This window comes from Streptomyces sp. NPDC006711 (assembly GCF_042869775.1).
Classification (GTDB): domain Bacteria; phylum Actinomycetota; class Actinomycetes; order Streptomycetales; family Streptomycetaceae; genus Streptomyces.
Genome location: NZ_JBIAGO010000008.1, coordinates 241025 through 283327, shown reverse-complemented (window position 1 = coordinate 283327; position 42303 = coordinate 241025). Strand labels below are relative to the sequence as shown.

Below are 42303 nucleotides of genomic sequence, written 5' to 3'. Positions count from 1 at the left end.
CCCGGTTACATTCCGAACCCGGAAGCTAAGCCTTTCAGCGCCGATGGTACTGCAGGGGGGACCCTGTGGGAGAGTAGGACGCCGCCGAACAAATTTTGGGGAAAGCCCCGCACCAGACCCTTCAGGGTCCCGGTGCGGGGCTTTTCTGCGTTTAAGGTCGAACCATGCGCTACGACCTCATCATCTTCGACAACGACGGCGTGCTCGTCGACAGTGAGCCCATCTCCAACACCATCCTCTCCGGCTATCTGACCGAGCTCGGCCACGCGACCTCGTACGAGGATTCCCTCCGCGACTACATGGGCGCCGCTGTCCACCGCGTCCACGACCTCATCGAGGAGCGGACCGGTCGCTCCCTGCCGGCGGATTTCGACGAGACGCTGCACGCCCGGATCTTCGCCGCGTTCGAGCGGGAATTGCAGCCGGTCGCGGGCGTCACGGACGTACTCGGGAAGCTCGTGGCGGACGGGGTGCCGTACTGCGTCGCCTCGTCCGGGACGCATGAGCGGATCAGGGTGGGGCACCTCAGGACCGGGCTGGACGAGTGGTTCGAGGACGAGTGGGTGTTCTCCGCCGAGGACGTCGGCCGGGGCAAGCCGGCGCCGGACCTGTTCCTGCACGCGGCCGCGCGCATGGGCGTCGCGCCCGAGCGGTGTGCCGTCATCGAGGACAGCCGGCTCGGGGTGGAGGCGGCGCGGGCGGCGGGGATGGACGTGTACGGGTTCACGGCGATGACGCCGGCCGAGCGGCTTGCCGGGGCCAACGGGTACTTCGACGACATGGGCCAGCTGCTCGGATTGCTCGGGTGATCCATCTACCCAGGGGTAGGTGACGGCCCTAGGCTGTGCGGCCATGACAGACGCGCGCCTGCGGCACGGCAGGGCGTCCCTGGCGGTGAGCTTCTTCGCCCAGGGGATGGCCTTTGCCCTCCTGGTGACCCGGATACCGGCGATCCAGGACCAGTACGGGATGTCCGACGGGCTGCTGCCCGTCTTCCTCGCGGCCGTGCCCATCCTCGCCGGCGCCGGCAGCGTCTGCACCGAGCAGCTGGTCAAGCGGGTCCGGCCCAGTGTGGTGTTGCGGTTCGCCCAGCCCGCCGTGCTCCTGGCGCTGCTCGGGGCCGGTGCGGGCGGGCGGATGTGGCAGGCCGCGCTGTCGCTCGGCGCGTTCGGGCTCTCGGTGGGGGCGCTCGACGCGTCCATGAACATGCTGGGGGTCAGCCTCCAGCGCACGTACGGGCGCAGCATCATGCTCGGGTTCCACGCCTCGTACAGCCTCGGCGGGATCGGGGGTGCCTCGCTGGCGTGGGCGGGGGCGCACTGGCACCTGTCGCTGCTCGCGTCGTATCTGCCGGTCGTGGCCGCGCTGGTGCCGGTGTGTCTGGTGGTCAGCCGGTGGTACGTGGACGGGGAGCGGGCCGCCGGCGCGGTGGGACCGGGCGCGGTCGGGGCCAAGCCGGTCGTCTTCCGGTTGTTGCTGCCGCTGTGCCTGGTGATGAGCTTCGCGTACATCGGGGACTCGACCGTCTCCAACTGGAGTGCCAAGTACCTCCAGGACACCCTGGGCAGTTCCGAGCAGCTGTCGACCGTTCCGTACAACGTCTACATGGTGACCACGCTGCTCGGGCGCACCGCGGGGGACTTCGGGGTGCGGCGGTTCGGGGCGGCGGCCGTGGTGCGGTTCGGGACGGTGCTGGCGGCGGCCGGGTTCGGGGTGGTGGCGGTGGCGCCCGGGCCCTGGGTGGGCATGGCCGGGTTCACGCTGCTCGGGTTCGGGCTCTGTGTGATCGTGCCGCAGACGTTCGCCGCGGCGGGACGGCTGTTTCCGGACAGCAGCGACGCGGCGGTCGCCCGGCTGAACATCTTCAACTACGTGGGGTTCCTCGTCGGCTCGCCGCTCGTGGGGGCGCTGGGCGACGCCTGGAGCTACCGCGGGGCGATGCTCGTGCCGATGGCGTTGGTGCTGCTCACGCTCGTGTACGCCCGTTCGTTCGGCTCGGCGGGCGCCCGATACGGTGGCGGGCATGAGCGGCCGCGCACTGTTGATGTGGGATGAAGCTGTCACGCGTTACGACTTCGGGTCCAGCCACCCGATGGATCCGGTACGGCTCGCGCTGACCATGGGTCTGGTGCGGGCGTACGGTCTCGACCGGCAGGTCGATGTCGTGGCCGCGCGGGCGGCGGGGGACTCCACGCTGCGGCTGGTGCACCGGCAGGACTACATCGACGCGGTACGGGCCGCTTCGGCCGACCCGCGTGCCGCCGACACCTCCTACGGGCTCGGGACGGTGGACGATCCCGCGTTCGCGGGGATGCACGAGGCGTCCGCGCTGATCGCGGGGCAGTCGGTCGCGGCGGCCGAGGCGGTGTGGGCGGGTGAGGCATCCCACGCGGTCAACTTCGCGGGCGGGCTGCACCACGCGATGCCGGGCGGGGCGGCCGGGTTCTGCGTCTACAACGACGCGGCGCTCGCGATCGCGCGGCTGCTGGAGCTCGGCGTCGAGCGGGTCGCGTACGTCGATGTCGACGTGCACCACGGGGACGGGGTGCAGGCGGCGTTCTGGGAGGACCCCCGGGTCCTGACGGTCTCGCTGCACGAGCATCCCCGGCTGCTGTTCCCCGGGACGGGGTGGCCGGAAGAGACCGGTGCGGACGGGGCCGCCGAGGGCTCGGCGGTCAATGTCGCGCTGCCGGCCGGGACGGGGGACGCGGGGTGGCTGCGGGCGTTCCACGCGGTGGTGCCGGAGCTCGTCGCCGGCTTCCGGCCGCAGGTGCTGGTCACCCAGCACGGGGCCGACACGCACTTCGAGGATCCGTTGGCGCATCTGGCGGTCTCGCTGGACGCGCAGCGCGAGGTCCAGGCGGCCTGCCACTCCTTGGCGCACGAGTACGTCGAGGGGGCGAAGTGGGTCGCGCTCGGGGGCGGGGGGTACGCGGTGGTGGACGTGGTGCCGCGGTCCTGGACGCATCTGGTGGGGATCGCCGCGCATGCGCCCGTCGATCCCGCGTCGGTGATTCCTTCGTCCTGGCGGGACGAAGTGTTCGCGCGTACGCGGGAGTTGGGGCCGGGGCGGATGACGGATGGGCGGGCGGTGTCCTGGCGGGGGTGGGACGAGGGGTATGACCCGGCGGACCGGCTCGACCAGGCGGTGCTCGCGACGCGGCGCGCGGCATTTCCTCTGCGGGGGTTGCTGCCGTAGGGGGTTGGCGCCGCAAGGGGTCGCGGAGCCGGGCCTTTGGGGCTGGGGTTGCCTGTGCGGGTCGGTGCCAAGTGGTCGGGGTTCCGGCCCATCCGGGTCGGGCGTTAGGCCAAGTGTGGGGTGGCGGGCGGGAATTGGCCCGAGCGGGTGGGCGGTGCGGGAGCATCGTGGGGTGGTGAGCATCGGGGCGCTGCGGGCGCACCTTCTGGCGGCCAGACTGGCGGGGCCGGTGGCCACCCCGCGCGAGGAAAGCCTGCGCAGCTACCGGCTGTTCGCGGCGCGGGACCCACGCGTCACGCTGGGCCTCGACCCCGAATGGGGCTGGGGCGAGCGGGACTTGCTGCGGCTCATGGCGGACAAGTGCGGGGTGAGCGACGACCCGGGGCATGTGAGCGGGCCCGATGTCATCGATCCCGAGCGCACCCTGGCGGGGCTCGACGCGTTCGCGGCGCGGCTCGGCGCCGTGGCCGCGCGGCGCGGCGCGGTGCTCATCGGCACGGGGCATCCGCACCGCCTATTGGGTTTCTACGCCGCCCTCGCGGACGCTTTGTCGGCGGCGGGATGCCTTGTCCTCACCCCGGCGCAGGGTAGCTCTGTCGACATAACGACCCGGTTCGGCGTACGCACGTACAACCTTGACTACGTACGGGGAGTCGCGTTGGTGCGGGAACCCGGCGCACGGGTCGCCGGGAACGAGACCGGCGCACACAGCCATTCCCCGCTCCCGGTTCGGCTGGCCCTGGGGGCCGCGGCGGGGGCTTCGGGGCGCGTTCCCGATCTTGTGATCGGGGACCACGGATGGGTCTGCGGGGCAGGTCAGCTGGGCATTGAGGCGGTGGGCCTGGCCGACACCGACGACCCCGCGCTGTTCGTCGGCGAGGCCGAGGGGCGAGTGGCGGTGGCCGTTCCGGTTGATGACGGCGTGCGGTCGGATTACTACCGGCCGCTTACTCGCTATGTACTCAATCGAGCGTGTCTGTCACAGTAGGCGGCCGGTCGGGGCTCCTCTTCCCCACTCGCACCACCCGCCCCTAGTCTGGGGAGTGAGCGCACAGCGACGTTGAGTCACCGGAGGGGAAGCCGGTGCGCGTTCGGTGCGGAAGGTACAGGTGGGTCATGACTGCTGGGAGTGACAGGCCTCTCAACGAGGTCAAGTTCCTGACCGTGGCGGAAGTCGCCTCGGTGATGCGAGTGTCCAAGATGACCGTGTACCGCTTGGTGCACAGCGGCCATCTGCCGGCGATCCGGGTGGGCAGGTCCTTCCGGGTGCCGGAGCAAGCAGTTCACGAGTATCTCCGCGAGTCCTTCGTGGGGGTGGAGACGGCCTGAGGGAGCCACGCGTTCCCCTCGGATTACGTCCCTCACTCGGCGGCAGGTAGGCTAGGCCGACGTAGGTCGTGTGGGCCCAGACGCCCCGCACCGAGTGAGAAGAAGTGAGCGAGGGTAGTCGTGGGCTCTGTTATCAAGAAGCGGCGCAAGCGGATGGCCAAGAAGAAGCACCGCAAGCTGCTCAAGCGCACGCGCGTTCAGCGTCGCAACAAGAAGTAAGCGAACGCGGTTCGTGAGACACAGCCCTCCCGCCGGATCATCGGCGGGAGGGCTGTGGCGTGTCCGGACGCGGTTTCTCGGCCATGGACGCGCCGCCGGTCGCCGCCGCGCGGCCACCAGCCGCTACGGTTGCGGGCAGAGGGCGCAGGGGCGTACCGAGGCCGAAGGAAGGCGCTGATCTTGGGGAAGGTCGTGCTCGTCACTGGAGTGGCCCGGCAACTGGGGGGCCGTCTCGTGCGGCGGATCCAGCGGGATCCCGAGGTCGACCGCGTGATCGGGGTCGACGTGGTCCGGCCGGAGCACTCGTTGGGGGACGCCGATTTCGTGGCGGCCGACATCCGCCATCCGGCGATCGCCAAGGTGCTCGCGGAATACGGCGTGGACACCGTCGTGCACATGGATGTGACCGGGACGCCGCTGAGCTCCGGCGGCGGGCGCACCGCGGTCAAGGAGACCAACGTCATCGGCACCATGCAGCTGCTCGGTGCCTGCCAGAAGTCGCCGACGGTCAAGCGGCTCGTCGTGAAGTCGAGTACGAGCGTGTACGGGTCCGCGCCGCGCGATCCCGCCGTGTTCACCGAGACCACGCCGCCCAAGTCGCTGCCCAGCGGCGGCTTCGCCAAGGACGCCGTCGAGGTCGAGGGCTATGTGCGCGGCTTCGCGCGGCGCCGGCCCGACGTCGCGGTGTGCGTGCTGCGCTTCGCCAACATCCTGGGGCCGAGCGCCGACTCGCCGCTCGCGGAGTACTTCTCGCTGCCGGTGCTTCCGACGGTGCTGGGCTATGACCCCCGGTTGCAGTTCGTGCACGAGGACGATGTGATCGACGTCCTGCGGATCGCTTCGGGTGAGCCCCGGCGTGGCACGCTCAACAGCGGGACCTTCAACGTCGCCGGGGAGGGCGTGCTGTTGCTTTCGCAGTGTTCGCGGCGGCTGGGGCGGCCCACCGTGCCGGTGCTGCTTCCGGCGGTCCGCTGGGTGGGCAGCGCGCTCAGGACGGTCGGGGTGACGGACTTCTCACCCGAGCAGATTCGTTTGCTCACCCACGGCAGGGTGGTCAGCACCACCGAGATGCGCGAGACACTGGGCTACGAGCCCACGTACACGACCGCCGAGGCGTTCGCGGACTTCGCCCGCAGCAGGGGACCGGGGCTGCTGCCGCCGGACGCGCTGGCCAGGGCGGTCGACCGGGTGGCGGGGCTGCCGTTCGCGCCTTTCCCCGGCAAGGACCTCGCCGGAGCCACCACCCCTTCGCACGCGGAATGAGGAGCGCACCAACGATGGCGGACGCCAAGGTCATCCCGTTCGACGACGACCGCTCGCGCCAGGGCGCGCAGCGCGCCGGCCGCAGGCGCCCCGCGGGCCGCCGCACGGCCGAGCCCGGCGCCGCGCAGGTCCCGTCCCCCGCCGCGCCGGTCAGCGCTCTGCCGGGCGCGCAGGGGCCCGGAGAGCGGCCTTCCGGCGGCCGGGGGCCCGGGGACGGGGCGAACGCGGCGGCCGAGGCCTCCGGGGCGCCGGAGGAGCGGCGCGGGGGCGACTGGGACCGGCGGATCGCGGGCGGCCTGTCGTTCCTGCGGCGGCGGATCACCGGCGAGTACGACGTCGACGAGTTCGGCTACGACGCGGAACTGACCGACCAGGTCCTGATGTCGATCCTGCGGCCGTTCTTCGACAAGTACTTCCGGGTGGAGGTCAAGGGCGTCGAGAACATCCCCGCCGACGGCGGGGCGCTGGTCGTCGCCAACCATTCGGGGACGCTGCCGCTGGACGGTCTGATGATGCAGGTGGCGGTGCACGACCACCACCCCGCCGGGCGCCACCTGCGGCTGCTCGCGGCCGACCTGGTCTTCATGCTGCCGGTCGTCAACGAGCTGGCCCGCAAGGCCGGGCACACGCTGGCCTGTTCCGAGGACGCGCAGGCGCTCCTTGAGCGGGGCGAGGTGGTCGGGGTGATGCCCGAGGGGTTCAAGGGCATCGGCAAGCCGTTCGGCGAGCGCTACAAACTCCAGCGGTTCGGCCGGGGCGGTTTCGTGTCGACCGCGCTGAAGGCCGGCACGCCCATCGTGCCGTGTTCGATCGTGGGGGCCGAGGAGATCTACCCGATGATCGGGAACTCCAGGACGCTCGCCCGGCTGCTCGGCGTCCCGTACTTCCCGATCACGCCGACGTTCCCCTGGCTCGGGCCCGCGGGCCTGGTGCCGCTGCCGACGAAGTGGACCATCCAGTTCGGCGAGCCGATCCCGACGGACGGGTATCCGCCGGAGGCGGCGGAGGATCCGATGCTGATGTTCAACCTCACCGACCAGGTGCGGGAGCAGATCCAGCACACGCTGTACAAGCTGCTTGTGCAGCGGCGGTCCGTGTTCTTCTGAGCGGTTCTCTTCGGGGCCGGCCGGAATCGTTCATCTTCGTACGGAAAGGGATTCGTACGCGAAGGGATGCGTACGGGAAGGGAGGGGCCGGACTGTCCCGGCCCCTCCCTTCCCGTGTGCGTTACGGGTGCTCTCCTGGCGCTACTCCGCTACTCCGCCTTGTCCGCGTCGATGCCCAGGCCCGGGAGCAGACCGGGCAGGAGCGGGGGCAGGGTGACGTCCGGGACCGGGGGTTTGGCCGTCTTGCCGGAGGGCGCGGGCGTGGTGCTGCCCGTGCCCGGCTCGAACAGGCCGCCCGTGTTGCCGCCGAGCAGACCCTCGTTGGAGGGCGTGCCGGAGGGCTGCTGCGGCTTTCCGCTGGTGGCGGGGGCGCCGTGCCGGGAGGCGGAGCCCGATGAGGGCGCGAACGGCGTGGACGGGCGGGTCGCGCCCGGGGTACCGGCGGGGTGCGAGGTGTTCTGCCCCTGCCGGGTGTGGGTCGTGGACGTCGACTTGGGCAGCAGCGACTGGAGCGGCCCGACCTCTTGGTCTATGGCGGCGAAGACCGAACTCACCTTGTCACCGACGTCCGTCAGCTGCGGGGGCAGTTTGCCGCGCAGCTTGCTCCAGCTCTCGCGGTGCGCCTGGGAGAAGGAGTTCAGCGCGGCGATGGGGCCGAGCGAGCCGTCCTTCGCATAGGCCAGGTGCAGCAGGCGGTGGGCCTCCGATGCGTCGTACTCCATGCCGCTGAGCGCCCGTCTGACCTCGCCGAGCTGTTCATGGTCGAGGTCGCCCGCCCGGACCCGCTCCATGAGGCGGCGCGCCTCGGAGAGCCGGGTCGATGCCTGGTCGAGGTAGATCTCGCCCCGGGCGGCGTCGTCGTCGGCCATGCCGAGCTTGAGGTCTTCCATGCCGCGTTTGAGCCCGTACAGGGAATCACCGGGCAGGGCGTCGGAACTGGCAGCGGCCACGCCGCTGAACGCTCCAGCGGCCACACCGATGCTCAGGCCGCCCGCCGCGATGCCCTTGGACCAGCGGGAGCGGGGGCGCAATTTCCGGAGCGCCGTCGCCCGGTGGGCGCCGCGGCCGGTCCGCTGTTCGGGCACCTGAGGGTCGGCGGCACCGCCGCCGGCGAACATCCGCTCCATCTCGGCCATGAGCAGCGCCCGCTGCTCGACCTTGACCTGCGGGTCCATCTCCGGTTTCGGCAGTTCGCCGAGCCCACCCGCCAGGGTCAACAGCCTGCCGGTCTCGGCCTGTTCGGCCGCGCCGGTCTCGGGTGTCTCCTGGTCGGCCGCCGAGGCTTCTTCCAGGGCCTGGGCGAAGGCGTTCGCCCGCCGGTGCGCCGATACGTTCGCGATCACTGGCGGCACCTCCTCTCGTCATCACGGTCGACTCCCCTAGGGGCCTGGAAGGTTGCACGCCTTGAGCCCATCCACACGATCGAGTGAGTGGCCATGGGCATGGCGTGACCACAGGGAGCCTTCATCCCGCACAACGACGGACGCGGCACTTGGGTTACGGACGAAAGATGAGACGAAAGATGATCGGACCAGAGCGTCATGGAGTGCTCGCGGACGGTGAGTTGGACCCGCCTTCGACGGGTGGGCGGGTGAGCGGGTCGGCGGGTCGGCGCATGTGGACCGGCGGCGCCGGACGGTCAGCGGGCGTCTTCCGGCAGGAGCCGCGCGAGCGTGCGCACGGCCCGGTACTGGAGGGTCTTGATCGCGCCCTCGTTCTTGCCCATGACACGGGCGGTCTCGGCGACCGAGAGGCCCTGGAGGAAGCGCAGGGTCACGCACTCCTGCTGCTGCGGATTGAGCTTGCGTACGGCTTCGAGCAGGGCCGCGTTGGACAGCGACTCCAGGACGGAGTCCTCGGGTGAGCGCTCGACCTCGTTGGCGTCGAGCATTTCGCCGGTGGTCACTTCGAGCCGGAACCGGCTCGACTTGAAGTGGTCGGCGACCAGGTTGCGCGCGATCGTGACCAGCCAGGCGCCGAAGTCGCGGCCCTGCCAGGTGAAGGTGGAGATCCGGCGCAGGGCGCGCAGGAACGTCTCGCTGGTGAGGTCCTCGGCCGTCGCCTTGCCGCCGACGCGGTAGTAGATGTAGCGGTAGACCGTGTCGCTGTACTGGTTGTAGAGCCGGCCGAAGGCGTCGGCCTCGCCGGCCTGCGCGCGCTCGACGAGGTCCATCATGCGGGCGCTGTCGCTGTCGGCGGTGGGCCGGCGGGCGGTGGGCGTCGCGGACGTGCCCGTGCTGCGGCCGCCGCTCCGTCTACCGACTGCGGCACCACCGTCGGCCAGGGCGTAGCAGGGCCCGACGGGTGTTGCGGTGGCGAAGGCAGGGGCGCCGGCGTACGCGGTGGGGACGAAGACGCGCAGGCGGTCGACGACCGCCCCGCGCAGCGTAGCCAGGCCCGAGGCGTCAACCCCGACGTGTGGGTACACGGGACTCCCAGAGGCAGAGCTTCCATCACGTGCAGTGCGGAACCGTTCACCCATCGTGGCGTTGTACGGGTTCCGGATTGCGTCTGAGGAGAATAACGCTTCGTACAGGGAGCGCTACACCCAGTTGCTCAAATCGTCGATTACGTCGCTTCTGTTACGTCTATGCGGCTGTTCAAGGCACGCAAAGTGACCAGAAGTTGATCGAGTTGCTTTCGGATCTGCCCGCACGAGGGATCTGTTGTGCCCGCGCAGGGGCAACGGGGCTGGCGGGCCATGGGGAGCGGGGCGAAACTTCCGCAATCGAAAATCCCGGCGCCGGTCGGGCCCGCGTGACGGACAGTGGCGGCGGGTCGCCGCGCCGGACGCGGGCCCGGGGGGCTCCGCCCCGAACCCGGGTGGGCCCCTCCCCGCCCCTTCCCCAAACCCTCCGGGGGATGAAGGACCTGGCGGCGGCGCCAGACCCCGTTCGCGCCTCAAGGCGCTCGTCCTCAGACTCCCCCGAGGCCTCAAGGGCCAGGGGAGACCCCCCGGGGCGGGCTGAAGATGTCCGTGCGGACCGGCGCCGGATGCTCAGGGGCGCGGGGAACCGCGCGATCAGCCACGCGCGGCCCCGCAGGCGTCAGGACGGAATCCGGTGCCGAGCGATCGCGTACGGCCCGCAGGCGTGAAGGGGAACCGGCGCCTCGCGGCCCGCGGAAGACGCGTCCGCCCGGGTCTCAGCGGCGGCGGCGGTGGAGTGCGACCGCGGCCGCCGTGCCGCCGGCCAGGGCGCCGACGCCGGCCGCCGCCGGGATGCCCACCTTCGCGGCCTTGCGGCCGGTCCGGTAGTCCCGCAGCCGCCACTCCCGGTCCCGCGCGTGCCTGCGCAGTTTCGCGTCCGGGTTGATCGCATAGGGGTGGCCGACCAGCGAGAGCATGGGGATGTCGTTGTGCGAGTCGCTGTACGCGGCACACCGGTTCAGGTCGAGCCCTTCGGCGGCGGCGAGCGCCCGTACCGCCTCCGCCTTGGCGGGCCCGTGCAGCGGCTCGCCCACCAGGCGTCCCGTATAGACGCCGTCCACGGATTCGGCGACCGTGCCGAGCGCGCCGGTCAGGCCGAGCCGGCGGGCGATGATCGTGGCGGTCTCGACCGGGGCGGCCGTCACCAGCCACACCTTCTGGCCCGCGTCGAGGTGGGCCTGGGCGAGGGCGCGGGTGCCGGGCCAGATGCGGTCGGCCATGTACTCGTCGTAGATCTCCTCGCCGATCGACATCAGCTCGGAGACGCGGTGGCCCTTGACGATGGACAGCGCGCTGTCGCGGGCGTCCTGCATGTGCTCGGGGTCCTCGACCCCGGCCAGCCGGAACCAGGCCTGCTGCCAGGCGAAGCGCGCCAGCTCGCGGCGCTGGAAGAACTGCCGCTTGTACAGGCCGCGCCCGAAGTGGAAGAGGGCGGCGCCCTGCATCACGGTGTTGTCGAGGTCGAAGAAGGCGGCGGCCAGGTTGTCGCCGACGACGGGGAACTCCGCCTCGGACGGCTTCCCGTCCGCCTCGGTCCCGGCCTGTTCGGCCCGCCCCCCAGCCTGCCCGGCCAGTTCCGCCAGTTCCGCCAGCTCACGCGAGGTCTTGCGGGCGGCCTCGGCTGCGGCCTCGCCGGCCAGCACACTGCGTGCTGTCGCCGAGCGCCCACGACGGGTGAACCATCCCAGTACGGCCATGTCGTGAGCATAGCCAGTCCCTTCCAGGGGCCCGGACGCGCCGGGGTGCCATGACGTGAACTCTGCGCGGCGGGCACGTTAAACGGATGTTCCGGACTTATGGGTCCCGTGGGCGGCCCGTAGCGGGAGAATGGACGGCATGAGTCCCTTGCTGCGACGTACGAAGAAGCCGGGCGGCAACCCCGCCGAGCGGGTGGTCACGCTGATCGGGAAGCCCGGGTGCCATCTGTGCGACGACGCCCAGGAGGTGATCGAGGCCGTGTGCGCGGAGACGGGTGCGGCCTGGGAGAAGAAGGACATCACGCGGGACGAGGCGCTGCACAAGGAGTACTGGGAGCAGATTCCGGTGGTCCTGATCGACGGTGCGCAGCACACCTTCTGGCGGGTGGACCCGGCACGCCTCAGGAGCGCGCTGACCGGGTGAGCTCCGGGGCAGCGCACCCCGCCGCCGGGTCGGCCGGCGTCCGGCGAACCCCGCCGCCGCCCCGGGCCGGCCGGCGTCCGCCGCCGCCCCGGGCCGGCCGGCGTCCGGCGCGCCCCGTCCTGGGCGGCTGGGCGTCCGGCACACCCCGCCGCCGGGCCGGCCGGCGTCCGGCGCGCCCCGCCCCTGGGCACTTCCCGGCAGGGGCCGTTGAACAGCGAAATGAGGGCGATCGCGATGGTTGCGGTTACCATCATGGTCGTTTTGCTGTGATTCGGGGGTATCGCTGTGAGGAGAGTGTGCGGCTTTGCCCCCTTCGGGTCCTGAACGGACTGAACCCCTCGGTGGTTCCGCGATCTCCTCCCCGGCTCGCGTGAGCCCGGTCACTTTGCTCGGACAAAGCGGACACCATCTTTGTGCACGCGTTCACAAAGACATAGCCTGCATCCGACGGGGCGGCCCTGGAACGTGTGGCCGCCTACAGCCCCGCTCATCCCGCAGGAGCACCGTGGCAACTGGCCGAACTCACCGACCGGCGACCCGAAGCCGAGGAATCCCCGAGGCCACCGTCGCCAGGCTTCCGCTGTATCTGCGTGCGCTCACCGGCCTTTCGGAGCGCTCCGTGCCCACGGTCTCCTCCGAGGAGCTGGCGGCCGCCGCCGGGGTCAACTCCGCGAAGCTGCGCAAGGACTTCTCGTACCTGGGCTCCTACGGCACCCGCGGAGTCGGTTACGACGTCGAGTATCTCGTCTACCAGATCTCCCGTGAGCTGGGTCTGACCCAGGACTGGCCGGTTGTGATCGTCGGTATCGGCAACCTCGGCGCCGCGCTCGCCAACTACGGCGGCTTCGCCTCGCGCGGCTTCCGGGTCGCGGCCCTGATAGACGCCGACCCCGCCATGGCCGGGAAGCCGGTCGCCGGGATGCCGGTGCGGCACACCGACGACCTGGAGAAGATCATCAGCGACAACGGCGTCTCGATCGGGGTCATCGCGACCCCGGCGGGCGCCGCTCAGCAGGTCTGCGACCGGCTGGTCGCGGCCGGGGTGACCTCCATCCTCAACTTCGCGCCGACCGTGCTCTCGGTCCCCGAGGGCGTCGACGTCCGCAAGGTCGACCTCTCCATCGAGCTCCAGATCCTCGCCTTCCACGAGCAGCGCAAGGCCGGCGAGGAAGCCGCCGTCGCCGAGGCGGGCGCCGCGGCCGCCGCCGTGGTGCCGCCGGTGCGCGCCACCGGCCCCGGCCGGAAGGGACCGGACGGGGATCTGCCCGCCGTGATGCCGGCATGAGCCTCCTGGTCGTCGGCCTCAGCCACCGCAGCGCCCCCGTCAGCGTCCTGGAGCGGGCCTCCCTGTCCGCGGACGCGCGGGCCAAGCTGCTCCACGACACCCTCGCCGCCGAGCCCGCCGCCGAGGCCGCGGTGCTGGCCACCTGCAACCGCATCGAGCTGTACGCGGACGTGGACAAGTTCCACGCCGGTGTCGCCGAGCTGTCCACGCTGCTCGCCCAGCACAGCGGCGTGGGCCTCGAAGAGCTCACCCCTTATCTGTACGTGCACTACGAGGACCGGGCCGTCCACCACCTCTTCTCGGTGGCCTGCGGTCTGGACTCGATGGTGGTCGGCGAGGGCCAGATCCTCGGCCAGATCAAGGACACCCTCGCGCTCGGGCAGGAACTGCACACCGCCGGGCGGCTGTTGAACGACTTGTTCCAGCAGGCGCTCAGGGTCGGCAAGCGCGCCCACAGCGAGACCGGGATCGACCGGGCCGGGCAGTCGCTCGTCACCTTCGGTCTTGAGCAGCTGGCCGCGGGCGCGCCCGTCGCGGACTGGGCCAAGGGCAAGCGGGCGCTGGTCATCGGCGCGGGTTCGATGTCCTCGCTCGCCGCCGCGACGCTGGGCCGGACCGGGATCGACGAGATCGTCGTCGCCAACCGCACGCACGCCCGCGCCGAGCGGCTTGCCGAGATCCTGGGCGAGTCGGGCACGGCCGCGCGGGCGATCGCGATGGCCGATGTCGCGCGCGAACTGACACGAGTCGACATCGCGGTCTCCTGCACCGGCGCCACCGGCCTCGTGCTGACCGGCGAGGCCGTCGCCCTGGCCGTCGGCGAGAGCCTGTCGGCCCCGGCCGCGCCCGCCGATGCCGCGTCCGCCGATGCCGCCATCGCCGAGGGCTGCCCGGTCGGCTTCCCCGCCACCGCCACCGCCACCGCCACCGCCGCCGCGGGCGCCGCGATGGCCGGGTTCGGTCTGGTCGACGAGGCGCTGCGGGCCGACGGGGCGACCGCCGCCGCCCCGGACGCCGTCGCCCCCGACGCCGACTCCCTTGAGCTGCACGGGAGTTGGGCCGAGAACACCGAGCGCAGGATCGCCCGGGAGCGCAAGGACATCCCCGTACCGGCCGGGCCCGTGAAGCTGGCGCTGCTCGACCTCGCCATGCCGCGCGACATCGACGCCGCCGTGCACCGGGTGCCCGGGGTGCGTCTGGTGGACATCGAATCGCTCGCCGAGGCGTCCGCCGACGCGCCGATGGCCGCCGACGTGGACCAGGTACGCGCCATCGTCTCGGACGAGGTGGCCGCCTTCGGCGCCGCCCAGCGGGCCGCGCACATCACGCCGACCGTGGTCGCGCTGCGCGCCATGGCCGCCGAGGTGGTGGCCGGCGAGGTCGCGCGTCTTGAGGGCCGGCTGCCGGACCTCGACGACAAGCAGCGCTCCGAGGTCACCCAGACCGTGCGCCGCGTCGTGGACAAGCTTCTGCACGCGCCGACCGTGCGGATCAAGCAGCTCGCGGCGGAGCCCGGCGGCGCCGGGTACGCGGACGCGCTGCGCACTCTCTTCGACCTCGACCCGGACGCGGTGGCCGCCGTCTCCCGGGCCGACCTGAACGACGCCGATGTCAAGAACCGAGGGCGGTCATGACCGAGAAAGCACTCCGACTCGGGACCAGGCGCAGCAAGCTCGCCATGGCCCAGTCGGGCCAGGTGGCCGACGCCGTACGGCAGTTGACGGGCCGTCAGGTCGAGCTTGTGGAGATCACCACGTACGGGGACACCTCCCGCGAGCACCTGGCGCAGATCGGCGGCACCGGTGTGTTCGTCGTGGCCCTGCGCGAGGCGCTGCTGCGCGGCGAGGTCGACTTCGCGGTGCACTCCCTCAAGGACCTGCCCACCGCCCAGCACCCCGATCTCGTGCTGGCCGCCGTGCCGGTCCGCGAGGACCCGCGCGATGTGCTGGTCGCCCGTGACGGGCTGACCTTCGCCGAGCTGCCCGCCGGCGCCCGCGTGGGCACCGGCTCGCCCCGGCGGATGGCGCAGCTCAACGCGTACGCCCGCGGTCACGGGATGACGATCGAGACGGTGCCGATCCGCGGCAACATCGACACCCGCGTCGGCTACGTCACCAAGGGCGAGCTCGACGCGGTGGTCCTGGCCGCCGCCGGGCTCAACCGCATCGGACGCGGCGACGTCGTGACCGAGATCCTGTCGGTCGACACCGTTTTGCCCGCCCCCGGCCAGGGGGCCCTGGCGATCGAGTGCGCGGCGGCCAACGCCGACCTCGCCGCCGTGCTCGCCGAGCTCGACGACCCGTTCACGCGGGCCGCCGTGACCGCCGAGCGATCCCTGCTCGCCGCCCTGGAGGCCGGTTGCAGCGCACCTGTGGGTGCGCTGGCCGACGTCCTGGACGACGGGCAGGCTGTTCATGAGATGCGCCTGCGCGGAGTTGTCGGTACCACCGACGGTTCCTCGCTGGTGCAGCTGTCCACCACCGGTCCCGTACCCACGTCGCACGACGAAGCGATGGCCCTCGGACGCGAACTCGCGGATGAGATGCTCGCCAAGGGTGCGGCCGGTCTTATGGGGGAGCGAGCACTTTGAGCCCCACGACCCACCCCACCGCAGCCGGAAACGTCACCTTCCTCGGTGCCGGTCCCGGTGACCCCGGGCTGCTGACGCTGCGCGCCGTTGAGGCGCTGGCTTCGGCGGACGTCCTGATCGCCGAGCCCGCTGTGCTCGACGTTGTTCGCGCGCATGCGCGGGCGGGTGTGGACACACCCCAGCTGACGGTCATTGACGAGGCGTCAACAACCGCCGGGATCCCCGTGTTGCGGGATGCCGCCAATCTTGTCATGGAGGCCGCGCGCTCCGGCAGGCGGGTCGTCCGTGCCGTCGCCGGTGACCCGGGTCTCGACGGCGACGCCGCGGGGGAGATGCAGGCCTGCGCCTCGGCGGGCATCCCCTTCGAGGTGGTGCCCGGCGTGGCCGCCGCGGTCGGCGTACCCGCGTACGCCGGTGTCCCGCTGAGCGGCGCGAGCGGCGCCGACGTCCGCTTCGTCGACGCCCGTACCGCCTCCGAGCGGTGCTGGGCGGAGGTCGGCGCGAGCGACGGCACGGTGGTGGTCTCCACCACGCTGGAGACCGTCGCGGCCGCCGCCGGCGAGCTGGTCTCGGCGGGCCGCAAGCCCGACACTCCGATGACCGTGACGATCGCGGGCACCACCACGCGCCAGCGGACCTGGTCGGCGACGCTCGGCTCGGTCGCCCAGGTGCTCAAGCAGGCGAAGGTGCTGCCCTCGCCGGACGGGCACCAGGCCGTGATAGCCGTGGTCGGCGAGCGCAGCGCACCCGCTCAGCGTGATCAGCTCTCGTGGTTCGAGTCCAAGCCGCTGTTCGGCTGGCGCGTGCTCGTACCGCGTACCAAGGAGCAGTCCGCCTCGCTCTCCGACCAGCTCAGGTCGTACGGGGCCGTGCCGCACGAGGTGCCGACGATCGCCGTCGAGCCGCCGCGCACGCCCCAGCAGATGGAGCGCGCGGTCAAGGGCCTGGTGACGGGCCGCTACGAGTGGATCGCGTTCACCAGCGTCAACGCGGTGAAGGCGGTGCGCGAGAAGTTCGAGGAGTACGGGCTCGACGCGCGCGCGTTCGCCGGTATCAAGGTCGCCGCGGTCGGCGAGCAGACGGCTGCCTCGCTGATCGAGTTCGGCGTCAAGCCGGACCTGGTGCCCAGCGGTGAGCAGTCGGCCGCCGGTCTCCTGGAGGACTGGCCGCCCTACGACCCCGTCTTCGACCCGATCGACCGCGTCTTCCTGCCGCGCGCCGACATCGCCACCGAGACGCTGGTGGCGGGTCTGATCGAGCTGGGCTGGGAGGTCGACGACGTCACGGCCTACCGGACGGTGCGGGCCTCGCCGCCGCCGGCCGACACGCGTGAGGCGATCAAGGGCGGCGGCTTCGACGCGGTGCTCTTCACGTCGTCCTCCACGGTGCGCAACCTCGTGGGCATCGCGGGCAAGCCGCACAACGTCACGGTGATCGCGTGCATCGGCCCGGCCACGGCGAAGACGGCCGAGGAGCACGGGCTGCGGGTGGACGTGATGGCTCCCGAGCCGTCCGTCCACAAGCTCGCGCAGGCGCTGGCGGACTTCGGGGCGGCTCGGCGGGACGCGGCGATGTCGGCGGGCGAGCACGTCACCCGCCCCAGCGAACGCCGCCCGGGCGCGAGGCGCCGCCGCACGACATAACCCGGGTGCCCCCGGCCCCCTGGGGCCCGGGGCGGCGGAGCCCCCGCCCCGGGCCCCGGGCGGGGGCTCCGCCGCCTGCACCCCCGTTCGCGCCTGAACGCCGCTCGTCCTCAAACTCCCCCAAGGCCTTAAGGGCCAGGGGGACCCCCATGACGGGCTGAGGATGTCCGAGCTGATCGGCATCGAGTAGTCAGGGGCGCGGGGAACTGCGCGATCAGCCACCCACGGGTCGCAGCCGAGGGCACACACCCCCGGCGGGTTTCGGGAAGGGGCGGGGTGGGGGAAAACCCCCTCCGCGGCGGCGTAGCGTGTACGGCATGACTGTGTACGGATCCTTCCCCGGGGCCCGGCCCCGTCGGCTGCGCACCACCCCCGCCATGCGCCGCATGGTCGCGGAGACCCAGCTGCACCCCGCCGACCTCGTCCTCCCCGCCTTCGTACGGGAAGGGATCACCGAACCCGTTCCGATCCAGGCCATGCCGGGCGTGGCCCAGCACACCCTGGACACCCTGCGGAAGGCCGCCGTGGAGGCGGTCGGCGCGGGTGTCGCCGGGATCATGCTCTTCGGCGTGCCGCAGGACGAGAAGAAGGACGCGGCCGGTACCGCGGGCACCGACCCCGACGGCATCCTCCAGGTCGCCATCCGCGCCGTGCGCGAAGAGGTCGGCGACGACCTGGTGATCATGTCGGACCTGTGCCTGGACGAGTACACCGACCACGGCCACTGCGGCGTGCTCGACGCGGACGGCCGCGTCGACAACGACGCCACCCTGGAGCGCTACGCGGAGATGGCCCAGGTCCAGGCCGACGCGGGCGTCCACGTCGTGGGCCCCTCCGGCATGATGGACGGCCAAGTAGGCGTCATCCGGGACGCGTTGGACCAGACCGGGCACGAGGACGTGTCGATCCTGGCCTACACCGCCAAGTACTCCTCCGCCTTCTACGGCCCGTTCCGCGAGGCTGTCGGCTCCTCCCTGCGCGGCGACCGCAAGACGTACCAGCAGGACCCCGCCAACACCCGTGAATCCATGCGGGAGTTGGCGCTGGACCTGGCCGAGGGCGCGGACATGGTCATGGTCAAGCCGGCCGGCCCCTACCTCGACATCCTGGCCAAGGTCGCCGAGTCGGTGGACGTGCCGGTCGCGGCGTACCAGATCAGCGGCGAGTACGCGATGATCGAGGCCGCCGCCGAAAAGGGCTGGATCGACCGCGACCGCGCCATCCTGGAAACCCTGACCGGCATCAAGCGGGCCGGCGCCAACATGATCCTGACGTACTGGGCGACCGAGGTCGCGCGGGGTCTCTGAGCGGGGTCTGCCGTCGGCCCGGCGTCGGTTGCCCCGGGCGGGCGGGGCGCCCTGGGCGTGCGGGTCCCCGCCGGGCCCGCGTCGCCGGGGACCCGGGGTCGGCCGTCAGCACGGCGACCACGACTGCGGATACCGGACCATCGGGGTGAGCAGAACCACCGGCGGCCCCTGCCACAACTGCTGGGCACTGGTACTTGGCCGGGTATGACTGCAAGCGATCGAGGAACGCGTCTGTGCTGAGTCTGTTCCGGGGCCGGGGAAGGAAACGAACCCCCGGAACCCCGGTCGGCAGTGCGTCGTCCTCGTCTTCTCGATATCCGCCGACACCGGGTCGGAATCTCAGAAGCTTGGGCCTCCTGTCGAATTCCGACAGCCGCAGTGGATTCGCCCGTCGGGCTCGCGAACTGGCTCTGGTTTGCTTACTGGCACCGGTTCGCCCTGACCACTTGGCGCGTCCAGTGTGGGGTCAGGGAACACCTTCACACATGCCTCTCCGCAAGGGCGACCGGGATCGCGCGGGGGCCCGGCGCGGTTAATTTCAGCTTGAGTTGTTTTTATCGGGACACCGTTTTTCACGTCGTTTTCATGCGCGATCCTGCCTGAATCGAGAATAATGTACCCGGCCACAACTAGAGGCACTAGCACACTTAGGTATGCGCCTCCGGCTGGGATACGACTCGGCGGAGCATTAGGATCGTATACATTCCAAGCATCCGGATCCGCACGTTTGGGGTATTCGCCGGTGAGGTCGTGGTTGTTGACGGGGTCGGCGTTGGTGTAGTCGTAGTCGTTGGCGGAGCCTGCGGCGATGGGGTCGGTTTGCAGGAAGCGGCCGAGGGCGGGGAGGTAGGTACGGGCTCCCATTTCGAGTGCTTGCTGGTTGGCGACGTGTTCGATGGGGACGGTGTGCTGGCCGAGGTACCCGAAGTCCATGCCGCCCTCGGCGGTGGCGGGGATGGGGACGTCACCGATAGCGCCGGTGGCGGGATCGATGTCCTGCCCGAACGGGTCGTACAGATGGATGGCGCCGGTGCGCGCGCCAGCGCCATCGGTGGTGAACAGGATGTCGCCGTGGATGTTGGGACAGGCCCAGTTGGTGGTCGGGTTCTGGGTGTAGGTCTTGGTGAGCACGACCCCGCCGGGCAGCCCTAGTACGCGCTGCCGGAGGTTTCCGCCGCTGTCGAGAATGATGTCCGGGCCGCCGGAGCCGCTGGTGAAGCCGTAGCGGGTGACCTGCGCGGGTTTGCCGCCTTCGGTGACCGTTCGTGCGGTGATGCGATCGGTGACGTCGCGGGTGTATCGCACGGTGCGCCCGGCAGAGCTGGTGGTGATGTGTCGGCGGGTGGAGTCATAACCGAGGGTGTCGGTGCCGATCTTGGTCGCGTTGCCGTAGGCGTCGTAACCGAACGACAGCGCGAGTCCGCCGCTGGTGGAGGTCAGCCGGTCGGCCTGGTCGTAGCAGTAGAGGGTGCTGGTCGGGGCCGCGCCGTTGAGGCTGTCGGTGGACGTGGTGCGGTTGCTGTTCTGCCCGGCTTTCGTGTTCGGGCCGCAGCCGCCGTCCGCGGCGTAGGCGTAGGTGAGCTGGTGGTGTGGCACGGTGGCGGCGACCAGCCGGCCGACGCCGTCGTAGGTGTAGCCGGAGGTGTATTTGGTGTCGGGGGTGGCGGTGTCGGTGATGGTGTCGTCGGTGACCCGGTTGTCACGGGAGCGGGTGACGGTGTCGGTGACCGTCGAGGCCGGGGTCTGCCAGGTCAGCGCGGTCGGTGTTTCGGCGTCGTTGTAGGTGATCGCGAGGTTCGATTGGTTGCCGTTGGCCACGCCCCGCAGGAATCCCGCGTCGTAGGCAGGGGTGGCCACCGTGGTCCCGTCCAGGTCGAGGCCACTCAGGCGGGACGCTTTGGTCCACCGGTAGGCCAGGGTCGTCGAGGCGCCCTTGACCGTTGTGGTCTCACTGGTCTTGCGGCCGGCGACGTCGTAGGCGGTGGTGGTGGTCACGCCGCTGGCGTCGGTGTAGGACACCACGTGGCCGAGCAGGTCGATCACGGTGGTGGTCGATCCGGACTCGTCGCTGACCTTGCCGGTGAGGGGGTCGCCGCCGACCGCGTGGTCGTAGCTGATGGTGCGGGCGGGTTGGCCGTCCATCGCCGGGAACGACTTCCGGGTGACCCGGCCGCGAGTGTCGTAGCTGGTACAGGACCAGGGCTGGGTGTTGATCCGGGAGGCGATGACCCGGCCTGCGACGTCGTAGACCTGTTCGGCTGTGTTGGCTGACCCGTCGGCGCTACGGGCGGCCGTGATGGTTTTGGCCATGCCGCCTTGGTGGACCGCTTGCGCGTGTGGGTCGCAGGGGTTGGCGCGGGTTTCGGTGTCGCCGTAATAGGCGGTGGTGCCGCGCTTGCCCGGATCGGTGATGTCCCCGGCCGGCAAAGCTGTGGCCAGTTGACGCAGGAACCCGGTACCGGGTTTCTCGAAACTGTTGCGCCGGGTCAGGTTGAGGCCGCCCGGGTCGCCCGTCTTGGACACCACCAGCCCGAACGCCGGATCAATCCCCGCCGTGGGATCGGAGTAGCCGGTCGCGGCGCTCGTCGAGGGCGCGCGTTCGACTTGGCCCCCGGAGGTGCTGTCGGTGACGTTGCTGGTCTGATTCCCGTAGCGGGGCGCCAAGTTCGTCCCCGGCACGGTCACGGCGGCACCCGCGCCGGGAGGTGTCCAGGTGAAGTTCAGGGCACCGGTCGTGCCGGCACGGTTGTAGTAGTCGACGCGGACCCGGTGCCAGCTGCCGGCGGTGGTGTTCTTGTAAATGCCGGGGGCGGTGGTGCTGGGTTTGTCGGTCCAGCTGTCCACGGTCAGCACGTCGTCGATCCACAGCCGGACCCCGTCGACGACGGTGAACCCGAGCTGGTACTCGCCGGCGGCGGGGAACTGGATCTCGCCGGTGAACCGCCCCGACCAGCCGTCAGTGTTCGCCACCGGCGGGTTGCCGCCCCAGGTGCCGGCCAGGGAACCATCGCTGGTGCCGACCCCGGTCTGCCACACCGCGGGCACACCCGACAAGCCCGGGTTGCCGTACAACGCGGCCTGCAACCCCGTCATGCCCTCGTCATAGCCGACATGGCTGTGCGGGATCGTCCCCGCGCACGCGGCGGTCGGGGCCTGGCCGTCGAAGCACGACGCCGGGGCGGGCCCGAAATCGTCGGTGGGACGGTCGGCGTGGTCGTAGATGATGGTGCTGCGTTTCCCTCGCGCGTCGACGCTCGCGATGGGCTTGTCCTTGGCGTTCCATTCCTGCGCGGTGGTGACCCCGTCGGCGTCGGTCGACCTCAACGCGCGGCCGGCGTCGTCGTAGGTGACGGTGCGGTTGTGGCCTGGATGGAGGGGATCGTTCAGCCCACTCACATCCACAGAGGCGCTCTTGCCGGCCAGGTCGTAGGAGTAGGAATGCCCGCCGGGGAACCCGATCCCGGGTCTGCCATCCGCCCACGGCAGCGCCACCTGGACCGCCCGCAACAGTGTCTGGCGGGCTTCGGGTTCGTAACCAGCCTGGTAGCGGATCACGGTGCGCTCGGCGAAGACCCCCGAGGTCTGCCGGACCAGCCAGTCATAGGCCAGCGGATCACGGATCACGGTGATCGGCCCGACGCTCTCCTTCAGTCTCTCCTTGTCCTGCTCGCTGGTTCCGGACTTGTTGTACTCCGCTTGGTTGGCCGACCGGTCCAGGTAGTCGTAGTCGGAGATCGACGCGCCGGGGTTCTCGATCCGGGCCAGGGTGCCGAACAGGTACCACAGCCGGGTCTCGGTCCCGTCCCAATACCTGATGCGGCACAGCATGTTCGCCGGTGCCGCATCAGCGCCCGGCGGCTTGGCCGTCCCGCCATAGCAGCTGTCACTGTTGTCGGTGTTGTAGAACAGCTGGTGCGACCGGCCCGACACGGGATCGGTGATCTCGGCCAACCGCGGGACCGTGCCGCTGTAGTGATACTGCAGCGCGGCCGGTTTCTTGCTGTCCAGCACCGACGCGACCGTGGCCAGGGTGCCGTCGACGTTGAACACCGACACCGTGTCGGTCTGGGTCACCGAGATCCGGCCGCCGGTGTCGAAGGCGAGCACGCCGTCTTCGTCGGGCGGCGGCCTGTAGCCACCGTTGGAGGCCTTGCCCCAGGTGTGCTTGCGGCCGGAGCCGTCGGTGAGCACCACCGACCCGTCCAGCATCTCGGCCTTGGTGTAGGCGCTGCCCGCCAGTCCGAGGGTCCAGCCGGCCGGCAGCGGCGGCGGGTCCTGGGCATACAACCGCTCGGTCGACACGGACTGCGGCATCCAGTTGCGGAAGCGCCGGCCCGCATAGTCGGCGCCAATGCCCTTGGCCCACAACACCATCTGCGGCTTCTCATCCGAATGGTGGTACAACTCGACCTTGATCGGCACCCGCTGACCGGCGGTCAGCGTCGTGTCCCGGTCGGTCTTGGGACCTGCGTCGTTCAGGAACTCGAAACTGATGCCCGCGGGGTTGGGGTTGTCATAGACCAGTCGGCCGTTCACCCAGATCTTCGCGCCATCGGCATGGACGCCGGCGAACTGGAAGTCCCCGCTCACCGGAGCCGTGAACTGCCCCTCCCACCGGATGACGTAATTCTTCTCGTCCAACGCGGCCGGGAACGGGTCGAACCACGGATTGTCCGGCAACGAATCCCGGATCGTGTTCAGGTTCACCGCCGGCTCGTTGCGCACCAGAACCGGAGCATCGTCGGGGGTGCCGTTGTGCCGCGAATCGTTGAAGTACGACGCCCGCACCCCATGCGCCTCACCGCCCTGCCGGGAGTTGAAGCCGAACGTCACCCCGGCCGAGCCACCCACCGCCTCGAACGCTGGACCGGCATTCTTGTACTGGGCATTGCCGTTGAACAGGTTGACGGCCACCGGCCCCGACGTGTCGGACGGCGCCGGCCCCGGATCACCCACCCGCTGGTTGACCGTGAAATGCCCGACCCACGACGGCGAGGTCACCGGCTTGTCCGCTGCCGAAGTCGTGGCGGCCGCCCAGGTATACCTGCCGCCGTCGTTCAGCACATGCCGGGGCACCGTCCACTCCGGCGTGGACAGGCACCCCGAATCAGCGACACTGCCGGACCGGCCGTCGAACCCGGTCGACACCTTGAAGCAGTACAACACCCCCTGGCCGAGGTCACGAACCTTCAACGTCGGCGTCTCCGTGGACACCACACTCTCATCGACCGGACCGACCAGGCTGGTCTCCGGCGCCGCCTCCCCCGCCCGCACCTGCTCCTTCGACGCGGGCTTGCCCGCCAGCGGCGCGAAATCGGCCTTCGGCTGCGGGGGCTCGGCACGCTTCAGGTCACTCGCCGGCGCCGGTGCCGACGTCATCAACGGCAGATCCCGCCGCACCACCGCCGACGCCGACGCCGACGCCACCAGTGGTGAGGCCACCGCCTGCGTCAGCGACGCCACCAACACCACCGTCAACGCCGCCGCGGTCACCCGTGCACGCGACCACCCCCGCGCACGCACCCCAGTGCTACCCCGACCCCCCGAAACCATGGCCCCTCCTCAACATCGAAGCCGAGCACCGGATGCCGACACCGCCGGGCGAGGTCGACTCGGGTGTTGGGCTCAGGATCGTGTCGGGCCACTCGGAGCACCAGGCCATGAACATGCCATTTATGGCCGGTTTAAGAGACGGGTGCGAGTAGCAGACGCGAGGTGGACTCGCTTCTCGCGCGGCTGGCTCTGCTTTCGGCCGATCCACGTCGGGATGTCATCGCGGAGCACGTGGCCGACTTGCGTGCCGATTGGTACGAGCTGTGAGGGGGTGACCGGGGTCGGTCGACTCCCTCACTTCGCCTTCGGCGTCGGCCGGACCCGGGACCCGTGCGACAAGGTCCCGGGCCGCCGCCTCGCCCGAGGTGCGTCCTGGTTACGGACCTGGCATGCCCTACGGGCGCGCGTAAGGCCGGGTCATGACCTCCATGTTGTGGCCGTCCGGGTCGTCGAAGTACGCGCCGCGACCCCCGAACAGGCGGTTGATCCGCCCGGGTTCGGTGTGACTGGGGTCGGCGTAGTAGGTGACCCCGACCGCCTCCAGACGGGCGATCACGCCGTCGAACTGGTCGTCGGGGACGAGGAACGCGTAGTGCTGCGACTGGATCGGCTCGTCCCTCTTCTCGTAGTAGTCGAGCGTCACGCCATTGCCCAGGTCGACGGGCAGGAACGGCCCGAACGGGGCGGCGACCTTCAGACCGAGGACCACGGCAAGGAACTCGGCGGACAGGTATCGGTCGCTCGCGTAGATGGCCGTGTGGTTCAAGTGGACGCCGGCCGTCGGCAGGGCGGAGCCATGCGGGTACTGCTGGTCATGGGACATCGGTGGGGTATCTCCGGTCTTGGGATCCGCTGGAACGGCGCGCCGGATGCGGGGCGCCGGGAGCTGAGACTCGAAGAAAGGGGGCGGGCCTCTTGCCCGCCTCGGGCTCACGCCGAGGCCGGGAACCTCACTCGTGCGTGGCCCATGGCCGACCCGGCAGTCACCCGGCCGACTTTAGTGATCATCACAGGCGGGGGCAACACTGCGCATGGGCCGCGCTCCGGCCCCGGTTGCATCACTTGTCACCCCGGTTGGGGCAGCCCTTCTGATCGTTGTCGTGGACGGCAGCGCGGAGGACGTCCTCAACTGACCTAGCGCGCACGGCAGTTGCGCGGCCGCCCGACCCGGCAAATGACTGCCCCTCAACACCGTTCATATGAGACGCCTGTGACAGAACGAAGACGTCGTGGGAGACCGCTCGTAACTCGCTGCGAGTTACAAATAGTTCTGTCCGAACGAACGAACGCCTCTCCAAGGGGAAGACCATGAAGCTCACCCGCATCGCCGCAGTCGCCGCGCTCGGTGTCGCCGCCACGTTCTCCCTGACCGCCTGCAACGGTGACGACTCCGCGTCGGGCTCCGCCGCGACCGGCTCCGCGTCGTCCTCGGCCCCCTCCGCCCCCTCCACCGCCGCCCCGGACGGCGGCGCGAAGGACTCGGGCAGCGGCTCCGCCTCGTCCAACGGCGGCTCGGCCTCCTCGGGCGGCGGATCGTCCGCGGGCAAGGGCAAGTCGGGCTCCGGCAAGGGCGCCGCGAACGGTGCCGTCAACGGTACGGCGAAGGGCGACGGCAAGACCACGTTCTGCAAGACGGCGGACCTCGCCATCGACGCGCAGAACGCCGCGCCCGACAAGACCTCCGGCCGCGTCAACATCACCATGATCAACCGGGGTTCCACGACCTGCTCCGCGACCGGGTTCGCCGGCGTCGACATCAAGGACGCCGACCACACCTCCAACCCCATAGCCCGGGGTCAGGCCCAGCCACGCGTCACCACGCTCAAGCCCGGTGACGCCGCCGTCTTCGACCTCGCGTACACGATTGACTCCAGCGGCAACAGCCTCTCGCACCCCACCAACATCCTGGTGACGCCGCCGAACGAGACCCACACCATCACCCTGGACTGGCCGTCCGGTGCGGGCCAGGTCAAGGGTTCGTACGCGGACGTGCAGGTCTACCCCACGCACAACACCAACTGACCGTCGTCGCTCTGGTCAGAGGGTGGTTACGAAGCCCTGCCATGCGGCTGGGTTCAGGGTGAGGGCCGGGCCCTCCGGGTTCTTGGAGTCCCGGATGTGGATCGCCGAGGGGTGGGTCGCCACCTCGACGCACTGGCCGCCGTCGCTTCCGCTGTAGCTCGATTTACGCCACTCGCAGGCGATTTCGAGGCACTGGCCGCCCTCTTCGCTGCTGTAGCTGGACTTGAACCACGTGCGTTGGGTGCTCATGTCTCTCCTCGCAGCCGGTATACGTGCTTCCGCGTCAAAGGGTGTGCAGGAAGCCCTGCCATGCGGTTGGGTTCAGGGTGAGGGTCGGGCCCTCCGGGTTCTTGGAGTCCCGGATGTGGATCGCGGAGGGGTGGGTCGCTACCTCGACGCACTCGCCGGCGTCGCTTCCGCTGTAGCTCGACTTGCGCCACACGCATGCCATTTCGAGGCAGGCTCCGCCCTCGTCGCCGCTGTAGCTGGACTTGAACCACGTAAGCGCGATGTTCATTGCTCTCCTAGTAGCTGGTCCAACAAGCCTTTAGTTTGCTCGGAGTTGAGGGCCTGCGTTCGCAGCATCGCATATTTCTGCGCGAGGAGACTGACCTCGTCCGGGTCGGAGACGAGTTGGCTGCCCCGCTGCGTCTCGGCGTAACCGAGGTGCTGATGGTCCGGCGTCTCCACGAGGATGAAGGGGCCGTTGAGCCCCGCGTGAGTATGCCTCCCCAATGGCATGACCTGAAGGGTCAGGCCCGGCAGGGAGGCGCAGACACGCAGGTGCCGCAGCGTTTCCGCATGCACTTTGTCGTTGCCCAAGCGGTCCCGCAGGGTCGCCTCGGAGATGACGAAGCTGATTGTCGGCGGTTCCTTCTGGTGCAGTATCTCCTGCCGCTCCATGCGCTTCGCGACCTGCGCGAAGATCTCGTCCTCGCTCATCGCGGGTACCTTGCTGCGGAACACCGCCTGCGCGTAGCTCTCCGTCTGAAGTAGACCCGGCAGTACCTGGTTCTCGAACCAGGACAGCGCGATGGCCTCCCGCTCCAGGTCCATGTACTCCTCTGCCCACACCGGGATCGAGTTGATCTCCGGCATGTTGTCCACCGCCGTTTCCAGAGCGCCCTTCGTGTCGAGGATGCGGTCCAGTGAGCGAGCCAGGTCGATCTTCAACAGGCGACGGCCCTGTTCGATCGAGGCGATCATCTCCTGGTGCAGGAGAGCGCGATGGGCGAGTTCGCGTTGGGTCATGCCAGCGGCTTCTCTGAAGTTTGCCACGAGGGCGCCCACCAACTTCATCGCCGACGTGTTCTTCCCGGCCCGCTTCCTTGGGTGTCGCATGTTCTGTCAACTCCCCACCCCCGCACATTCGTTACGCGCCTGCGACCCGTACAAAAAAGTTGTACGGGTCGGCGCACTGCCCCCGGCAGCCATCCCTCCGCAACCCTCCCCCCATGACCGAGAACGAAATCCGCGAACGCTTCTACCCCCGGCGGCGCCAATCCGTGCCCGGGGCGCGGGAGTTCGCCGAGTGGGCCGTGTCCGACTGGGGGTTCGCGCACCGGCGCGACGACGTGCTGCTCTGTGTCAGTGAGCTGGCCACCAACGCGTTGCTGCACGGGGTGCCGCCCGGGCGGGGTTTTCTGCTGCGGGTGGCGTTGTGCGACGGGGCCGTGCTGCGGGTCGAGGTGCAGGACAGCGGGGGCGGGGTGCCCCGGGTCGCGGACGTGGCCGACGAGGGCGGGCGCGGGCTGCTGCTCGTCGAGGCGCTGGCCGACAAGTGGGGTGTGGGGGAGCGGGACCCGGGCAAGTCGGTGTGGTGCGAGTTCGTGTGTCCCGGCCCGGGCTGAGGCCGGCGGGGGCGACCCGCGCCGAGACGTACGACCGCATGCTGAAATGGCCGGATGTCGTCGGCGGGCCGCTGCGTAGGGTGCCGGGTAGTAGGACGTCCGAGCAACCGACAGGAGCCCCGCCCCATGCCCGCCGCCCCCGTGCCCCCGCTCGCCGCCCGCGCCACGTCCGTCGGGGCCTCCCCGGTACGGGAGATCCTGGCGCTGACCGCAAGGCCCGAGGTGATCTCCTTCGCCGGCGGGCTTCCCGCGCCCGAACTGTTCGACGGCGCGGGCCTGGCCGCCGCGTTTCACGCGGTCATGGAGGAGCAGGCGGCCACCGCGCTCCAGTACTCCACGACCGAGGGAAGCCCCGCGCTGCGCGCCGCCACCGCCGCGCGGCTCGCGGGGCGCGGGCTTGCCACGGAACCCGACGACCTGCTGATCACGTCCGGCTCGCAGCAGGGGCTGACCCTCCTCGCCGCCGCCCTGCTCGAACCCGGTGACGTCGTCCTGGTCGAAAACCCCTGCTACCTCGCCGCGTTGCAGGTGTTCGGCTTCGCCGGGGCTCGCGTCGTCGCCGTGCCCTGCGACGAGGAAGGGCCCGACCCGGACGCGCTCGACGCCCTCGTCGCGCGCGAGCGGCCCAAGCTCTTCTACTCCGTGCCCACCTTCCAGAACCCCACCGGCCACACCATGACCGTCGAGCGGCGCCGGGCCGTCGCCGACGTCGCCGCGCGGCGCGGGCTGTGGATCGTCGAGGACGATCCGTACGGCGAACTGCGGTACGAGGGCGCGCACGTGCCGTGGATCTCCGCGTGCGAGGCCGCCGCCGACCGCACCGTCCTGCTCGGCAGCTACTCCAAGATCATGGCGCCCGGTCTGCGCATCGGCTGGATGCGCGCCCCGCACGACCTGCTGCGCGCCTGCGTCATAGCCAAGCAGGCCTCCGACCTGCACACCCCGACCGTCAACCAGCTCGCCGCCGCCCGCTATCTCGCTGACCGCGATCTCGACGCACATCTCGCCCGGCTGCGGACCGCCTACGGTGAGCGCAGGGACGCCATGCTCGCCGGCCTGCCCGACGCCCTGCCCGACGGCTCCACCTGGAACCGGCCCGAGGGCGGCATGTTCCTGTGGGTCCAGCTCCCGGACGGCCTCGACGCGACTGACCTGCTGCGCAAGGTGGTTGAGTACGACGTCGCGTACGTCCCGGGCGCGCCGTTCTTCGCCGGGGCCCCCGACCCCGCCGCCCTGCGCCTGTGTTTCGCCACCTCGGCGCCGGACGAGATCCGCGAAGGGCTCACCCGGCTCGGCCAGGCCCTCAAGGGGTGAGGAACCCGCCGAGACGGTCGGGAACGCGGTCCGGCCGGGGACCGTCTTGGGGTGCGCGAAGCCCTTCCCGAACCATGAAGGAACCCATCACGTGGCTCTCTCCTCGCGCATCGGTCGCCGGCCGAGCGCGTTCGCGCTCGCCGTCGCTGTGCTCCTGCTCGGCCTCGCGAGCTGGTACGTGTTCTCGGGCCGAGGCGCCGGGCTGCTTCCGCAGAGCAGCTGGGGGCCGTGGCGGGAGAAGCCCCAAGTGAACCAATGGGGAGTGCGGGTGCGGGTCAACTCGTGGGGCAACGCCGCTGAAGCGTATGTGCACATGGGCAAAGCGGAGGACTTCACCCTGAAGGCGTACGGCACGCGCGCCAGTGTCACGACGGAGATGGACGGGACCCGCATCGCCCTGACCCCGGACGGCAGGATCATCGGACAGTGACCCCAGGAACGCGGCACAAGGCGACGTATGCACCCGCCCGCTCGTAGCGCGGCAACCCGCCATCGCCCGTGCGTCAGGCCCTCGGCTTCGCCCGTACGTGCATGCGCTCGCCCTGTCGTCCGAACAGGCTCAGCACCTCCACCGGGCGGCCGTTCGCGCTGCTGAACCAGTGCGGCACCTTGGTGTCCCACTCCGCGACCTCGCCGGGGCCGAGCATCAGGTCGTGTTCCCCGAGGACGAGCCGCAGCCTGCCGTCCAGGACGTACAGCCACTCATACCCCTCGTGCGAGCGCAGGTCCGGCTCGCTTCCCCGGTCGGGGATGAGGAGCTTGTACGCCTGGAGGGGGCCCGGCGCCCTGGTCAGCGGGACGAACGTGCCGCCGTCCCGCGCGGGGCGCGGGCTCATGCGTACCCGGGGGTCGCCCACCTCGGGCGCGCCCACCAGGTCGTCCAGCGGCACCCCGTACGCGGTGGCGAGCGGGAGCAGGAGTTCCAGGCTCGGGCGGCGCTGGCCCGATTCGAGGCGGGACAGGGTGCTCTTGGAGATGCCGGTTCGGGCGGAGAGGCCGGACAGGCTCAGCCCGCGCCGGGCCCGCAGCCGCCTGAGCCGGGGGCCGACCTCGTCCAGTACGGCCTGGTGGGGCGAGGGCTCGGCGGGTGCGGTGCCGGCGGGCGACGGGTCGCTGGGACGGGCAGCTTCGGGCCTGGGGTGTTCCATGCGCGCCATGCGGACATTCCATCCCGAACGTCCCGGAAGTGGCAACGCTCCTTGCCGTTCGCCGTGATTACCACGCGTCGATCGACGACAGGTCCGACTGCCAGTAGGTGACCCTGGCCTGGCTGTTCACGACGGCCACGGGCTTGGCGAGCGAGGCGTGCGCGGCGGGGCCCGTGGAGCCCTTGTCGTCCTTTCCGGTGAAGTACACCGTGATGTGCGCGGACTTCTGCGGCTCGCTGCCGTCGTCCTCGCCCAGGGTGCGGACCATCGCGTACGCCGAGGCGCCGGGCGACAGCGAGACCACGGCCTGCGGGGTGGTGTCCTTGTCCACCGCGATCGGGGACTGCTGGTCGTCGGAGAAGGAGACCGCCGGCGCGTAGTAGGCGTTGCACAGGGTCTTGCCGGTGTTGGTGACCGTCAGGAGGACGTGGTTGAGGGGGCGGGTCACCGGGGTCGCGGTCAGCTTCACGTTGGCGCCGGTGCAGGGCGCGTCGGCGGAACCGCCGCCGGACGCGGGCTTGTCGGCGGACTTTCCGCCCGACTTGCCGCCGGTGCCGGTGCCCGTGCCGGTGTGCTTGGCGGAGCCGGGGCCCGTCCCCTTGCCGGAGCCCGACGCCCCACCGGAACCCGAGCCCGTGCCCTTGCCGCTGCCCGCCGTGCTGCCGGACGCGTCGCCCGGCGCCGGCGTCTGAGGGGCGCCCGTGGCCGGGACGGAGGCGGCGGCCGCCGGCTTGTCGCCCGCCGCCGCGTCGTCCGAGCCGTCGCAGGCCGTCAGGGCGAGGGCGGCGACGAGGGTGGTGGTCGCGGCGGCGGCCATACGGAAGGTGGTACGCATAATGACTGGTGCTCCCCGTGTGAGTGAGTGAACCGGCTCGACGGCGTGATCGCGTCAGCGGTGGTAGTGGTGGATCAGGGTGATGAGGGTGGCGATGGACGCGGCCAGGACGACCACGGCCAGCGAGTCCGCCACGTTGAACCGGATGCGCAATCGCATGTGGTGCTCCCCGGAGCGAGCGGTTCGGCTGCTTGCTGCACCTACCTTGCGGGCCGGTCCGACGACCCGGCAACGAGCGAGGGACAATGGGGGAAGCTGGAACGCTGGAACACCCACTGACCTGGGGAAACGACCTGTCCCTGGAATGCGTTCCTGGGATGGATGGGGAGGGCACCGGGGCATGGCGACAACCGAGTCCGAGCAGTTCGCGGCGCTGCTGCGGGAGTTGAAGGACCGCTCGGGGCGCAGCTACGGAGTCCTCGCGGGCAGACTCCACATGAGTACGTCCACGCTCCACCGGTACTGCAACGGGGACGCGGTCCCCACCGAGTACGCGCCCGTGGACCGGCTCGCCCGGCTGTGCGGGGCGAGCTCCGAGGAGTCCGTCGAACTGCACCGGCGCTGGATCCTCGCGGACGAGGCGCGACGCCGGGCACGGGGCGCGGGCCAGCCGGCGGGTGCGGCGAGTGCGCCGGGTGCGGCTGACGCGGTGAATGCGGCGCAGGGTGCGGACGCGGCGGAGGCGGCGAACGCGGTGAACCCCGCGATCGCGAACGCCTCCGCCTTCTCGGCCCGGGCGGACGCCGACGCCGACGCCGCCGGTGACGAGTTGCCCGTCGTGGAGCGCGCCGGGGCGGCCGACGCGCGGGGCGGGTGGCTGGGACGGCTGGTTCCCGGGCGGCCCCTGGCCCGGCGGACCCGGCTCGTACTCATCGGTGCGGCCGTCGTCGCCGTCGCCGTACCGGTCACGGCGGTCGCCGCGCTGTCCGGCAGGCCCGACGCGAGCGAGACCGTCGCCGACGCCAGGACCTCCGCGCCCCCGGCCACCGGCGACGCGCGTACGCCCGAGACCGAGACCGCGAGCCCGGGCGCGGGCAGGAGCGCGGGCCCGTCCGGCTCACCCTCCGCCTCCGCGTCGCCCTCCTCGTCCTCGTCCGCGACCCCGTCCGCCAAGAGCCGGTCCCAGCAACCCCCGGCGGCGGGCACCCCGGTCAGCGTGGGCGTCAGCTCGTACGACTGGGACACGCCGTGCGGCAAGTACTACCTGCTCGACCAGAAGCCCACCGCCGTGCCGCCGCCCCCGCCCAACGAGCAGGACCGGCGCTCCTGGTCGCGGGCGCTCGGCGGGATCGACGGCGGCAACCTCAAGCTGGAGCTGACCGCGACCGGCAAGGGCGAGGACGCGGTGGTGATCACCGGGATCAACGTGCGGGTGGTGGGGCGCGAGGCGCCGCTGAACTGGTCGGCGTACTCGATGGGTTCGGGGTGCGGCGGCGGTGTCGTGCCGCAGTCCTTCGACATCGACCTGGACGCGCCGCAGCCCGTCAGCAAGCCGGTCGCCGGGCACCAGGGCGACGCGGTGGTGCCGGCGAAGGACTTCCCCTTCAAGGTCTCCACGCACGACCCCGAGGTCTTCGACCTGGACGTGCACACCGAGGGGCACGACGTCAGCTGGTATCTGGAGGTCGGCTGGAGCAGCGGCGAGCGCTCCGGCAAGGTCACCGTGAACGACGGCGGCAAGCCGTTCCGCACCAGCGCGGTCAAGGGCCGGCCGGCGTTCGAGTACAACACGGACACCAACGCGTGGGACAAGCTGACTCAGGAGTGAACCGGCTTGCCCCACGCGGGAGTTGACCCCGGGTCAGGCCCGGGCCGGGGTCACAGGCGCTCGGGCGTGCGGATGCCGAGCAGGGCCATGCCCCGGTTCAGCGTCCGGGCGGTCAGGTCGCACAGGAACAGCCGGTTCTCGACCTGCGCCTCGGTGTCGGCCTTGAGGACCGGGCACTGGTCGTAGAACGTCGTGAACAGCGACGCCAGCTGGAAGAGGTACGCGGCCACCTTGTGCGGCGCGTACTCGGCCGACGCCTCGAAGACCGTGTCGCCGAACGCGTCGAGGTGCAGGCCCAGCGCCCGCTCCGCCGGGGCGAGTTCGAGCTCGGGGCGGGCGGCGGGCGCGGTGGTGCCGGCCTTGCGCAGGATCGACTTGATCCGGGCGTAGGCGTACTGGAGGTACACCGAGGTGTCACCGTTGAGCGACACCATCTGGTCCAGGTCGAACTTGTAGTCCCGGTTCGCCGAGGTCGACAGGTCCGCGTACTTCACGGCGCCGATGCCGACGTAGCGGCCGTTCTCGACGATCTCCTCCTCGCTCAGGCCCACCTTCTCGGCCTTCTCGCGCACGACGGCGGTGGCCCGCTCGGCGGCCTCGTCGAGCAGGTCCTCCAGCTTGACCGTCTCGCCCTCACGGGTCTTGAACGGCTTGCCGTCGGCGCCGAGCACCGTGCCGTAGCCCATGTTGTGCGCGGTGACCTCGTCGCCGAGCCAGCCCGCCCTGCGCGCCGTCTCGAAGACCATCTTGAAGTGCAGCGACTGCCGCACGTCCACGACGTAGATCAGCGAGGTGGCGTGCAGCTCGCCGACGCGGTTCCGGATAGCGGAGAGGTCGGAGGCCGCGTAGCCGAAGCCGCCGTTGGCCTTCTGCACGATCAGCGGGACCGGCTGGTCGTCCTTGCCCCGGATGTCGTCGAAGAACACGACGAGCGCGCCCTCGGAGCGCACCGCGACGCCGGACTCCTCAAGGAGGCGGGCGGTCTCCGGCATCAGGTCGTTGTACGCCGACTCGCCGACGATCTCCTCGTCCCGGACCTCCATGTCGAGCTTGCCGAAGACCGAGTTGAAGTACACCTTCGACTCGTCCACGAACTGCTGCCACAGGTCCAGGGTCTCCCGGTCGCCGGACTGGAGCGCGACGACCCGCTTGCGGGCCCGCTCCTTGAACTCCTCGTCCGCGTCGAAGACCGCGCGCGAGGCCTTGTAGACCCGGTTCAGGTTCGACATGGCCTGCTCGCCGTCCACCTCGCCGGCCGGGGCCAGCTGGCCCGGGTTCTCGATGAGGTACTGGATGAGCATGCCGAACTGGGTGCCCCAGTCGCCGATGTGGTGGCGGCCGATCGTCTTCTCGCCGGTGAAGTCGAGCATGGCGCGCAGCGCGTCGCCGATGACCGCCGAGCGCAGGTGGCCGACGTGCATCTCCTTGGCCACGTTGGGCTGGGCGTAGTCGATGACGGTGACGCCCGGGTTCTCCTTCAGCGGCACGCCGAGCCGGTCGTCGGCGGCGCGCGCGGCGAGGGTGTCGATGATCGCCCGGTCGGCCAGCGTGATGTTGAGGAAGCCGGGGCCCGAGACCTCGATGTCCTTGATCGTGTCGCCCTCGACCCGCTCGACGACCTGGGTCGCGAGCTCGCGCGGGTTGCCCTTGAGCTTCTTGGCCAGGGCGAGGATCCCGTTGGCCTGGAAGTCGGCCCGGTCGCTTCGGCGCAGCAGCGGGTCGGTGGAGCCGGCCTCCGGCAGGGCAGCCGTGAGGGCGTCCGCCAGGCGCTGCTGGACAGTGGAAGCGAGGGAATGGACCGAGGCCATGAGGTGCCGTTCCTGTCGGGAGTGAGGACGATTGCCCTCCGATTCTCCCACGCGGCCCCGGGCCGTTTCTCCCGCGTTATGGGCAACCCCGGAGGCGGTCGTTCCGTCTGGGAGAATGGCAGGGTCGGTCCTGCCGGGCCGACGAGGGCATGACGAGGGCATTACGAGAAAGAAGGACGTGCCGACCGTGGCTCAGAGCAGCACCGAGACCGACTGGGTCTCCCGTTTCGCGGACGATGTCATCGCCGAGTCGGAGCGACGTGCGCCTGACGCCGCGAAATCGCCCGCCGAGGCCCCGGTGATCGTCGTCGCGTCCGGCCTCTCGCCCTCCGGCCCGATCCACCTGGGCAACCTGCGCGAGGTCATGACCCCGCACCTGGTCGCGGACGAGATCCGCCGCCGCGGCTACCGGGTGCGCCACCTCATCTCCTGGGACGACTACGACCGCTACCGCAAGGTGCCCAACGGCGTCCCCGGCGTGGACGAGTCGTGGAACGAGCACATCGGCCGCCCGCTGACCTCGGTCCCCGCGCCGGTCGGCTCGGCGTACCCGAACTGGGCGGAGCACTTCAAGGCCGCGATGGGCCAGGCGCTCGCCGAGCTCGGCGTCGAGTACGACGGCATCAGCCAGACCGAGCAGTACACCTCGGGCGTCTACCGCGACCAGGTGCTGCACGCGATGAGGCACCGCGGTGACATCGACGCGATCCTGGAGCAGTACCGGACCAAGAAGGCCCCGGGCAAGAAGTCGCAGAAGCCCCTCGACGAGGCCGAGCTCGAGGCCGCCGAGGGCTCGGGCGCGGCGGCCGAGGACGACGGCACCGGCTCCACGGGCTACTTCCCGTACAAGCCGTACTGCGGCGGCTGCGGCAAGGACCTCACGGTCGTCACCGCCTACGACGACGACACCACGGAGTTGACCTACACCTGCTCCGCGTGCGCCTTCTCGGAGACCGTCCTGCTCAGCGAGTTCCACCGGGGCAAGCTGGTCTGGAAGGTCGACTGGCCGATGCGCTGGGCGTACGAGGGCGTGGTCTTCGAGCCCTCCGGCGTGGACCACTCCTCGCCTGGCTCCTCCTTCCAGGTCGGCGGCCAGATCGTGTCGATCTTCGGCGGTGTCCAGCCGATCGGCCCGATGTACGCGTTCGTGGGCATCAGCGGCATGGCCAAGATGTCCTCCTCCAAGGGCGGGGTCCCCACGCCGGCCGACGCGCTGAAGATCATGGAGCCGCAGCTCCTGCGCTGGCTGTACGCGCGCCGCAGGCCCAACCAGTCCTTCAAGATCGCCTTCGACCAGGAGATCCAGCGGCTCTACGACGAGTGGGACAAGCTGGAGGCGAAGGTCGCCGACGGCACGGCGCTGCCCGCCGACGCCGCCGCCCACTCCCGGGCCGCCCGCACCGCCGCCGGTGAACTCCCGCGCACCGCCCGCCCGTTGCCCTACCGCACGCTGGCCTCCGTGGTGGACGTGACGGCGGGCCACGAGGACCAGACCCTGCGCATCCTCAGCGAACTCGACCCGGCCAACCCGGTGACCTCGCTGGACGAGGTGCGCCCGCGTCTTGACCGCGCCGAGAACTGGATCACCACCCAGGTCCCGGCCGACCAGCGCACCCTGGTCCGCGAGGAGCCCGACACCGAGCTGCTTGCCTCGCTCGACGAGCAGGCCCGCGAATCGCTGCGCCTGCTCGTGGAGGGCCTGGACTCGCACTGGTCGCTCGACGGGCTCACCACGCTCGTCTACGGCGTGCCGAAGGTGATGGCGGGCCTGGAGCCGGACGCCAAGCCGACGCCGGAGCTGAAGGTCGCCCAGCGTTCGTTCTTCGCGCTGCTCTACACGCTCCTGGTGAGCCGGGAGACGGGTCCGCGCCTGCCCACGCTGCTGCTCGCCGTGGGCGCCGACCGGGTGCGCAAGCTGCTCGCCGCCTGACCGTCCGACAGAGGCCGAGGGCCGTCACCCGGTGCGGGTGACGGCCCTCGGTGCTTGTTCCAAGTGGGCTCGGCCCGCAGCCCGGTGACGGTACGTCAGGCGATGTGGTCCTCGGCTCGCTCGGTCTGGAAGCGCTGCTTGAACTCCGGGTGGAGCTTGCGCAGCAGGCTCGCGCTGTTCGGGTAGGTCACGCCGTATCCGTCGGTGAGGTGTATGTCGAGCACGTCGGCGGCCGGGTAGTCGCCGTTCTGGTTGGCGTAGTCCCGGAAGACCTCGTACGCCGTCTCCGTGAACTCGGTGAACTCCGCGTCCCGCGCCGCCCGTTCGGCGTGCGCCCGCTGCTCGCGCGCGGCGCCGGGCGCCGACGGGCGCGGGTCGGGGACCCCGAGGGGGCGTTCGCGGCCGGGGCCCGAGGGGACCATGACCGGCTCCTGCCGCGGGTCCTGCTGGGGCCCGTGCTGCTGAGGTGCGCCCTCGGCGAAGGCCGGGTCGTACGTGCCCTCGTACACCTCGGGCGAGACGTGCTGCGCGGCGAACCACGGGCTCTCGTGCGTGGTGGGCTGCTCGGGGCCCGCGTGCTCCTGCGGCTCGGGCTCCGGCGCGGGGGCCGGGTCCTGGCGCGCGGGGGCCTCGGGCGCGACGGGCTCGGGTGCGGCGGGCGCGGCCTGGGCCGGGGCCAGTTCGGGCTGTGCCTCGGGGTGGGCGGCCGGCGGCCCGGGCGGCAGCAGGACCGGCTCGATGCCGGCGGCGGCGAGGCCGGCCGGGGCGGTCTCGGCGAGCGGCACGCCGAACTTGGCGAGCCGCAGCGGCATCAGGGACTCCACGGGAGCCTTGCGGCGCCAGGCGCGGCCGTACACGGCCTGGAGGCGCGCCCGGTAGACCAGGCGGTCCTGTTCGAGCTTGATGACCTGCTCGTAGCTGCGCAGCTCCCACAGCTTCATCCGGCGCCACAGCCGGAAGGTGGGAATCGGCGAGAGCAGCCAGCGGGTGAGGCGGACGCCCTCCATGTGCTTGTCGGCGGTGATGTCCGCGATCCGGCCGACCGCGTGCCGGGCCGCTTCGACGGAGACCACGAACAGGACCGGGATGACGGCGTGCATGCCCACGCCCAGCGGGTCCGGCCAGGCCGCGGCACCGTTGAAGGCGATCGTGGCGGCGGTGAGCAGCCACGCGGTCTGGCGGAGCAGCGGGAAGGGGATCCGCATCCAGGTCAGGAGCAGATCGAGAGCGAGCAGCACACAGATGCCCGCGTCGACGCCGATGGGGAAGACGTAGGAGAAGTTCCCGAAGCCCTTGTGCAGCGCGAGCTCGCGGACCGCGGCGTACGAACCCGCGAAGCCGATCCCGGCGATCACCACGGCACCCGCGACCACCACCCCGATCAGGATGCGGTGCGTCCGTGTCAGCTGAGTCGCGGCCACCCGCGTCCCCTCCCCTTGTCAAGCAATTGGCGGGCACAGCCTGGCACATACGTACGGAGTCCGGCCCACAGGGGAGGGCCGGACTCCGTACGGTCGTGCGAGCGCTACTTGTTGTTGGCGGTGGCCACCGCCGCGACGGCCTCCTTGGCCGCGTCGGTGGCGCCCTTCAGGACGTCACCCGTGTCCGGGCCGTCGGCGCCCTGGAAGCCGGCGCCGTTGTAGTCGAGGGTGACCACGGCGTTGGCGGTGCGCACCACGACGACGGCGTAACTGAAGTCCGCGTCGCTCTTCTTCAGGTTGAAGACGATCGCGGTGGCCTGGTCACCGAGACCGGGGACCGGGTCGGACTTCACATTGGTGGCGTCGCTCGTGGAGCGGGCCGAGGAGACCGCGTGGTCGAACTGCTTCTGCGCCAGCGCCTCGCCGCTGCCGAGGCCCGGCGTGGAGTCGTAGCGCTTGAGGTCCACGTCGAGCCAGCGGTACTGCGAGCCGTCGACGCCCTTGTCGTCCAGGCCGTTCCAGGTGCAGCTCGCCTGGGACTGCGGGTCGGCGGTCTTGCCGACCTCGCCCGCCTTCGTCTTCGCCTTGGGAACGTAGGTGTCGATGGTCTTCTCGCCGACCGACTGGCACGCCTCGGGCAGCTTGGCGAACTTCGCCGGGGCCAGGGAGGGCGACGCCGACGCCTGCTTGCCGCCGGAGGCCGAGGAGGAGGCGGACGAGGACGAGGACGAGGACGAGGCCGACGAGGTGTCGGTCTTCTTCTTGGCGCCCGAGTCGGACGAGCACCCCACTGCGACGAGCATCACAGGGACGGCGGCACAGGCGAGGACGCGGGCGAGCCGGATGCGCTGGGCCGGGGCGGGTGCCTTGTGGGGGGTGGCCGGGGCTGATCGGTGCATGATTCCTTCGCTCTTCGTTCTTCGCGCTGGCGCGCTATTCGCTGAACTGCTCGACGAGCCGGCCGGCCAGAGCCTGGGCCTGCCCTTGCAGCTCCTTGCTGTCGGGGACCGCGGCGGCTGCCATGGCCTGGGCGGCGTACTCGATGGTCACGATGACGTTGGACGTACGGAAGACCACTGTGACGGTACGTTGTCCGGCGCCCGTGGCGCCGCCGGTGCCGGCCGGGGAGGCCACGTCGTCGAGGAAGGCGGCGTCGCCGAGGCCGCTGAGCCGGCGCGGCTGGAGACCGGTGTCGGCGCTGCCCGACGGGTTCGGCGCGCCGGGGGTGGCGCCGGCCGGTGCGCCACTCGGGCCGCCGGAGGGCGAGGTGCCGGGCGCGGGCGCGCCGGATGCGGCGCGGGTGCCGGTGGCGGGGGAGCCGGCGGGGGAGGGCGTCGCGGAGGGGGAGGGCGACACGGGCACGGCGGGCGCCGAGCTCGCGGGGGCGGGCAGATGCGCCGCCGTCTCCTTCTTGCCGTACAGCTCCTTGGTCTGGTCGTCGTCGCTCACCGCGGGGTCGTACGACACGACGCGCTCGAAGTCGACCGAGAGTCTGCGCACCCCCTCGGGCGTCTCGTCCTTCCAGCGGCAGCCGACCCGGCGGTCGGTGTCGTAGGTCAGGTCGGCGACGCCCGCGTACTCCTTGGCGGCGTCCGCGTCGGCCAGCGACGCCGCGCCCGGCAGCATGTCCTTGAGCACGCTCTTGCTCACGGCGTGGCAGGGCTCGGGCAGGGTGCGGTACTTGCCGGGCGGCGCGGGCGCCGCCTTGGTCGTACCGCCCTTGGCGTCGGCGCTGGAACCCGCGGGTCCCGAACCGGAGGAACAGCCGGAGGCGAGCGCCACCAGAAGGGCGAGACCGGGCACGTACGCCTTGCGCTGCACGGTGCGAAGGCTCCTTCCAGCAGGACGACGATGGGAAAAAACGGTTGCCGCCGCTGGGCGGTGGCCGGACACAATGTGTATCGCACGTGCACCTGTGAACGCCGGTCCACTGTCCTGGTTGTGGGTTTTGGCGGCGGTTTTTGCCATACGTGCGCTTCAGGGCCTTGGTGCCGTTTTTCTCGCTTACGGGTTTCACTCACGGGGGATCGAAGAATTATGTCGTACACGCAATTGGCCGGGGCGCGGGTACCCATCAGGATGTGGGCCGACCCGGCGTCGGTCGACGAGGGCGCGATGCGGCAGCTGCACAATGTCGCCACTCTGCCGTGGATCAAGGGCCTCGCGGTGATGCCCGACGTCCATTACGGCAAGGGCGCCACGGTCGGCTCCGTGATCGCCATGCACGGCGCGGTCTGCCCCGCGGCGGTCGGCGTCGACATCGGCTGCGGCATGTCCGCCGTCAAGACCTCCCTGACCGCCAACGACCTGCCCGGCGACCTCTCCCGGCTCCGCACGAAGATCGAGCAGGCCATTCCGGTGGGGCGCGGCCTGCATGCCTCACCGGTGGAGCCGGGCCGGCTGCACGGTTTCCCGCTGGCGGGGTGGAGCGGCTTCTGGGAGCGGTTCGAGGGGATCGCGGACGCGGTGAAATTCCGGGCCGAGCGCGCCGCCCAGCAGATGGGGACGCTGGGCTCGGGCAACCACTTCGTCGAATTCTGTCTCGACGAGTCGGGCGCGGTCTGGCTGATGCTGCACTCCGGGTCCCGCAACATCGGCAAGGAACTCGCCGACTTCCACATCGGGCAGGCCCAGAAACTGCCGCACAACCAGGGCCTGGTCGACCGCGACCTCGCCGTCTTCGTCGCGGACACCCCGCAGATGGCGGCCTACCGCAACGACCTGTTCTGGGCGCAGGAGTACGCCCAGTACAACCGCGCGATCATGATGGCGCTCTTCCAGGACGTGGTCCGCAAGGAGTTCAAGAAGGCCCGGGTCACCTTCGAGCCGGTCATCTCCTGTCACCACAACTACGTGGCGGAGGAGCGGTACGACGGCATGGACCTGCTGGTCACCCGCAAGGGAGCGATCCGGGCCGGCGCGGGGGACCTCGGGATCATCCCCGGGTCGATGGGCACGGGCTCATACATCGTCAAGGGCCTCGGCAACGCGGCGTCCTTCAACTCCGCGTCGCACGGCGCGGGCCGCAGGATGAGCCGCAGCGCCGCCAAGCGGGCGTTCACCGCGCGGGACCTGGCCAAGCAGACGCAAGGCGTGGAGTGCCGCAAGGACGCGGGTGTGGTGGACGAGATCCCGGCCGCCTACAAGCCGATCGAGCAGGTCATGGACCAGCAGCGCGATCTGGTGGAGGTCGTGGCGAAGCTCAAGCAGGTCATCTGCGTCAAGGGCTGAGCGGTGATCAGGGTCACGGGCTGAGCGGTGATCGGCGTCCCGGGCCGAGGAGGGCGCGGCCGGGCCGGGGGCCTGGGCCCCCGGCCGCCGCCTCTTCCCGGCCCGCATGCCGGGAAAGCGCCGGTGTGGCGCACGGCTGTGCCATCGGCGAGCCATGGCCTGCCGAGCACTGCCCGTATCACGAGGACGTACCGGGGAGGGGGTCCGGTTTTCGTCCGGGCGGCACTGGCAGAAGCCGCTCGGTGTCCGCGGGACGCCCGGCAGGGCATCGTCTGCCCATGCCCTGCACTGCCGGTTCTGGCGTACGCGGACAACGTCCTCGTGACTACGGACGTTTGGACGGCCGGTTCCTCCCGGTACGGGGGGAGCCAGTGATCGTCCTCCACCAGGATGCAGGACGGGCGCCCGGTTTTCCGCTGAAGATTTATCCGCTGAAAAGTGCAATGGGAAAAGATCCGGCCCGGTGGGCGGGATAGCGGCGGTCCGGTGGCCGAGATGCCGGGCGCGAACCGCGAGGGCCGCGGCGGGTCAGGCCGTGGCCTGGCCCTCGGCGGGCGGGCGGTCGTCGATCAGACGCTCGTCCGACAGGGCCCACTGATAGGTGAGTTCCTGAAGCGTGGACGCCCCGAACAGCTCCCGCAAGTCATGTACCTCCTTGGAAAGGCTGCGCAGTCCGATGCCCAGGCGCTGCGCGGTGAGCCGCTGCTCGATGCCGCGTGCCATGTCGCGCAGGATCTCGCGCTGGAGCGGTGTCGTCCGTGTGCCGCAGCCGCCGGCCGCGCCGGACGCGCCGCTGTGGGGATCGCCGTCCCAGGGGTCCGCGCGCCGCCAGCCCTCCTCGAAGACCTCGGCGATGAAGGCCACCACCGCCCGGTCCCGCACGTGCCAGACGGCATGTCCGGGCGTGGAATTGACGATGTGGTCGGAGATGAA

General features: G+C 70.8%; 36 protein-coding genes and 1 rRNA gene (1 of these 37 running past the window's edge). 22 read left to right on the top strand and 15 right to left on the bottom strand.

Annotated elements, in window-relative coordinates:
* The 9 genes from rrf to ACFYM2_RS19190 form a co-directional block, all read left to right on the top strand.
* Positions 1–90: ribosomal RNA gene (gene rrf, locus ACFYM2_RS19230) — 5S ribosomal RNA — on the top strand; the annotation flags it as partial.
* Between the two features lie 74 nt (positions 91–164).
* The gene (locus ACFYM2_RS19225) at positions 165–809 is read left to right on the top strand and encodes an HAD family hydrolase (RefSeq protein ID WP_388458511.1); all 645 of its coding nucleotides are present in this window, start codon (positions 165–167) and stop codon (positions 807–809) included.
* Positions 810–852: 43 nt separating this feature from the next.
* Positions 853–2055, top strand: coding sequence for an MFS transporter (locus ACFYM2_RS19220; RefSeq protein ID WP_358998186.1), 1203 nt, complete (start codon positions 853–855; stop codon positions 2053–2055).
* Complete coding sequence (locus ACFYM2_RS19215; RefSeq protein WP_388837439.1) at positions 2024–3199, top strand: acetoin utilization protein AcuC; 1176 nt, start codon at positions 2024–2026, stop codon at positions 3197–3199. Before ACFYM2_RS19220 ends, ACFYM2_RS19215 begins: the two co-directional genes overlap by 32 nt.
* Before the next feature lie 172 nt (positions 3200–3371).
* Positions 3372–4187 (top strand): phosphatase, encoded by an 816-nt coding sequence (locus ACFYM2_RS19210; RefSeq protein WP_358998192.1) that lies wholly within the window; start codon positions 3372–3374, stop codon positions 4185–4187.
* Positions 4188–4315: 128 nt separating this feature from the next.
* Positions 4316–4528 carry a helix-turn-helix domain-containing protein gene (locus ACFYM2_RS19205; protein WP_162952545.1) on the top strand — a complete coding sequence of 71 codons (213 nt, stop codon included), beginning with the start codon at positions 4316–4318 and terminating at the stop codon, positions 4526–4528.
* A gap of 120 nt (positions 4529–4648) precedes the next feature.
* Positions 4649–4747: a 30S ribosomal protein bS22 gene (locus tag ACFYM2_RS19200; protein WP_003948845.1), complete on the top strand. Its 99-nt coding sequence runs from the start codon at positions 4649–4651 to the stop codon at positions 4745–4747.
* A 180-nt stretch (positions 4748–4927) separates the two neighbouring features.
* Complete coding sequence (locus tag ACFYM2_RS19195; protein WP_358998196.1) at positions 4928–6010, top strand: NAD-dependent epimerase/dehydratase family protein; 1083 nt, start codon at positions 4928–4930, stop codon at positions 6008–6010.
* Between the two features lie 14 nt (positions 6011–6024).
* A complete protein-coding gene (locus tag ACFYM2_RS19190) occupies positions 6025–7116 on the top strand; it encodes a lysophospholipid acyltransferase family protein (RefSeq protein WP_388458514.1) in 1092 nt (363 codons plus the stop codon).
* 149 nt (positions 7117–7265) lie between these two features.
* Here ACFYM2_RS19190 and ACFYM2_RS19185 read toward each other — a convergent pair whose 3' ends face one another.
* The 3 genes from ACFYM2_RS19185 to ACFYM2_RS19175 all read right to left on the bottom strand — a co-directional run bounded on the left by ACFYM2_RS19185 (position 7266) and on the right by ACFYM2_RS19175 (position 11241).
* The gene (locus ACFYM2_RS19185) at positions 7266–8459 is read right to left on the bottom strand and encodes a DUF5667 domain-containing protein (RefSeq protein WP_358998202.1); all 1194 of its coding nucleotides are present in this window, start codon (positions 8457–8459) and stop codon (positions 7266–7268) included.
* Positions 8460–8755: 296 nt separating this feature from the next.
* Positions 8756–9544, bottom strand: coding sequence for an ECF subfamily RNA polymerase sigma factor, BldN family (locus ACFYM2_RS19180; protein WP_350231970.1), 789 nt, complete (start codon positions 9542–9544; stop codon positions 8756–8758).
* Between the two features lie 716 nt (positions 9545–10260).
* A complete protein-coding gene (locus tag ACFYM2_RS19175; protein ID WP_388837436.1) occupies positions 10261–11241 on the bottom strand; it encodes an HAD family hydrolase in 981 nt (326 codons plus the stop codon).
* A 139-nt stretch (positions 11242–11380) separates the two neighbouring features.
* Between ACFYM2_RS19175 and ACFYM2_RS19170 the strand changes: the two genes are divergently transcribed.
* The 6 genes from ACFYM2_RS19170 to hemB all read left to right on the top strand — a co-directional run bounded on the left by ACFYM2_RS19170 (position 11381) and on the right by hemB (position 18490).
* On the top strand, positions 11381–11665 hold the full coding sequence (locus ACFYM2_RS19170) for a glutaredoxin family protein (RefSeq protein ID WP_358998208.1): 285 nt from the start codon (positions 11381–11383) through the stop codon (positions 11663–11665).
* 505 nt (positions 11666–12170) lie between these two features.
* Positions 12171–12950 (top strand): redox-sensing transcriptional repressor Rex, encoded by a 780-nt coding sequence (locus ACFYM2_RS19165; protein WP_350231974.1) that lies wholly within the window; start codon positions 12171–12173, stop codon positions 12948–12950.
* Positions 12947–14584: a glutamyl-tRNA reductase gene (locus tag ACFYM2_RS19160; RefSeq protein ID WP_388837433.1), complete on the top strand. Its 1638-nt coding sequence runs from the start codon at positions 12947–12949 to the stop codon at positions 14582–14584. Before ACFYM2_RS19165 ends, ACFYM2_RS19160 begins: the two co-directional genes overlap by 4 nt.
* Positions 14581–15540 carry a hydroxymethylbilane synthase gene (gene hemC, locus ACFYM2_RS19155; protein ID WP_388837430.1) on the top strand — a complete coding sequence of 320 codons (960 nt, stop codon included), beginning with the start codon at positions 14581–14583 and terminating at the stop codon, positions 15538–15540. The genes ACFYM2_RS19160 and hemC overlap by 4 nt, the downstream gene beginning before the upstream one ends.
* Positions 15537–17183 (top strand): bifunctional uroporphyrinogen-III C-methyltransferase/uroporphyrinogen-III synthase, encoded by a 1647-nt coding sequence (locus ACFYM2_RS19150; protein WP_350231977.1) that lies wholly within the window; start codon positions 15537–15539, stop codon positions 17181–17183. The genes hemC and ACFYM2_RS19150 overlap by 4 nt, the downstream gene beginning before the upstream one ends.
* A 317-nt stretch (positions 17184–17500) precedes the next feature.
* Positions 17501–18490, top strand: a complete 990-nt coding sequence (gene hemB, locus ACFYM2_RS19145; RefSeq protein ID WP_388458524.1) for a porphobilinogen synthase — start codon at positions 17501–17503, stop codon at positions 18488–18490.
* A 339-nt stretch (positions 18491–18829) separates the two neighbouring features.
* Here hemB and ACFYM2_RS19140 read toward each other — a convergent pair whose 3' ends face one another.
* Both ACFYM2_RS19140 and ACFYM2_RS19135 read right to left on the bottom strand, forming a co-directional pair.
* Entirely contained in the window at positions 18830–23983 is a 5154-nt protein-coding gene (locus ACFYM2_RS19140) for a PA14 domain-containing protein (RefSeq protein ID WP_388837427.1), read from the bottom strand.
* A 454-nt stretch (positions 23984–24437) separates the two neighbouring features.
* Positions 24438–24866, bottom strand: a complete 429-nt coding sequence (locus tag ACFYM2_RS19135) for a VOC family protein (protein WP_358998222.1) — start codon at positions 24864–24866, stop codon at positions 24438–24440.
* Positions 24867–25351: 485 nt separating this feature from the next.
* Between ACFYM2_RS19135 and ACFYM2_RS19130 the strand changes: the two genes are divergently transcribed.
* Positions 25352–26065, top strand: coding sequence for a DUF4232 domain-containing protein (locus ACFYM2_RS19130; protein ID WP_388837424.1), 714 nt, complete (start codon positions 25352–25354; stop codon positions 26063–26065).
* Between the two features lie 15 nt (positions 26066–26080).
* Here ACFYM2_RS19130 and ACFYM2_RS19125 read toward each other — a convergent pair whose 3' ends face one another.
* The 3 genes from ACFYM2_RS19125 to ACFYM2_RS19115 are packed head-to-tail and all read right to left on the bottom strand — an operon-like array spanning position 26081 to position 27364.
* Complete coding sequence (locus ACFYM2_RS19125) at positions 26081–26314, bottom strand: DUF397 domain-containing protein (protein ID WP_358998228.1); 234 nt, start codon at positions 26312–26314, stop codon at positions 26081–26083.
* Positions 26315–26348: 34 nt separating this feature from the next.
* The gene (locus ACFYM2_RS19120) at positions 26349–26582 is read right to left on the bottom strand and encodes a DUF397 domain-containing protein (RefSeq protein WP_358998231.1); all 234 of its coding nucleotides are present in this window, start codon (positions 26580–26582) and stop codon (positions 26349–26351) included.
* Positions 26579–27364, bottom strand: a complete 786-nt coding sequence (locus ACFYM2_RS19115; RefSeq protein WP_388837421.1) for a Scr1 family TA system antitoxin-like transcriptional regulator — start codon at positions 27362–27364, stop codon at positions 26579–26581. The genes ACFYM2_RS19120 and ACFYM2_RS19115 overlap by 4 nt, the downstream gene beginning before the upstream one ends.
* A 155-nt stretch (positions 27365–27519) precedes the next feature.
* Here ACFYM2_RS19115 and ACFYM2_RS19110 point away from each other — a divergent pair, with 155 nt between their 5' ends.
* The 3 genes from ACFYM2_RS19110 to ACFYM2_RS19100 all read left to right on the top strand — a co-directional run bounded on the left by ACFYM2_RS19110 (position 27520) and on the right by ACFYM2_RS19100 (position 29659).
* Entirely contained in the window at positions 27520–27915 is a 396-nt protein-coding gene (locus tag ACFYM2_RS19110; RefSeq protein ID WP_388458529.1) for an ATP-binding protein, read from the top strand.
* Positions 27916–28041: 126 nt separating this feature from the next.
* The gene (locus ACFYM2_RS19105; RefSeq protein WP_388458531.1) at positions 28042–29229 is read left to right on the top strand and encodes a PLP-dependent aminotransferase family protein; all 1188 of its coding nucleotides are present in this window, start codon (positions 28042–28044) and stop codon (positions 29227–29229) included.
* Positions 29230–29320: 91 nt separating this feature from the next.
* Positions 29321–29659: a hypothetical protein gene (locus ACFYM2_RS19100; protein WP_388837418.1), complete on the top strand. Its 339-nt coding sequence runs from the start codon at positions 29321–29323 to the stop codon at positions 29657–29659.
* Positions 29660–29732: 73 nt separating this feature from the next.
* Here the strand turns inward: ACFYM2_RS19100 and ACFYM2_RS19095 are convergent, their stop codons facing one another.
* The gene (locus ACFYM2_RS19095) at positions 29733–30386 is read right to left on the bottom strand and encodes a helix-turn-helix domain-containing protein (RefSeq protein WP_388458533.1); all 654 of its coding nucleotides are present in this window, start codon (positions 30384–30386) and stop codon (positions 29733–29735) included.
* Between the two features lie 58 nt (positions 30387–30444).
* Positions 30445–31212 carry a DUF4232 domain-containing protein gene (locus ACFYM2_RS19090; protein ID WP_388837415.1) on the bottom strand — a complete coding sequence of 256 codons (768 nt, stop codon included), beginning with the start codon at positions 31210–31212 and terminating at the stop codon, positions 30445–30447.
* A gap of 340 nt (positions 31213–31552) precedes the next feature.
* Between ACFYM2_RS19090 and ACFYM2_RS19085 the strand changes: the two genes are divergently transcribed.
* Positions 31553–32980 (top strand): helix-turn-helix domain-containing protein, encoded by a 1428-nt coding sequence (locus ACFYM2_RS19085; RefSeq protein ID WP_388837412.1) that lies wholly within the window; start codon positions 31553–31555, stop codon positions 32978–32980.
* A 50-nt stretch (positions 32981–33030) separates the two neighbouring features.
* On the opposite strand, the gene argS is transcribed toward ACFYM2_RS19085, so the two are convergent.
* Positions 33031–34788 (bottom strand): arginine--tRNA ligase, encoded by a 1758-nt coding sequence (gene argS, locus ACFYM2_RS19080; RefSeq protein ID WP_388837409.1) that lies wholly within the window; start codon positions 34786–34788, stop codon positions 33031–33033.
* A 178-nt stretch (positions 34789–34966) separates the two neighbouring features.
* Between argS and lysS the strand changes: the two genes are divergently transcribed.
* Positions 34967–36718, top strand: coding sequence for a lysine--tRNA ligase (gene lysS / locus ACFYM2_RS19075; RefSeq protein WP_358998254.1), 1752 nt, complete (start codon positions 34967–34969; stop codon positions 36716–36718).
* Positions 36719–36813: 95 nt separating this feature from the next.
* Here lysS and ACFYM2_RS19070 read toward each other — a convergent pair whose 3' ends face one another.
* The 3 genes from ACFYM2_RS19070 to ACFYM2_RS19060 form a co-directional block, all read right to left on the bottom strand.
* On the bottom strand, positions 36814–38139 hold the full coding sequence (locus tag ACFYM2_RS19070; protein ID WP_388837406.1) for a DUF2637 domain-containing protein: 1326 nt from the start codon (positions 38137–38139) through the stop codon (positions 36814–36816).
* A 104-nt stretch (positions 38140–38243) separates the two neighbouring features.
* Positions 38244–39038: a DUF3558 domain-containing protein gene (locus tag ACFYM2_RS19065; RefSeq protein ID WP_388837403.1), complete on the bottom strand. Its 795-nt coding sequence runs from the start codon at positions 39036–39038 to the stop codon at positions 38244–38246.
* Positions 39039–39072: 34 nt separating this feature from the next.
* Entirely contained in the window at positions 39073–39960 is an 888-nt protein-coding gene (locus ACFYM2_RS19060; RefSeq protein ID WP_388837400.1) for a DUF3558 domain-containing protein, read from the bottom strand.
* Between the two features lie 216 nt (positions 39961–40176).
* On the opposite strand from ACFYM2_RS19060, the gene ACFYM2_RS19055 reads away from it, so the two are divergent.
* Positions 40177–41370, top strand: coding sequence for an RtcB family protein (locus tag ACFYM2_RS19055; protein ID WP_388837398.1), 1194 nt, complete (start codon positions 40177–40179; stop codon positions 41368–41370).
* Positions 41371–41898: 528 nt separating this feature from the next.
* On the opposite strand, the gene ACFYM2_RS19050 is transcribed toward ACFYM2_RS19055, so the two are convergent.
* Positions 41899–42303, bottom strand: the end of a protein-coding gene (locus tag ACFYM2_RS19050) for a hypothetical protein (RefSeq protein ID WP_388837395.1). Its footprint extends 636 nt past the window's final position; only the last 405 of its 1041 coding nucleotides appear in the window; its start codon lies off the right edge, out of view — the gene reads right to left on this strand; its stop codon occupies positions 41899–41901.

What these genes read in the sequence shown, in the direction of transcription:
- ACFYM2_RS19205 (WP_162952545.1), top strand. Translation starts at nt 4,316, where the DNA reads ATGACTGCTGGGAGTGACAGGCCTCTCAACGAGGTCAAGTTCCTGACC.
- ACFYM2_RS19190 (WP_388458514.1), top strand. Translation starts at nt 6,025, where the DNA reads ATGGCGGACGCCAAGGTCATCCCGTTCGACGACGACCGCTCGCGCCAG.
- ACFYM2_RS19090 (WP_388837415.1), bottom strand. Translation starts at nt 31,212, where the DNA reads ATGCGTACCACCTTCCGTATGGCCGCCGCCGCGACCACCACCCTCGTC.
- ACFYM2_RS19065 (WP_388837403.1), bottom strand. Translation starts at nt 39,038, where the DNA reads ATGCACCGATCAGCCCCGGCCACCCCCCACAAGGCACCCGCCCCGGCC.
- ACFYM2_RS19175 (WP_388837436.1), bottom strand. Translation starts at nt 11,241, where the DNA reads ATGGCCGTACTGGGATGGTTCACCCGTCGTGGGCGCTCGGCGACAGCA.
- ACFYM2_RS19160 (WP_388837433.1), top strand. Translation starts at nt 12,947, where the DNA reads ATGAGCCTCCTGGTCGTCGGCCTCAGCCACCGCAGCGCCCCCGTCAGC.
- ACFYM2_RS19125 (WP_358998228.1), bottom strand. Translation starts at nt 26,314, where the DNA reads ATGAGCACCCAACGCACGTGGTTCAAGTCCAGCTACAGCAGCGAAGAG.
- ACFYM2_RS19135 (WP_358998222.1), bottom strand. Translation starts at nt 24,866, where the DNA reads ATGTCCCATGACCAGCAGTACCCGCATGGCTCCGCCCTGCCGACGGCC.
- hemB (WP_388458524.1), top strand. Translation starts at nt 17,501, where the DNA reads ATGACTGTGTACGGATCCTTCCCCGGGGCCCGGCCCCGTCGGCTGCGC.
- ACFYM2_RS19105 (WP_388458531.1), top strand. Translation starts at nt 28,042, where the DNA reads ATGCCCGCCGCCCCCGTGCCCCCGCTCGCCGCCCGCGCCACGTCCGTC.
- ACFYM2_RS19225 (WP_388458511.1), top strand. Translation starts at nt 165, where the DNA reads ATGCGCTACGACCTCATCATCTTCGACAACGACGGCGTGCTCGTCGAC.
- ACFYM2_RS19170 (WP_358998208.1), top strand. Translation starts at nt 11,381, where the DNA reads ATGAGTCCCTTGCTGCGACGTACGAAGAAGCCGGGCGGCAACCCCGCC.
- ACFYM2_RS19085 (WP_388837412.1), top strand. Translation starts at nt 31,553, where the DNA reads ATGGCGACAACCGAGTCCGAGCAGTTCGCGGCGCTGCTGCGGGAGTTG.
- ACFYM2_RS19110 (WP_388458529.1), top strand. Translation starts at nt 27,520, where the DNA reads ATGACCGAGAACGAAATCCGCGAACGCTTCTACCCCCGGCGGCGCCAA.
- hemC (WP_388837430.1), top strand. Translation starts at nt 14,581, where the DNA reads ATGACCGAGAAAGCACTCCGACTCGGGACCAGGCGCAGCAAGCTCGCC.
- argS (WP_388837409.1), bottom strand. Translation starts at nt 34,788, where the DNA reads ATGGCCTCGGTCCATTCCCTCGCTTCCACTGTCCAGCAGCGCCTGGCG.
- ACFYM2_RS19055 (WP_388837398.1), top strand. Translation starts at nt 40,177, where the DNA reads ATGTCGTACACGCAATTGGCCGGGGCGCGGGTACCCATCAGGATGTGG.
- ACFYM2_RS19215 (WP_388837439.1), top strand. Translation starts at nt 2,024, where the DNA reads ATGAGCGGCCGCGCACTGTTGATGTGGGATGAAGCTGTCACGCGTTAC.
- ACFYM2_RS19115 (WP_388837421.1), bottom strand. Translation starts at nt 27,364, where the DNA reads ATGAAGTTGGTGGGCGCCCTCGTGGCAAACTTCAGAGAAGCCGCTGGC.
- ACFYM2_RS19095 (WP_388458533.1), bottom strand. Translation starts at nt 30,386, where the DNA reads ATGGCGCGCATGGAACACCCCAGGCCCGAAGCTGCCCGTCCCAGCGAC.
- ACFYM2_RS19220 (WP_358998186.1), top strand. Translation starts at nt 853, where the DNA reads ATGACAGACGCGCGCCTGCGGCACGGCAGGGCGTCCCTGGCGGTGAGC.
- ACFYM2_RS19120 (WP_358998231.1), bottom strand. Translation starts at nt 26,582, where the DNA reads ATGAACATCGCGCTTACGTGGTTCAAGTCCAGCTACAGCGGCGACGAG.
- ACFYM2_RS19130 (WP_388837424.1), top strand. Translation starts at nt 25,352, where the DNA reads ATGAAGCTCACCCGCATCGCCGCAGTCGCCGCGCTCGGTGTCGCCGCC.